Annotated in this window: 40 protein-coding genes, 4 tRNA genes, 1 other RNA gene and 1 pseudogene; 21 read left to right on the forward strand and 25 right to left on the reverse strand. The window is 33.9% G+C overall.

All coding sequences use genetic code 11. From position 1 onward, the window contains the following. Positions 1 to 10: 10 nt before the first annotated feature. From FOL89_RS16475 to rpsU, 7 genes are all read right to left on the reverse strand, one after another. Positions 11 to 84, reverse strand: a tRNA-Thr gene (locus FOL89_RS16475). Between the two features lie 85 nt (positions 85 to 169). Then, a tRNA-Gly gene (locus FOL89_RS16480) sits at positions 170 to 242 on the reverse strand. A gap of 85 nt (positions 243 to 327) precedes the next feature. Further along, positions 328 to 408 (reverse strand) — tRNA-Tyr (locus tag FOL89_RS16485). 20 nt (positions 409 to 428) lie between these two features. Next, positions 429 to 502 (reverse strand) — tRNA-Thr (locus tag FOL89_RS16490). 104 nt (positions 503 to 606) lie between these two features. Further along, positions 607 to 900, reverse strand: a complete 294-nt coding sequence (locus tag FOL89_RS16495) for an HPF/RaiA family ribosome-associated protein (RefSeq protein ID WP_143884244.1) — start codon at positions 898 to 900, stop codon at positions 607 to 609. Then, positions 897 to 1,784, reverse strand: coding sequence for a tyrosine-type recombinase/integrase (locus tag FOL89_RS16500; RefSeq protein ID WP_144283861.1), 888 nt, complete (start codon positions 1,782 to 1,784; stop codon positions 897 to 899). Before FOL89_RS16500 ends, FOL89_RS16495 begins: the two co-directional genes overlap by 4 nt. 77 nt (positions 1,785 to 1,861) lie before the next feature. Further along, positions 1,862 to 2,059, reverse strand: coding sequence for a 30S ribosomal protein S21 (gene rpsU / locus FOL89_RS16505; protein WP_062697349.1), 198 nt, complete (start codon positions 2,057 to 2,059; stop codon positions 1,862 to 1,864). Between the two features lie 147 nt (positions 2,060 to 2,206). On the opposite strand from rpsU, the gene ssrA reads away from it, so the two are divergent. Then, positions 2,207 to 2,608, forward strand: a transfer-messenger RNA (tmRNA) gene (ssrA, locus tag FOL89_RS16510). Between the two features lie 152 nt (positions 2,609 to 2,760). On the opposite strand, the gene FOL89_RS16515 is transcribed toward ssrA, so the two are convergent. The 4 genes from FOL89_RS16515 to FOL89_RS16530 form a co-directional block, all read right to left on the reverse strand. Further along, the gene (locus tag FOL89_RS16515; RefSeq protein WP_144283862.1) at positions 2,761 to 4,446 is read right to left on the reverse strand and encodes a hypothetical protein; all 1,686 of its coding nucleotides are present in this window, start codon (positions 4,444 to 4,446) and stop codon (positions 2,761 to 2,763) included. Positions 4,447 to 4,470: 24 nt separating this feature from the next. Then, positions 4,471 to 6,456, reverse strand: a complete 1,986-nt coding sequence (locus tag FOL89_RS16520) for a UvrD-helicase domain-containing protein (protein ID WP_144283863.1) — start codon at positions 6,454 to 6,456, stop codon at positions 4,471 to 4,473. Beyond that, positions 6,438 to 8,534, reverse strand: a complete 2,097-nt coding sequence (locus FOL89_RS16525) for an ATP-dependent nuclease (protein ID WP_144283864.1) — start codon at positions 8,532 to 8,534, stop codon at positions 6,438 to 6,440. Before FOL89_RS16525 ends, FOL89_RS16520 begins: the two co-directional genes overlap by 19 nt. A 174-nt stretch (positions 8,535 to 8,708) precedes the next feature. Beyond that, a complete protein-coding gene (locus FOL89_RS16530; protein WP_144283865.1) occupies positions 8,709 to 8,942 on the reverse strand; it encodes a helix-turn-helix domain-containing protein in 234 nt (77 codons plus the stop codon). Between the two features lie 377 nt (positions 8,943 to 9,319). Between FOL89_RS16530 and FOL89_RS16535 the strand changes: the two genes are divergently transcribed. Together FOL89_RS16535 and FOL89_RS16540 are read left to right on the forward strand one after the other, a co-directional pair. Then, positions 9,320 to 10,135, forward strand: a complete 816-nt coding sequence (locus FOL89_RS16535; RefSeq protein ID WP_144283866.1) for an RNA polymerase sigma factor — start codon at positions 9,320 to 9,322, stop codon at positions 10,133 to 10,135. Position 10,136: 1 nt separating this feature from the next. After that, positions 10,137 to 11,231 (forward strand): hypothetical protein, encoded by a 1,095-nt coding sequence (locus tag FOL89_RS16540; protein WP_144283867.1) that lies wholly within the window; start codon positions 10,137 to 10,139, stop codon positions 11,229 to 11,231. A gap of 309 nt (positions 11,232 to 11,540) precedes the next feature. On the opposite strand, the gene darG is transcribed toward FOL89_RS16540, so the two are convergent. From darG to FOL89_RS16590, 10 genes are all read right to left on the reverse strand, one after another. Beyond that, positions 11,541 to 12,590 (reverse strand): type II toxin-antitoxin system antitoxin DNA ADP-ribosyl glycohydrolase DarG, encoded by a 1,050-nt coding sequence (gene darG, locus FOL89_RS16545; RefSeq protein WP_027381470.1) that lies wholly within the window; start codon positions 12,588 to 12,590, stop codon positions 11,541 to 11,543. Positions 12,591 to 12,592: 2 nt separating this feature from the next. Further along, entirely contained in the window at positions 12,593 to 13,228 is a 636-nt protein-coding gene (gene darT, locus FOL89_RS16550; protein ID WP_144283868.1) for a type II toxin-antitoxin system toxin DNA ADP-ribosyl transferase DarT, read from the reverse strand. A gap of 458 nt (positions 13,229 to 13,686) precedes the next feature. Then, positions 13,687 to 14,844 (reverse strand): hypothetical protein, encoded by a 1,158-nt coding sequence (locus tag FOL89_RS16555; RefSeq protein ID WP_144283869.1) that lies wholly within the window; start codon positions 14,842 to 14,844, stop codon positions 13,687 to 13,689. A 299-nt stretch (positions 14,845 to 15,143) separates the two neighbouring features. Continuing rightward, positions 15,144 to 16,127 (reverse strand): toprim domain-containing protein, encoded by a 984-nt coding sequence (locus FOL89_RS16560; protein ID WP_144283870.1) that lies wholly within the window; start codon positions 16,125 to 16,127, stop codon positions 15,144 to 15,146. A gap of 258 nt (positions 16,128 to 16,385) precedes the next feature. After that, a complete protein-coding gene (locus FOL89_RS17610; RefSeq protein WP_228444947.1) occupies positions 16,386 to 17,624 on the reverse strand; it encodes a primase-helicase family protein in 1,239 nt (412 codons plus the stop codon). Positions 17,625 to 17,695: 71 nt separating this feature from the next. Next, complete coding sequence (locus tag FOL89_RS16570) at positions 17,696 to 17,974, reverse strand: helix-turn-helix domain-containing protein (RefSeq protein ID WP_144283871.1); 279 nt, start codon at positions 17,972 to 17,974, stop codon at positions 17,696 to 17,698. Positions 17,975 to 18,377: 403 nt separating this feature from the next. Continuing rightward, positions 18,378 to 19,427 (reverse strand): restriction endonuclease subunit S, encoded by a 1,050-nt coding sequence (locus tag FOL89_RS16575; RefSeq protein ID WP_144283872.1) that lies wholly within the window; start codon positions 19,425 to 19,427, stop codon positions 18,378 to 18,380. Then, the gene (locus tag FOL89_RS16580) at positions 19,420 to 21,321 is read right to left on the reverse strand and encodes an HsdM family class I SAM-dependent methyltransferase (protein WP_144283873.1); all 1,902 of its coding nucleotides are present in this window, start codon (positions 21,319 to 21,321) and stop codon (positions 19,420 to 19,422) included. Before FOL89_RS16580 ends, FOL89_RS16575 begins: the two co-directional genes overlap by 8 nt. Positions 21,322 to 21,487: 166 nt before the next feature. Next, positions 21,488 to 22,216 carry a hypothetical protein gene (locus FOL89_RS16585; protein WP_144283874.1) on the reverse strand — a complete coding sequence of 243 codons (729 nt, stop codon included), beginning with the start codon at positions 22,214 to 22,216 and terminating at the stop codon, positions 21,488 to 21,490. Between the two features lie 15 nt (positions 22,217 to 22,231). Continuing rightward, positions 22,232 to 23,473 carry a tyrosine-type recombinase/integrase gene (locus FOL89_RS16590; RefSeq protein ID WP_144283875.1) on the reverse strand — a complete coding sequence of 414 codons (1,242 nt, stop codon included), beginning with the start codon at positions 23,471 to 23,473 and terminating at the stop codon, positions 22,232 to 22,234. Positions 23,474 to 23,649: 176 nt separating this feature from the next. On the opposite strand from FOL89_RS16590, the gene FOL89_RS16595 reads away from it, so the two are divergent. From FOL89_RS16595 to FOL89_RS16640, 10 genes and pseudogenes are all read left to right on the forward strand, one after another. After that, the gene (locus FOL89_RS16595) at positions 23,650 to 24,090 is read left to right on the forward strand and encodes a hypothetical protein (protein WP_144283876.1); all 441 of its coding nucleotides are present in this window, start codon (positions 23,650 to 23,652) and stop codon (positions 24,088 to 24,090) included. A 126-nt stretch (positions 24,091 to 24,216) separates the two neighbouring features. After that, positions 24,217 to 28,644: pseudogene (locus FOL89_RS16600) on the forward strand (CusA/CzcA family heavy metal efflux RND transporter). Positions 28,645 to 28,647: 3 nt separating this feature from the next. Next, positions 28,648 to 29,784 carry an efflux RND transporter periplasmic adaptor subunit gene (locus tag FOL89_RS16605; RefSeq protein WP_144283877.1) on the forward strand — a complete coding sequence of 379 codons (1,137 nt, stop codon included), beginning with the start codon at positions 28,648 to 28,650 and terminating at the stop codon, positions 29,782 to 29,784. A 38-nt stretch (positions 29,785 to 29,822) separates the two neighbouring features. Beyond that, positions 29,823 to 30,287 carry a heme-binding domain-containing protein gene (locus FOL89_RS16610; RefSeq protein ID WP_144283878.1) on the forward strand — a complete coding sequence of 155 codons (465 nt, stop codon included), beginning with the start codon at positions 29,823 to 29,825 and terminating at the stop codon, positions 30,285 to 30,287. 77 nt (positions 30,288 to 30,364) lie between these two features. Then, on the forward strand, positions 30,365 to 32,863 hold the full coding sequence (locus FOL89_RS16615) for a cation-translocating P-type ATPase (protein ID WP_144283879.1): 2,499 nt from the start codon (positions 30,365 to 30,367) through the stop codon (positions 32,861 to 32,863). A 60-nt stretch (positions 32,864 to 32,923) separates the two neighbouring features. Next, entirely contained in the window at positions 32,924 to 33,313 is a 390-nt protein-coding gene (locus tag FOL89_RS16620) for a hypothetical protein (protein ID WP_144283880.1), read from the forward strand. A gap of 77 nt (positions 33,314 to 33,390) precedes the next feature. Continuing rightward, positions 33,391 to 33,837 carry a thioredoxin family protein gene (locus FOL89_RS16625; protein WP_144283881.1) on the forward strand — a complete coding sequence of 149 codons (447 nt, stop codon included), beginning with the start codon at positions 33,391 to 33,393 and terminating at the stop codon, positions 33,835 to 33,837. Positions 33,838 to 33,842: 5 nt separating this feature from the next. Next, positions 33,843 to 34,769 carry an FAD:protein FMN transferase gene (locus FOL89_RS16630; protein ID WP_144283882.1) on the forward strand — a complete coding sequence of 309 codons (927 nt, stop codon included), beginning with the start codon at positions 33,843 to 33,845 and terminating at the stop codon, positions 34,767 to 34,769. A gap of 99 nt (positions 34,770 to 34,868) precedes the next feature. Then, the gene (locus tag FOL89_RS16635) at positions 34,869 to 35,096 is read left to right on the forward strand and encodes a DUF4266 domain-containing protein (RefSeq protein ID WP_144283883.1); all 228 of its coding nucleotides are present in this window, start codon (positions 34,869 to 34,871) and stop codon (positions 35,094 to 35,096) included. A gap of 28 nt (positions 35,097 to 35,124) precedes the next feature. Continuing rightward, entirely contained in the window at positions 35,125 to 36,303 is a 1,179-nt protein-coding gene (locus tag FOL89_RS16640; RefSeq protein WP_144283884.1) for a DUF3570 domain-containing protein, read from the forward strand. 96 nt (positions 36,304 to 36,399) lie between these two features. Here the strand turns inward: FOL89_RS16640 and FOL89_RS16645 are convergent, their stop codons facing one another. Next, positions 36,400 to 36,906, reverse strand: a complete 507-nt coding sequence (locus tag FOL89_RS16645) for a hypothetical protein (protein WP_144283885.1) — start codon at positions 36,904 to 36,906, stop codon at positions 36,400 to 36,402. Positions 36,907 to 37,258: 352 nt separating this feature from the next. Here FOL89_RS16645 and FOL89_RS16650 point away from each other — a divergent pair, with 352 nt between their 5' ends. Genes FOL89_RS16650 through pyk form a run of 5 tightly spaced genes read left to right on the forward strand, consistent with a single transcriptional unit; the run spans position 37,259 to position 41,439 of the window. Next, a complete protein-coding gene (locus FOL89_RS16650) occupies positions 37,259 to 37,498 on the forward strand; it encodes an acyl carrier protein (RefSeq protein WP_002976354.1) in 240 nt (79 codons plus the stop codon). A gap of 32 nt (positions 37,499 to 37,530) precedes the next feature. After that, entirely contained in the window at positions 37,531 to 38,775 is a 1,245-nt protein-coding gene (fabF, locus tag FOL89_RS16655; RefSeq protein ID WP_144283886.1) for a beta-ketoacyl-ACP synthase II, read from the forward strand. A 10-nt stretch (positions 38,776 to 38,785) separates the two neighbouring features. Continuing rightward, positions 38,786 to 39,550: a ribonuclease III gene (gene rnc / locus FOL89_RS16660; protein ID WP_144283887.1), complete on the forward strand. Its 765-nt coding sequence runs from the start codon at positions 38,786 to 38,788 to the stop codon at positions 39,548 to 39,550. Continuing rightward, entirely contained in the window at positions 39,528 to 40,001 is a 474-nt protein-coding gene (locus tag FOL89_RS16665) for an IPExxxVDY family protein (RefSeq protein WP_144283888.1), read from the forward strand. Before rnc ends, FOL89_RS16665 begins: the two co-directional genes overlap by 23 nt. After that, positions 39,994 to 41,439 carry a pyruvate kinase gene (gene pyk, locus FOL89_RS16670; RefSeq protein WP_144283889.1) on the forward strand — a complete coding sequence of 482 codons (1,446 nt, stop codon included), beginning with the start codon at positions 39,994 to 39,996 and terminating at the stop codon, positions 41,437 to 41,439. The genes FOL89_RS16665 and pyk overlap by 8 nt, the downstream gene beginning before the upstream one ends. 58 nt (positions 41,440 to 41,497) lie before the next feature. Here pyk and FOL89_RS16675 read toward each other — a convergent pair whose 3' ends face one another. From FOL89_RS16675 to hutI, 3 genes are all read right to left on the reverse strand, one after another. Then, positions 41,498 to 42,790, reverse strand: a complete 1,293-nt coding sequence (locus FOL89_RS16675; protein WP_144283890.1) for an aldehyde dehydrogenase family protein — start codon at positions 42,788 to 42,790, stop codon at positions 41,498 to 41,500. A gap of 172 nt (positions 42,791 to 42,962) precedes the next feature. Beyond that, positions 42,963 to 43,883 carry a formimidoylglutamase gene (gene hutG / locus FOL89_RS16680; protein ID WP_144283891.1) on the reverse strand — a complete coding sequence of 307 codons (921 nt, stop codon included), beginning with the start codon at positions 43,881 to 43,883 and terminating at the stop codon, positions 42,963 to 42,965. A 19-nt stretch (positions 43,884 to 43,902) separates the two neighbouring features. Further along, entirely contained in the window at positions 43,903 to 45,129 is a 1,227-nt protein-coding gene (gene hutI, locus FOL89_RS16685) for an imidazolonepropionase (protein WP_144283892.1), read from the reverse strand. 205 nt (positions 45,130 to 45,334) lie between these two features. Between hutI and ruvB the strand changes: the two genes are divergently transcribed. The 3 genes from ruvB to coaE are packed head-to-tail and all read left to right on the forward strand — an operon-like array spanning position 45,335 to position 47,915. Next, complete coding sequence (gene ruvB / locus FOL89_RS16690) at positions 45,335 to 46,357, forward strand: Holliday junction branch migration DNA helicase RuvB (protein WP_144283893.1); 1,023 nt, start codon at positions 45,335 to 45,337, stop codon at positions 46,355 to 46,357. A 44-nt stretch (positions 46,358 to 46,401) separates the two neighbouring features. Then, on the forward strand, positions 46,402 to 47,268 hold the full coding sequence (locus tag FOL89_RS16695; RefSeq protein WP_144283894.1) for an MBL fold metallo-hydrolase: 867 nt from the start codon (positions 46,402 to 46,404) through the stop codon (positions 47,266 to 47,268). Between the two features lie 8 nt (positions 47,269 to 47,276). Beyond that, the gene (gene coaE, locus FOL89_RS16700; RefSeq protein ID WP_144283895.1) at positions 47,277 to 47,915 is read left to right on the forward strand and encodes a dephospho-CoA kinase; all 639 of its coding nucleotides are present in this window, start codon (positions 47,277 to 47,279) and stop codon (positions 47,913 to 47,915) included. Positions 47,916 to 48,059 lie beyond the last annotated feature (144 nt).

Genomic DNA, 48,059 nt, shown 5'->3' on the forward strand with positions numbered 1-48,059 from the left:
CATTAAATTGAGCTTCCAGAGGGATTCGAACCCACGACCCCGAGATTACAAATCACGTGCTCTGGCCAACTGAGCTATGGAAGCAATTTAATTGTTGAACTGAGGCTGTAAGAGAACTCTACTCTACTACATCAGTAGTTAAAAATAACACTTAAAAAGTGATTATTTGAGCGGAAGACGGGGGTCGAACCCGCGACATTCAGCTTGGAAGGCTGACGCTCTACCAACTGAGCTACTTCCGCAATTTTGTTTCCAAAATTATTGGTAAACGCTGTGCAAAACTAGGAAATTTCCTGTATTTATGCAACTTTTTTATAATATAAAATGTGGGGAGAGCAGGATTCGAACCTACGAAGCCGAAGCAACTGAGTTACAGTCAGTCCCATTTAGCCACTCTGGAATCTCCCCAGATATTTTATATTAAATTGAGCTTCCAGAGGGATTCGAACCCACGACCCCGAGATTACAAATCACGTGCTCTGGCCAACTGAGCTATGGAAGCAATTAAAAAAAGAATTCAAAAGATCGCTGTTCCTTTTTTGCGTGTGCAAATATAGAACGGATTTTTTGAATTCTCAAACTTTTCATGAAGTTTTTTCACATTTTTTATGACGCTAATTCTTTTTTCTTGATTAACAGTTTCTTAGCAGTATCTACACATAAATCTAAGCTTTCCTCAAAGCTTGCACTTGTTTTTTTCACAACAATATCATCTCCCGGAACTGCTAAAATAAGCTCAGTTGTCTTATTTGATTTATCTGAATTATTTTCCACTTTTAAAAAAACCTTACATTCTATAATTTTGTCATAAAATGTATCAAGCTTACTTACTTTTTTGTTAACATGTGCTTCAAGCGGTTCATGTGGAGTTAAGCCGATTGCTTGTACTGAAATCTTCATAATTCTTCTTTTTTAATTGCTCTTGGATGAGCCTGATTAAACACTTTTTTCAACTGTTCAATATTGGCATTGGTGTACACCTGTGTGCTTGCAAGACTTGAATGACCCAATATTTCTTTTACTTTCGATATCTCTGCCCCATTGTCTAAAACATGCGTCGCGAAGCTGTGTCTTAAAATATGAGGACTTCTTTTCTGTTTAGAAGTAACAATACTAAGGTACTTATTAACTACTATATAAACAAATTTTTCGGTGAGTTTTTTTCCTAATCTGTTTACAAAAAAGAACTTTTCAAATTCTTTTTTAGGTTTTCTTGTTTGCAGATAAGATCTTAACAAACTGCCTAATTTTTCTGAAATAGGAACATACCTTTCTTTATTACCTTTCCCTAAAATTTTTAATTCGTTTTTATACAAATCTACATCTTCAAATTTCAAGCCACAAAGCTCAGATTTTCGCATTCCTGTTTGATACAGAGTTTCAACAATACACTCATCAAGCAGGTTTTCAATTTCCGGAAAAACTTTGGTATGCAATGTCTCCATTTCTTCCTGCGATACAGGAATTTGCTTTTCAGCATAGAACTTCAGAGAATTGATTGTTTCCAGAGGCGAAACATCAATTTCACCTAATCTTAAAAGAAAAAGATAAAAACTACGCAGCGTAGATAATTTTCGGTTGACAGTTCTTTTAGATACTCCTTTCTCATTAAGATCAACAATAAAATTCCTGATAATTTTCTTATCAGCCTGAATAATATTGTCCGAAGCCTCTGTTTTGAGATGAAACAAGATAAAATCATCTAGATCCCGCCCATAACTTATTATAGTATGAGGAGAATATCTTTTTTCATATTGTATGTAATCTAAGAACTTATCCCGCATAATGTAAATATAAAACAAAAATCACTTACTAAATAAAATTATTTAATAAGTGATTATTGTATGTATTAAGAAAAATCTTAAGCCTGTTCTTCTTTGCTAAGATTTCTTTGCTTATGAGCAGCTTTCAATCTAGCTTGTCTTAAAGTTACAGAAGGCTTGATAAACTGTTGTCTAGCTCTTAGCTGACGAACTGTACCAGTTTTGTCAAATTTTCTTTTATATTTTTTTAATGCTCTGTCGATAGACTCTCCGTCTTTTACTGGAATTATTAACATATATTACATCTCATTTTGGATTGCAAAAATATGCATTTTTAAATTAACCACAAAATTATCTCCGACTATTTTTTCAATTTTTAATACAATATGAATATAACCTTAATTTATGTGAACAAAATATCTTATATTTGCAGGACTATTCATGGGGTTGACTGGTTTCGACAGCAAGACCAATGGATAAGTAAGCATGCAGAGAACCGCAGCGCAATCTCTTAAATCCTTTGCTGCAAAATTTTAACTGGCAACGAAGAGTTCGCTCTTGCAGCTTAATATCGAAGTATAGTAGATCAAGCGTTTTCCCGAAGACTTTAGTAGGGAAGCAAGATATTCCACAACCGCTCTGTTCTGCGGCGTTTGATTCTGGGATATAGGAATGCAGAAATAAGGCTTTGGACGCTTCGGCTAAAGCTCGAAAACCTCAGAAGATAAGCTGGAAGTTGGGTGTCTGCTCTCTGCCTCCAGTCGAAAACCAATAGCAGAATAAGCATGTAGAAAGCTTATGTATTGCTTGTTTGGACGAGGGTTCGAATCCCTCCAACTCCACTTAAAACCCTGTAAATCATTAATTTACAGGGTTTTATATTTTAAGGTGCTAATTTTGGTGCTAAAACGAAATTCCGAACATTTGAATGTTTATATCATTTTGAGTTCGTTACAATAACTTATTATTAACTATCGACCTCTTAGAAGCACAAATATTACTTTACGCCAAACCTAGAAAAATCATCAGGTAATGCTTTTTCTTTAAATTTTAATTTGCCCGACCAATAAAGTTTATCAAAATCACCCTGTTCATATGGAGAAAAGGTTAAATGGATATCTTCAGATTCAGCTAATTTTTTAAAGTTGGATGGATTTTGTAAATAACAAGCACAAACATCAAGTTCATCAATAGAATACATTCTATTGTGCATTTGTCTTCTACAATCTAAAAAGTCAAAAAAATTATTAATATGATTTTTCGATTTTAATTGAAGCGTTTTTAAAAATACTTCTAAATCATCAATATAAACCGACCACGGATAATCTATATCGTCTTCCTTATCTAGCAATAAACCCAAATCAGTTTGTAAACAGCCAAATCTTTCTAGTGTTACAACAATTGAAAATACATTATTGATTTCAAAAGGATTGACAGCTTGTAGTACTTTTTTACGAGCATTTTTCAAATAAAAAACTTCATCAGAATAAAAGAAATCTTCTACTCTTTTACATTGATCAAAGCCATATTGAATGGAATTTTCAAAATCTGATTTTAATCTCTTAATAGCCTTATCTACGTCCCTAAAAGGTTCACGTAGTTTTGAGGCTTTAATTTCTACAATAATAGCATTTCTCTTATATAAAATTAACAAATCTTGCTCGTGGTCATCAATTACATAATAATTCTCAAAAAAACAGGAATCTTTACTGGTAAAGAAAGATTTAAACATATCATTAACCTTGTTTTCTAAAGTATTTTCTCTGTGTTTCCTTAATTTAACATTGGTATCATTATCATTAAATAGATGGGTATAAAGAATTTTATAAATAGCAATAGGCAATTGTTTCCCATATAAGCTTAAATAATTACCATTGGAAAGTTTCAAAAATGGTGTCTTTTCAAATATACTTTCAGCAGTATAATATCTTATAGAATTGTCAGAAACTGGTACTATTGAAACTAATCTTAGAAGTTTGTCAACTTTTTCAGCATCAAGCCTGTGATATAAATCAGATGCTGAAAACATTAAATATGCATATGTTTTAGAATTAAATGAATCTAATGCATCTTGAATTTTCTCTGGCATTAAATCATATGAATCTGAGGCACTCATTTTGCCACCTTGAATTCTATCATTAAAATCTGCAAATTCCTTAGTAAACATAAACTCCATAGTTTGCTTTCCTCGAATTAAAGAAATTAATTCAATCTCTTTACAAGCTTCAATAAGAAAATCAATATCAAACCCAAAATCCGAAATTATCTTTTCATCAAAAGGAGAAAACACCCTTCTTAATTTTTCCAAATCTTGTTCAACATAACTTAGCACACCATTATCAAAATGATTTCTAACAGCCATTTCGTGAATTACTGATTCTTTAGTATAATTATTTAAATCTTGTGGATAGATAATTTTTTTTATTTCATCAAGTTTATCTGCAATTAGATGTAATCCGTCAAATGGAAACTCAAACTTTTCCTTTCCTTTTTTATCAGAAAATGCATTCAATGAAATTAAGTATAGAAAATCTTTAAGTTTAGAACCAAATCTATTTATTTCTATATCAGCTGCAGGATCAATATTTCTTTTAATAAAAAAAGCTAAAGATCCTGCAAAACTTTCAGTATCATATTTTGATACTAATTTTTGAAGTTCGTCTATTTTATGTTCGATGTCCATATAATTAATCAATAGAAAATTATCTTAATCTATATTTTTCACATTAGCATCCCCAAACCATTCTTTAGCTTTTGTTATAATTTGTGCATCCGGATTGTGAAAAAATACTGCCAAGTTCTCTTTTGCACGTGTACAACAGACATAAAATATTTTTTGAGTTCTAGCAAGAACTCTTGGAAAAGATTCAAGTTTACTTTTCGTCTTTGATTTTCCATCTACAAGCTCTTGGTAAATGTTTTCCTTATCAAAAAGGTAATTAAAATTGTAATCATTCCAATTACCATTATCAAGGATGACTAACACATTATCGAATTCCGCACCTTTGATTTTGTGCTGTGTTGAAAACGGTGTTTGCCCTTCAAGGTATTTATATAGTTTCTGAAATTCACTAAACTTAACATCCTTCACTCGATTATATAAATACTCTTTGTTCTTTTTAAAAGCAATCAGCTTATCATCAATTAAACAAATTCCTTTATCATTTGCATCGTTAATCACTTCTTCAATAGTTTTATCCCCAACAAAAATAAGTTCTTCAATATTTTCTTTCAATGCACGTTTATCAGCTATTGTTAAAATTCTGGAACGATAATCTGTGACTCTCAAAAATTCATTGTATTTTCCATTTTTATATAGCGATATATTTGTTTGAATTTTAAATAAATGTTTAATCAAGTTATCCCGTTTCGATCCTTTCTTATTTTCATCATCTTCATCTTGTTTCTTGTCATCAAGCAATTGATCTTTGCTAACATAAATTTTCAATAATTCAGAAAAAATAAATGATTTAGCACAATCAAATAATTCAATATTATTATTTATAAAAGTTTGCATTGCTGGTGTAGGACTTAGTGCTCGTAATTCTGCTCCGGATTTATTTTGTTGAAGGATATCTATTACTTCTCCGAATGTTTTTTCTGAAAAATCGGCACTTACCCTCTGATCTTTTATGTAATTTTTAATTCTGTCTCTGAATTTTAAAATTTGATCACTATCATAAATATTCATCAAAGTTCTAAAGCCTGCCTTTCCTGCTATTAAATTATGAGTAAGATTAAGCTCTTTTGTTTCTTTTGAATTATTAAAATCCCATCTGAAATTATCTGCGAGATATTGCCTTATTATTCCAAGATCATCATCAGAGGAATATAAGAACAATACTTTTCCCTCTTTAATAGTACCATTTAGCATATTGGGAGCTGTACTATCTGTTGAGGGAATTTGTTGAATTCCATCGGTACGTAGCTTATTGGCTAATTCGATAATTTCTTGAGGATTTCTTCGATTTTGTTCTTTTTTCACTTCTTTAACTGTATCCTCCTCGTCTCCTTTAAAATCATCCAAATTACCAATCCCATCTTCATAAATAGACTGCATCGCATCTCCAAAAAAACCGATAATATTTTTTTTATTACTATTTTTAAAATGAGTAAGAAATATGTCTACTACTTCGCTGCTTGTATCCTGATATTCATCAATAAATATGCATCGATATTTATCCTTTACAATATCACAAAGCTTAGGATATTTTTCAAAAAGCAAATTGGCTACAATTAATATTTCATCGTGAGAAATGATACCTTCACGAATTCTAAAAAATTCTTTGTACTGAATTCCTTTTTCCAGATCATCAAAATAGTTATCCGGAACTGGACTTAATTCATCAATAGAAATGCTTGATACATTTTCGTCATTAGATAGGGAAACCAAAACCGCTTTCAGTTCTTTTTGAAAATGCTTGATGCTGTCCCATAAAAAATCGTGTATGGTAGAAACATTTAGATTTTTATGGTTCACTCTTTCTTCTATTTCCTTTACCGCTGCATTCGTGTAGGTCATACAGGCAACCTTTTCTGAAGGATTTTCACTAATAAATTGCCTGATAACACTTACCAATGAATAGGTTTTACCGCTACCCGCACCGCCACTTAACAGGAAGTTTCTGTCTTCATCAATACATTGAAATATTTCTTGAACCTCCTGTTCTAAATTTAGTCTTTCTTCAACCATAGCAATCCTTTTTTTATGTATTCCGGAATTTCCCAATTACTAAACTTGTCATCACTATGATATAAAATATCCAAAGCAAAATGTGTTTTCTTTTTTATGCACTTTTCAGCTAATTCATACGCATCATTTGTCGCTGCATCAAATAATTTTCGATTTTGTACCCCCTGAAACTTATCTCTATTGTTATTAATAAAAGTTCGATTAATATGTATAAATGAATCTTCAAAACTTCTGGCGTGATAATCTCCTTCTTCTTGCTGATAACATATACAAAGCTTTGAGTTTCCTACTGAAATAATACGTTGCTCTATGTTTAGGGCTTTTAGCTGTTCCCAAGAAATCCCAGGTAAAAAGTGCATTAGAGCTGTGTTACTAGTCTCAATACCTGTAGTAACACGACACGCTTGTAAAATTACACGACCATCATCATCCCGTTTCCCTAAATCTCCTTTAGAGTCAATATCAGTAATAATAATTCCTTTGATTCCCAGAAATTGAATGAACTTTTCAAAGATCTGAGAATATGCACCTACTTCTACTATTGAGATGTTTTGAGATAGCAAAGGAAGAAAATCATCCTTTGCATTTTCTGCTTCCAATCTTGCCTTTTCTTCTATATCTATCTTTCTCATAAAGGTTGGAATCAGAATTCTCTCTGTATCACCTTCAATCAAGATAGCCTTATCTGCAAAAAAAATCTCTGCCCTGCTAATCGTCAAATATTGTTTTAAAAACTCATATTGATCAGTATCAATTGCATATTCTTTCTTTAAATCTTTTAGGTTTTTTGCTGTAACATTATTCGTACTTTGAATTTTTAAATATTTAATATCATCAAAGTCGCTATCTGCAACTATATGGGATGAATGAGTAGTAATAATGTACTGTAATATGCGATTTTCACCATCATCTCTTTTTATACCATCACCCAAAAGCTCTTTTATATTTTTAATAAATACATACTGCATTTGAGGATGCGTATGTGCCTCCGGTTCTTCTATGAAAAGTAGATTAATATCTGCTGGTTTTTTATCTTTGTCCCTTTTAAATTCCTGAACTATGATTTCAATTTCAAAAATCATACTTATCAGATTCATATAACCTAACCCATTATAATGCTCAGGTAGCTTATGTTCATCGTGCGTATAAACGACTGTCGTATTTCCTTCTAAAAGTTCTCGGTGCTGTAAAGTTGAAATAATAGCAATATCGGACTCATTTATTTTTACCCCTCCAAAATTTTTTACTTTATCAATTACTTCATTAAATAGATTACCATAAATTTCAGTCAGAACTCTGTCCGTTCCTGCCAATTGATCTTTAAAGTCTTCTGTAGCTTGATTTTTTTCACTACTGTCTTCCCTTTTTTTATACAAATTAGAGGTTTGTCTCGATAAAGTTTTATCAACTTCCTTATTGGTAACATCTCGTCTCGCACTTATGTATTTAAAGCTTATGACATCCTTAATGCCTATTGCTTCCTTTTCAAGATCAATAAAATTTTCTTCATTTACTTCCTCCGTATCAAGTCGATATTCAAATGATTTTTTTTGAATTTTAAAATAATTTCCGACTTCTTTTTGCAAGAAGTCTTTTAAACCTCTTTCTTCATATTCAACCTCCTTTTCGAGTGCATTGGCTTTTTTAGCAGATTCATTAGATCTGAAAACAAATAGATCGGATTTTAATTTCAAAAAATCGGTATAATTAAGTGTAAATTCAAATCCTAAAACAATTACATTATTGTTAGGGTCTAAATCCATTAATAATCGGCTTACATTAGACAGATTATCCCTTTCTCCATATTGAATAAAAAGCTTCATTTTAATACCAATAGGATTAAATTCCTCAGGCAATGTCTCTTGTTCGATAAGTGAAACAAGTTCTTTTTTAAATTCTATATTGAAATCATCGTAAGAAAATTTACTTTTTTCATTTAAGAACTTGTCTAATACGGAAAGGATTGATGTTTTTCCTGTATTATTTTTTCCTATAACTAAAGAAAGGTCTTCCTCTAAGTCCATTGAGAATTCTCTTAGCAATCTAAAGTTATGGATGTGAATTTTGAAAATATTCATATCAAAGTTTGTTTAATAAAGTTTTAATGGTTATCCTCTTATTCAAATATAGTAATTTGATAAATATATAATATAATAGTAAAAATTACATACTTATCAAAAGTGCATTTATTATGATACTGAGGTTATAGCATATAATAGTACCAAAATAAAATACCGACTGTCGTCGGTATTTTATTCATTTATAAGATTAAAAAATTGTTCAAGAGTAATTTTTCTTGCTTTGCAAATTTTGTAAAGTGTTTCAACAGGAATTCTATAAGTATTATCACTCTTAATTTTTCGTACAGTACTTTCTTCAATATCGTGACTTTTAGCAAACGAGTTCTGCGACTTATTTTCTTTAAGCCAAGGAATCAACCAATTTTTAGTTATATACGAACAGATTTTCTCGTTTATGTCAATCATATAACAAAAGAAATATTTTGCTATTAAAATATTACGGTCGAACGACCGTAATTAAATAATTTTTATTATATTTGGAATAAATTATTTATAAAAGTAATTTTGCGATAGTTCAAAGAAATATAGAAGCTATTGCTTAGATTCTCGACTGGAAAACTGGCACTTTTCAAAAAGCAACGAGAGGATAAGTAAATGTGCCCACGACTTCGGCGTGGGCTCACTTATCGTTGCTTGGTATGCCAGTACCACCGGTCGGTAAGTTGAGTTCCACGCCTTTATTTTGGCAAAATGTAGTGAGTGAATATTTTCAATGATGCAGAGAATTCATCTTATTTATCAAAGCAGTTCTTCAAGCAATAATCAGCTCAAATACACTGCTTATGAAAAGAACAAACTCTCTGCCCCGAAAGCTCACCGATCATCAGTTATATAAACTATTGAAAGAAGGAAACCCAACTTCATTAGAACATATTCATTTTCGGTACAAAAGACTTCTTTTTTGGATCGGAAAAAAAATGCTCGATGATGATTTTGTTGTAGAAACTTTGGTTCAGGATACATTTCTTAAACTCTGGTTACACCGAGATTCCATTGAAACTCCAAATCATATTCTTGGTTTTTTACGGTTTGTTCTGAAAAGAGACTGCATAACGTATTTCAATACCCCAAAAAATAAATTCGCTCGCTTAACGGCTTCACTTGAAAGTTTTGAGAACTATCAGGATTATCTTATTGGGTATGATCCTTTGCAAGACAAAGAACATCTTCTTCGTCAGGAATCTGATCAAAAAGATTTTGATGAAGTCAATAAGGTCTTAAAAGTGATAAACCCCAAAAGAAAACACTTGATCGAGCTATGCCTTCAATATGGCTTTCAGTACAAACCCATTGCAGAAGCAATGGGAAGTAATGTTAAAGATATAAGCAATGAGGTAAGTAGAGCAATAGATGATTTAAGGAAAATCTTAAAGAGAAATTATCTTGAAGAGTCACCGATTAAATCTCAGAAAAGTGAGTTTCACCAAGTTGAACTCAGCAGTCAACAAATTGAAATTATAAACAGAAGATTTGAACAGAAATCTTCATTTGCAGTCATTGCACGAGAACTTAAACTTTCTGAAAAAGAAGTCCATCAGGAGTTTCTTTACGCCTACCAATATTTACAGAATCGTAACAACTCTGAAATACCTTTTTGATATGGAAAAATCTACGATGACACTTACCCGAAAAATTCAGTTGTTGATCGATGTTCCGTCTGAACGAAAAAATGAAATGTGGGAAAAACTTTATCGGTATCAAAACCGCTGTTTCCGAGCGGCAAACTTAATAGCTTCCCATTTGTATGTTCAGGAAATGATCAAGGATTTTTTTTATTTTACAGAAGGAATCCAATATAAGCTGGCTGATGAAAAGAAAGATCAAATGGGAATGTTTAACCGTTCGAAAACTGGAACCACCGCACGAATGGTATTTGACCGATTCAAAGGTGAAATCCCGACAGATATTTTGGGAAGCCTTAACAATACAATTCAATCAACCTTCTCAAAAAACAAAGCAGACTACTGGCAGGGAACAAAATCATTGAGAAACTATAAAAGAGATATTCCAATACCACTGCCTGTTAAATGCATCAGCAAAATGAGATATGACGAAGAAACGAAAGCTTTTGGTTTCAATATGTTTGCAATTCCTGTCAAAACATACTTAGGAAAAGACTACACTGATAAGCGAGTCATCATGGAACGTCTGCTAAAAGAAGAGATAAAGCTTTGCACCTCACAGATCCAACTGAAAGACAGGAAAATCTATTGGCTTGCCGTATTTGAATTTGAAAAAGAAGAACATCTTTTAAAACCCGAAATCATTGCGGAAGCTTCCCTGTCTCTGGAACATCCAATAGTTGCAAAAGCAAACAATGTACGCATCAATATTGGTTCAAAAGAAGAGTTTTTGTATCGCAGACTTGCAATTCAGGCAAGTCAGAAAAGGATTCAGGATGGTATCGCCTATGTCCGTTCAGGAAAGGGAGCCAAGCGGAAACAAAAGGCACTGTATAAAACAGAGAATCTGGAAAGTAGATATGTAAGTCATAGACTTCATTTGTACAGCCGAAAGCTTATCGATTTCTGTATCAAGCAACAGGCAGGCACACTTATTCTTAAAAATCACGAAGACAAAATAGGTATTGCAAAAGAACAGGAATTTGTGCTTCGTAATTGGAGTTATTACGAATTGCAAAGCAAAATAAAATACAAGGCTGAAAAAGCCGGAATAGAATTAATTATTGGATAAAAAATACGAGGGTGCTTGTACACCCGCAGGGTGAGGTCTTGAACACTCACTAAATACTCTAATAGTATATACAACGGCGTGGGTTCTTTTTTTATCAAAGACATTGTCAGAATAAGAAATAAATTACATAAACAATAAGAAAATTATTGGAAACTCTTGCAGAGGAACAAAAAATCCTTACTTTTGGAAGTAAGGACAATATTGGATAACTGACAATTATTTTGAACCCCTAACTGTCAGATAAAGTTGTGGCTATTACAAATAAAATCTAGTTGAATGTTTAGCCTATATGATTTAGCTGAATTACTTTTATGCGAAAATTTGCTCTTTGTAATTCTTCAAATAAACATAAGCTTCTTCCACTAAAGTTTTTTTAAATAATTGACTTTTTCTAATATTCCATTTTTTGATTGACAACATTACCTCATCAAGTGAAGAATTAGGATTTTGGAAAAGAATGTAATCAACAGTGGCTAAAACCTCTAATGAAAGTTCAGAACTAAAATTAGAAATAAACTTAATTAAACTTTTTAACCTCAATAATTCTTCAGTAGTCAAATTATTGTTCACATACTTTTTTACTTCATCCCATTTTTCATAATTTAAGTAAAGTGGTTCAAAAGGTTTTACATTACCTTGTTCCATCCCTTTCAAATAAACTCCATTAAGACTGTATAAAACCTTTTCCACACCTATTGCATATGGTCCATAATGATAAGGTTTAAAGTCCAAATTTAATTTTTGTCCTTTTCTTTGTAGAAAATAAGCCAGCTTATTTGCAGCAAATAAACTACTATATTCTCCAATACTTTCAAAAGCAAACAAAGAATATAATAGTGTTGCTCTTGCAGGAGTTAGTTTTGTTATTTTTCTTGTTTCCTGTTTTTGAAGAATTTCCTTAATACCTTCATTTGGTTCAAAAAGAATTATTTCTGTATTTAAATCTTCTAAAGATATAAATATCATTTTTTTTACTACATTCCAATCAAGCCCTCCATTTCCGCAACCAAGTGGAGGTATAGCAATACTGTCAATTTTTTCTTTGATAATTAACTCTCTTAAAGATATTAAGCCTTTTTCAATATATTCATATTTTGACGGATGACGCCAATGAACTTTTGTCGGAAAATTAATAATTAATTTTTTACCTAGTTGTAGGTTTGCATCCCAAACTGACAACAGTTTACCAGGCATCAATTCTTTATTTTTACATGCCTCAATATACTTTTTAGTATTATTAGGAAAAGCTTCTTTAAACTGCAAAGCTATTCCTTTACCCATAACTCCTACAGTGTTAACTGTATTCACTAAGGCGGTGACATTTGCAGTTAATAAATCTCCTTTCTCAATTTTAATCATGTTCAAAAGTAATAAATTTTATTAGTATTGACTTTAATTTCTAGCTTATTCTCTTTCAAAATTTTTTCAACATATTTTTTAGCTTCATCATCATAAACATTTATTGATTCAATAATATGAATTGGAACCTCATCCTTCACTAAAAGTTCTGCTTGATAACGCCTAGCGCGGTCAAAATCCTCAGATTTGGAAAAATTATTTTGATGAATACTTTGCCAATCAATTTTATCAATTTTAGAAAGAGAATTATAATGAGTTGTGGCAGCGTCATTAGCTTGTCCATCAGTAAAAAACCACTTCTTATCAAGTGAAATTAAATCCGATATTCTGAATCTCATTACTAAAATTTCAGAAGGCCCCCTTTTAGGAACAACAGGATGTCTATAACCCGTTTGAATATTAAAGAGCATAATTGATTTGGATGTAAAATAAAACGGTACGTAATCACCAATCATTCCATAGTGTTCAATTCTCACCTTAGTTTCAGTCCTTACATCAATTATTTCAGGATTTCCAATATTAATATAATTAGAATTAGCTTTAGAGTTTTTTTTGCATACAATTCCAGTTTCTAATATTATTGGCAGGTTTTCGATATGTATAATTCTATAGCAATATTCTTTATTTTTATTAATCATTTTTTTAACTACACTTTATTTACAATTACAGCTATCTTCCAAATTTCCGCATTGCGTCAGTATGATTTGATATAATTTCTTACAGCTGTTTCAACAACTAATATAGAATTTATTTTTGATGATTTGACTGTTATGTACTTACAAATATTTTTTGTGCTAAATATTCTTGGATTGACAAATGTTTTTTATCCAAAACAAAATGCAGCTAAAATAAACTGCATTGCTCAAAGAGCTTGGATAGTCGCTGACAGTATTCTTCAATATTTGTTTTCATCAGAAATTCCTTTTGTCCACTTGTGTAAAATTTACAATCGTTTAATATAAAAAAGATTTCCTGAACAAAAATAAGTCAAGATATTTCTACGTTATTTACAAAAACAGCAGAAGGGTTTATGGTGGTACAAAATTAAATTTCTGTACGTATAAAAATATGTCTTGCTATTACCCTTCTACAAATATTAGCATCGTCTCCTTTTGTTCTTTTGAATTGGAATATTCTCAGACTCATAATTTGTATTGTTACTACCGAAACCTAGTAAAGAGAAAAGTTGATTTGCAATTTCTTTGTCTTTAAAAATCTCATTAAAAGCAGAGAATGGGATATTATTTTCTTTACATATTTTTTCTGCAATGTGCCCCATTTCTGATTTTAGTTCTTTATTTTCTGACCTATCAATATTAGGATATCGATATCTTTCAAATTTGATTTCTCTCTCCAGAATATTAACAACAGAATCCAGATATTTTTTCTTTTCAGAAGCAAAAACGGTTGGATTAGTCAATAGTACAGAGTTTTTGTTTTTGAATAGGTGTACTTCTTGTTTTAAATTACTAACCTTTTCATTGAGTTCAGTAATTTGCTTTGATTTAGAATTTAATTCTATTTTATTTTTTTGAATTATACTTCTGTAGCTGCGAAATGCTTTTTCATAATTCGCAATGGTCTTATCAGTCTTAATTTTTCTAAAACCCAGAAAATCATTTTCCTTGACAACCAACTCCTCAGATTTCTTCGAACTCATTTCAGATTTCATCGCATCATACCTTTCTTCCAAAATTTTGAGATCTTCTTCTTTCTGCTGAATCTTAAACTCAATAGCTTCCAATCTTCCTCTGGAACCAGAGATCCCTCTTTCCATATTCAAGCATTCGGCTGTCAAATCCTGCATTTTTGAATAATGGAAGGACTGGTGTTTAAGTGTTTTACCAGTTTTCAGATCCTGCCAGTCAGCTACCAGATGAGCGTGGTAATTTGGTTTCCATTCTTTTGTATCTTTATCAGTGTGTCCTTCGTCTTTATGAATGGCGATCTGAAAAACACGGATGCTCAATTCTTCTTCCAGTCTCTTAGCTAAGTTTTGAAGTTCCAGCATCGTTGTGTTCTCTTTGATCACTACAACTGCCTCCCGAACAGGCATTGCATTCTTCTGTAATTTCCTTCCTGACTTATCTTTGCAATACGCTTCGATCTTTTGGATCCTTTCAGCTATTTTTTGTTCCATCCAGTATTCATTCTTTGGTGTAAGGTCTTTACGGATGTAATCAAAAGTTTTCTTCCTGAAATTATGGGTTTCAGAATCGGACTTAACAACTTTGAAATTAATAGAGGTCTTCATTGCTTTTACATCTTTAAAGTTTTACACTTTTATTGTTTATGCTTTTAAATTTTCAATAAAGATTGCTGTAGTTATATGACGCAGCATTACTCTTTACCTGTGTTTATTTTACACACCTTCGATAAAAATAACCCCAATGCTTTTTATACAGGTTCAATAAGCTAACCTGATATTATTTTATTCAGGTTAAAAGCCTCGTAGAGCGTATTTGAAACTTTGTTGGGAGGAACGACCTTCAAAGTTGCGAATGCGCTCCTAACTTCTGCGGGTAGTTGGTAAAAAACATACAGCACGCTTTATCAACGCTTCATTTTAAAACTATTTGAGTTTCTAATTTCCGGTTCCTGCTTTATCTCTTCTAATTTATCAGGTTCAGGAAATTTTTCAGATCGCTTTCCTGATTTATTAGCTACATCATTTTTTATTCGATGTATCAAAAATTCGTTGAGATCTTTATGGTTGGAATAAATTCCGGAGTAATCTTTTGCTTGCGAAAAAGATTTTATGATCTGAGATTTACATTTAATTCCTGCATTATCATTGTCGAGAAACAGATTGATATCAGAGTAATTTTTCAAATGTTCTATGGATCTGTTTAAAAGAGCAATGGAATTCATTACGAGAATATCTCCTGTGAAAGATCTCTGCATTTCGACAAAAGACAAGGCATCCATAAAGCCTTCAAAAACTGCTGCACTTTTGATATTTTTAACTTCAACACTTGAAATGTCCTGTAAACCACAATTGATATTAATTATTGAAATATCCTTTTTCAACAGTGACCCTTTATAAAAAGAATTACGAAGCTCAAAGCCTCCGGATAAATTTTCAAATCCAATTGCATAGAGTCTCTTTTCTCCAACTGTAAATCGCACCTCCTTTATGTAATCATAGATTTTAGGACTTAATCCACGTTCCTGCAAATAATTTTTCAAGTTGGGATTCTGGATATCCATTATTTCATCAATTCTATAATTAGGTTTCGATTTTTTAATATGTTCTTGCTGATGAAAAGAAGAAAAATTTTGTTTTTGCGCCCAGTCCAGAACTTCATTGACCGAAGTCTTCAAATACTTCTTCATAAAGTCGGTATTGTTCCCGCCGACATCTTCTGAGTGAAGATACCAAGCATTAATTCTTTTATCTAATTTGAAAGAGGCTTGGGATTCGCTGGCAAAGGGGTTGAGATACCAAGCTTCTTTTTCATTTTGTTTCGTTGGAAGGTGTCCGAGAGAAAGGAGGACTTCTTCCAACGATATGCTGTTAAATTGTTTGCAGTTCATTTTTATAATTTTTAATATTTTTTAACAGTAAATAGTCAGTTCAGGCGGACGAGTTTAGTTTTGAATAATTTTTGATGAATTGATGAGAAAGACATCTAAAAAAAACTGAATAACAACATCTTAAACTCTCATCAAAGTCTCATCACCTCATCAAAGTGGAAATATTCTCCTCATCATCCTCTCATCAAAAATCAGGGTTTAAAAATTTGATGAGGATTTTGATGACACGTAACTAATTGATTTTATTTTCATTATCAATTAATTCATCATTTCATCAAATTTTTTAAGAATAAAATTCCTTTCTATTGTAAAATATCGTCCTGTTTTGTTCTGTTGAAAAAAGCTTAAACCATAATCGAGGTCGTATTTGATATAGGACAAAGAATTACTTTGAGGTTCAAGTTTCCAGTTTTCTTTCAGTATTTTCCGGACATCATTAACTGTCCAATATTGCTTGCTGAACATCTTACCAAGCATATTGAAAATATCCTGAGGAATACAATGGAGCTTGCTGTCTTCTGTACTTTCAAAAAACTCATATAAAAGCTCGATGATTTTCGATTCAAGTTTGTTATTATTTTTCCAAACCAGTTTCTGAAGAGCTTTTGTTCTGATCTGTGATTCTGTGAACCACATCCTTGTCTCCTTACGACTGTGGAATGGTCTTTGAATTAAGTATCGAAGAAAATACGGGATCTCTTTGTTGAGATTTTTTAGAAATTCGGTGTTTTCGCTTTTGATCGATTTTACTTTGATGATCCAGAATCTGATCTCATTTTCATCAATTTTAATAAAGTTATCTTCATTATTAGAGCAAAGAATAAATTTGCCAAAGAATTCAACTTCTTCACGGTCTTTACCCTTTGCCTCCTTTTTGTCTTTGTCGGTCGTAGAAAGATATTTCAAGCGTTCCGTGATTTCTTTTTTATCGAAGAATACTTCGTCGATAGCTACTATCACCATCGAAGTCCAATCTGAATTGAACTGACTGCTGAATGAGTCACCTTTGATGTAGGTCATATTTAATCCAAAGATGGATTTCAGCCATTTGATAAAAGTAGATTTTCCAGTAGATCTTTCTTTACTTACCAAGCAAAGAATTGGAAGTATCTGCGTTGGATATTCAAGCAATATCTTTATGTAATCTAAACCTAACTCCAATTGCTCTCCGAAAATATGTTCCATAAATTTTAGTGAGAATGGAATTTTGTTTTCTAAAGCTTCAGAAGTTGTATATTCATTGATTGGTTGATAAGGAATCTCATTGTACATATTGTAGAATCCGTCTATAATCTGCCTATAGTCAAGATGAGAAGGAATACAACAGAAACCATCGTACTTTGAAACTTTTGAAACGTAGATTTTTCCGTGGTCGCTAATAATTGTTTCACGATTCCATCGTACCAAAATTGAGATTTTGTCTCCGGAGATCAATGGTTTTTCAATGGTTTTATAATAGGTTGTACCTACTCTTAGGTATGGGATTTTTTCGCTCATATTTTAAAAGTTTGTTTCCGTATAGAAATACGGACGGTTGAATAAGAATGATTGATAAATAAAATCTTTATCTATCTCCTATACTTAAGCGATTTGACTTCGTTTAAAGCATCCATCAGCTCAAAATGATTGACCCTGTAGAATCTTCCGATTTGTTCCGCTTTGATGTTACCTTTTAAAATGTGTGAGCGTACGGTCTGGTAATCAAGTTTAAGAATTTCTGAACACTCTTTGATAGAATACAGTTTCTTTTTTAACTCAATTTCAGGTTCTTTTTTTAGGGAATAAAGTAAGTCTTTTACTTCCCCTAATTCGTCGAGAATGGTTTGGAATGGATTTGTTGTCTGCATAATCTGTGGTATTTATTTGCAGACAAAATTGTATGATTGGAATAACTAATTATGCAATTCTACTCAATTGCGTGAAGTTTAGTACTTGAAATTTAATCGCTTGTATTTAATATCAATATAATTAAATTGTTTCATCACTATTATAAAGAAGAGGAAATGATTTTTCAAATTTTATATAATGATAATGTTGTGTCTAAACTAGTTTTTGTAAATATTTACTTATCAATTGTAAAAGTGCAATATCAAATAAATAACCCCGGGGCAAGCCCACGAGGTATTAGTGGAATTTAATTTTTTTTGTTTGATGAAAAACCATCCGTTTTTCAAACTTTTCCTCTTTTCACCCCGAGACAAGTCTCGAGGAATTCTTTGGATTAATATCTGGACCCGCTATTTTGCCAAACTATAATTGTGCGTTCGTTGTTTTTCTTTCTATATATTTTGTCAGTTTTTCGTATTCTATTTTCTTGATATAATTTTCCATATAATCATAGTCAATTTTACCGTTTTTGTCAATTGGGAAAAGTAATTTTTGACGTAACATTCTCGCTTCGTTGAATTTATAAGCGTATTGAAATTTTGATTTTTGTTTCAAAATGATTGTCTTAATGAACAAATACAAAAATTCGTTACCTTCAACTTCTTTTAGGCTTAATCTTTTTACATCGTCTGAAAAAATTGCTTTGTAAGGATGATAGAAATTTTCAACAACGCTTCCATTATAGTTTACACCTAAAACATTAGAATCTAATGATGAATTTGTATTTGAAACAAAATTTGTAATACCATTATTTGAATCAGAAGCACCAATAAAAGGCGTTTCGCCTTTTATCATATCTGCTTTTGTTAGCCTTTTACCAGCTTTGATATGAAAAATATCTTCGATAAAAAATTCGTTCCATTTTTTATTTTCAAGTTTTGATACTTCTCTGAAGTTTTTAACTTTTTCTAATCTTGCATTTATATAGATTGTAAACTTTGCTATTTGTTCTGATTCCTTTTGGCGTGTATAATTATCCATAAATTCATAATCAGGAAAACCATTTGAATTGACAGGAAGCTGAATAATTTGTCTTTTTATTCGTTCCGTAAATGCTTTATAACCAAATGCAAATTTTTCTCTGTTTGCAATTATCATTTTTGAAATGAATTTACCAGAAAATTCGGTTAAAAATTCATTTTTAAGAATTGAAATTTCATCACTTGCTGTGAATTCTCCTTTTACATAGTAACAATCGCAAAAGGTTGTTATTATTATGCAATCCTTTTCAATAAATACTGGATTTTGAATTAAATCAGTAAGCCCATTATTTGATGCACTTGCAGAATAATAAGGAACATTTCCCTTTATTCTATCTTTTTCAATAAGTCTTTTTCCTCTTGAAACTTGAAAAATTTTACCTATCGTAAATTCTGCCCATTGAATACTATTTAAATCTATAAAACTAATCATTGTCAAATAAATATTCTTTGTCTTGCATTATCATATTGAATTCAAAGGTTAGATAATCACCAACATTTTTCTTAAACTCAATTTCATTTGGGATTTCGTCATTGAAGTAATAAAATGAATGTAGCCATTCATCATCAGGTTCAATTGTTGTTTTTACACAAAATTTAGTTTCTGCTTCTAAGCGGTCAAACCATACATCAAGTAAATGTTGCTTTTTATCTTTTGCTTCAATAGTTTCAATAAGTCCACGATGTTTTTGCACTTCAAAACCATCATTTTCAAAATTGATAAATTTTACCTTTTTATCTTTGTAATGTGGAACTCCAGCCGTAAATACTGCAATACAAGGATTAGTTCCAACGCCATAAAATGAATTTTTGTTAAGTGTGATAACACCTTCCAAAGTATGAAATTTTAATATATTTTCTTTAATAGCTTGTTCTTCTTTGGTTTTTCCATTCATCGATGATTGTGGAACAATAACAACCACTTTTGCATCTTGAACAACAGAATTAAGTAAATGTTCAGTAAAGTTAATTTCGTATAAACTTGGATTGTTTTTGCTACCCATAGAATAGGGTGGATTCATCATACCAACTGTACATCCTTTTTCTTGTAATAATGACGGGTTAAATTTTAAAAAATCTTCTTGTTCCAAATTGCTTTTACCATCTCCACGCAAAATCATATTTGTTGTTGCAATGGTAAACATATAAGGTTGCAACTCTAAACCGTGCAATTGATTTTTTCTAATGTTTCTTTGTGTTTCGGGATTGTCAGTTTTTTGCAACATATCGTGCATAGCTGCAATTAAAAATCCTGCTGTTCCACAACAAGGATCTAAAATAGAATCAGTAGGTTTTAATTCTACTAAATCACAAAATAATTCGGTAACGTGTTTTGGTGTTAAAACAATTCCTAATGATTGTCCGTCACCACCAGAATAAGACATAAATTCTCCATAAAATCTTCCTAAATAATCTTCGGCAGAGTGTATGTACTTTATGTTTTTATAAATGTTTTCATAGAGAAACTCTGTAAAGTGTTTTAAAGGTGTTTTCTTTAAAAATTCGTTTACTTCGTTGATTGCTTTTGTATCTTTAATAACCAAAAATTGGCTTAATAATTTGTCTTTTTTTACTTGTGGCGAAACATTTGCTCTACGCAAGTTTTTTTCAATTGCTTCATAAATTTTTTCACCATCTGTGTTTGTTTCATCGCCAATTAAACTGTCAATACTAAAACCTTTATGCTCCATTTCACGCAAAGCCAACAAAATTCCAGAAACAATTAGCGGTTTGTCTTTGTCTTGAATACTTCCGTAATTTCTTAAATCTTCGTGAAGATTTTTTGCATCCTTGAGGATTTCTTCTGTTGTTTTGTCTTCGGGTGTTTGCTCTTTTAGAATATTCTTTGTGTAGTATTCGTCTATATTTTTTTCGTTGAAAAGTGTAAACGTTTCAACATCCTCAAGTTCTTTATAGCCTCCCCTTTCATCAATAAAAATTGGTGTTATTTTGTGTCGCTTTTCGTTGCCTGATACACCAAAAACAATGAACTTTTTATAGTTTGTATTTTTAGCTAAATGTTTACCATAAAATAAAGCACCATTAACAGCATAATTTTTCACACTTGTTATTTCGCTACAAATTAAATCTTTATCATTTCTTTTTATGTGAAGTGAAACATCTGCTTTATTTTCAATAATCAAAACGAAGTCTTTAACAATTCCGCTATATTCAGGAAAGCCTACTTTTCCTGTTCCAGCTTTTGATGCTGATTTTAAAGCTTTGTCAATGTCTTTTATGTTGCTTCCTTGTGGATGTAAATCAACATTGGCTTCTTTAAGCAATTCGTAAACCCACAAATCTGTCAATATTTCTTTCTTCGCCATTTATTTTGTTAATTCTTTAATGTCGCAAATCTATGATTTTATTTTTGTTGTTTATGTTTTTGTCTATTGTTAATGCGGTCTTCTTTGTTTAATCTCATCTTCTCAGTACACTCAATATATCTATAAAGTAAAGCTGACACAATTCTATATTCTAGAAATAATATTATTATATATTAAGCAACTTAGATAATTCCTGGTAGATATTTTCTTCAAAGTCATTTGGTTTGACTGTGATTGCTCTAGAAAATGTTCCCTTATCAAAATTTGTATTATATTCATTTTCCATAGCCTCAATAATTGTGGTGTCTTGGAAATCTGGGTTTATGATGTGATTGTCCTTTAAAAAACGGTGAATTCTTATAAAAGAAGATTTCTGATCTACCAGCAGATTGTGATTTTCATCGATGAATTTTTTATCTTTTAAAAAAGCGAGGAAAATTTTTGAACTGTTATCACCAATCATAATATCAGATAAACTAATTTCTCTATTTATTTTATGTTTTAAGGCGAAATATAGAAAAAGTGTAGTTTCGGCACCGTTTAAAAAATTGCCCTGCAATTTCATCAGGTTACTTGGACTTAACAGGGTGTTTGATTCTTTTTTATATTGATCCAAACAGTATTGGATCTTTTCTTCAAAATTGTGATTTCTTGATGCATCAATATCTCTGAAATGAAAGCTGAAGAAATTGTCTAACTTTTCATATCTAATCAAAAATTCATTTCTCAACTTTTCATCGAGAACGATTTTAGAGGATTTTTGTTGCGCTTTTTCAATTCTACTTCGCAAACGTTCGTGAATTTTTGGCCTTCTAATCCAGTAATAAATCATCATTGGATAGCCTACAAATTCTTCCCAAAAATTCCAACGTCCGTAAAGTGTTTTTTGATCCATAGTGTAAAGTGGTGATTATTTAAAAACTTCATTCATATAGTTGATCTTATCATCTTCACTTGGTCTGTAATAAGCATTAAAGACTTCTAAGCTAGTATGACCAGTGTAACTCATAATTACTTTATCCGGAACTCGTTTGTTCTTCATTATAGTGATGAAACTTCTTCTTGCAGTATGTGAGGAAATCCTTGTCCAAAACTCAGCTTTTTGGTCTACCAACTCATCACCATACTTCATAGTTTTCTTTATTTCATCCGTAAATTCAAGCTTTTTAAAAACCTCCTTAATATACTCATTCATCTTCTGGTTTGTAATACTAGGCAGGTTATAATCATACTTTTCGAGTATTGATTTAGAAATACTGTTTAAAGGAATTGCTAAGTTTTTAGATTTACTTTTTAAGTCGATAACTCGTATGAAATTACCATCAACATCACTTCTTGAGATCGTGCTGTAATTTCCAAACCTCATTCCTGTAGTACATCCAAAAACAAAGAGGTCACGTACCCTTTCCAATCTTTTATTATAACTGAAGTCATAATTATATATGAGTTCAACTTGCTCATAATTTAAAGCTATTTCGTCAGTTGTGAATTTCGCAGGTTTTTTGAACGTAATAAAACTGTTATTGTATGTATATTTTTTATTGAGAGCCCAAAGAAGAAAAGTTTTGAGCAGACCGACATTTCTGTGTAATGTATTTGCAGAATGCTTTTTTTCTTCAATACAATACTTTAGAAACTTATTATAAAGTTTATCATCAAATTTTCCCAGAGTGATCTTAACTTTACAATTGCTTTCAAAATCTTCGAGTAGATTCTTATTGCATTTGTAACGCTTTAAAGTAGAATTTGAAATTGAATTACCAGTATAGTCATTTTCCTTCTCCTCTAAAAACTCCTGATAAATTCTAAAGAAATCACTTTTAAAGGTAATTTTTTTAAACTTTTCATCGAATCTTTGTTTAAGAATATCGACGGTAAGTTCTTCATTAATGTTCTTATATCGATTAACAATCTCTGTAAAGAAACTACTGTATCGATCTAACTGCATCTTGACGCTTCGATGAATTTCTGCCTTCTTGGTTCTTCCGTTTAGGTCATTTGGTTGTCTGCCTTCAAAATCCCATTCGCTTGGTTTTATTTTCTCACCAGTAGAATAGATAAAATTCTTATTTTCGTTGTTGAAAAATGAACGGAAATAAATCAGTGTTTCCTTTGTACCATTGGGTTGCTTAAGCTTGAAAGTATAATTCATTAGGTGCCAGTTTAGGTGCTACTTCTTCTATATTTAGACATAAAAACTAAGTATATTAGTTTATACAAATATAATTAAAATACTGATAAATAGATACATTACATATTTTGAGTTATGTTAAAATATAATAGGTTCGAAAACCTCCAACTCCACAATATACAAACCATCCGGTCAGGATGGTTTTTCGTTTATTTAAAACCATTCTTAACGAAACATTTTATAATTTTGCAGAAGTGAAAAAACTGATCTCGATACTATTGCTTAGTTTATACTTGGTTTCTACAACCGAGTTGTATCAGTTTTTGAAGATTCCGGTTCTTATTGAACATTATCTGGAACATAAGGAACAAAATCCTAAACTCACGATTGAATCGTTTTTTAAAATCCATTACGACAATCCCGTAAAAGATTCAGATTACACCAAAGACCAGCAGTTACCATTTGTTTCGCACGCAGCGCATCTCGTGGTGGTATGCACCCCTGTAACACCTTTTATTTTTCAGTTGTCTGACAAAGAATCCAACCCAATTATTAAATCCAAACAGACTTTTTACAAAAGCATCTTTTACAATAAAGATATTCTCAATTCCATCTGGCAACCGCCGAAATCTTGTTGATTTTATTCTGAATTACGCTCAAACATCACTTTGAGTAATTTCTGCTATTAAATTAATGCATAGAAAAGTTATTAATTTATATCAGACCATTACCTTATTTATTCATAATAAGCTCAACAAATCATTATGCTTACAAAAATCATTGAGTTTTCTGTAAAGAACAAACTCATCATTGCGCTGTTGATTTTGGGATTGATAGGCGTGGGTTCCTATCAGGTTACCAAACTTCCGATAGATGCAGTTCCCGACATTACCAACAATCAGGTTCAGGTCATTACCATTGCCCCTTCATTTGGAGCAACAGACATCGAAAGATTGGTGACATTTCCTATAGAACAGGCGAACAATAATATTTCAGGATTAAAGGAAATCCGCAGTTTTTCACGGTTTGGATTATCGCTCGTCACCATCGTTTTCGAGGATGACGTCGATGTATACTGGGCAAGACAGCAGGTTTCGGAACGGCTGCAGCAGGTTCAGACCCAGATTCCGCAGGGAATCGGAACTCCCGAATTAGGTCCTATCTCTACAGGTTTAGGCGAAATTTTCCAGTACGTGATCCGTCCCGAAAAAGGCTACGAAAAAAAATACGACATCACAGAACTTCGTACCATTCAGGACTGGATCGTGAGAAGACAGCTTCTCGGTGTAAAAGGCGTTGCCGAAGTCAGCAGTTTCGGAGGAAAACTGAAACAGTACGAAATTGCCGTAAATCCCGACAGGTTAAATGCCTACGGAATCACCATCAACGATGTTTTCGATGCTTTAAACACCAATAATCAGAACACAGGAGGAGCATATATTGAAAAAGGTCCCACCGTTTTATACATCCGAAGCGAAGGTCTGATCGGAAATATTGAAGACATTAAAAATATTGCGATCACTTCCAAAACCAATGAAATTCCATTGTTTATAAGAGATGTTGCAGAGGTGAAAACCAGCTTTGCCACAAGATACGGCGCCATGACATTCAACGATCAGGGAGAAGTTTCCGGAGCGGTAGTGATGATGCTGAAAGGCGAAAACAGCAATCAGGTCATTAAAAATGTAAAAGAAAAAATTGCACAGATTCAGAAAACACTTCCAAAAGGAGTAGTGATAGAACCATTTCTGGATCGTACCAAAATGGTAAACAACGCCATCGGAACTGTTGAGAAAAACCTTACAGAAGGCGCATTGATCGTTGTTTTTGTACTGGTTTTATTCCTCGGAAATGTACGCGCAGGATTGCTTGTGGCTTCCGTAATTCCTCTCGCAATGCTTTTTGCCATTTGTATGATGAATCTTTTCGGAGTCAGCGGAAACCTGATGAGTCTCGGTGCATTAGATTTTGGTTTGATTATCGACGGTGCGGTCATCATTGTAGAATCAGTCCTGCATCAGTTCAGCCATAATTCAAAATTCAAAAAAATATTTTCCGTTGGTAAAGAAGAAATGGACACCATTGTTATTGATTCTGCCGGAAAAATGATGAACAGTGCTGTTTTTGGTCAGATCATTATTCTTATTGTTTATCTTCCCATTCTTACCCTACAGGGAATTGAAGGAAAAATGTTCAAACCGATGGCAGAAACTGTCGCTTTTGCATTATTAGGCGCATTTTTACTGTCACTAACATATATTCCGATGATGAGTTCTTTGCTGTTGAGAAAAAGAAACTCAAAACCGACCTTATCAGACCGGATGATGAAAAAAGTAGAGAAATTTTATCTTAAAACATTGCTTAAAATCTTAAGAGTTCCGAAAGTGGTTTTCTCCGTCGTGGCAGTACTTTTCGTATTAGCAATTTTCATTCTCAGCAGAATGGGAGGCGAATTTATTCCTTCCCTTGAAGAAGGAGATTTTGCCGTAGAAACCAGAGTTTTGCCGGGAAGTAATCTTACCACAACCATCGAAAGTACCCAAAAAGCCGCTCACATTCTGAAATCGAGATTTCCGGAAGTGCAAAAAGTCGTGACAAAAATCGGAAGCGGAGAAGTTCCTACAGATCCGATGCCGATGGATGCCGCCGATTTAATGGTTATTCTAAAAGATAAAAAAGAATGGACTTCCGCTTCCACATTCCCGGAATTGGCGGATAAAATGACCAAAGAATTACAGGACGTTCCCGGCATTACCGTAAGTTTTCAATTTCCGGTACAGATGCGTTTCAATGAACTGATGACGGGAGCAAGACAGGATGTCGTGGTGAAAATTTTCGGAGATGATCTGGACGTTCTTTCTCAGAATGCCCAGAAACTGGGGAAAATAATAGAAACCGTAGACGGAACCCAGAATCTATACATTGAGCCGATTGCAGGAATGCCACAGGTAACCATAGAATACAACCGTCCTCTCATTGCACAGTATCATTTATCTATTTCCGATATCAACCGGATTGTGAATGCTGCATTCGCAGGGCAGAGTACAGGTCTCGTTTTCGAAGGCGAAAAACGTTTTGATATGGTCGTTCGTCTCGATTCCAAAGTCCGTAAAAATGTGGATGATATTAAAAATCTGCTAGTTCCGACCCCTTTCGGAAACCAAATTCCGCTTTCCCAGCTTGCAAAAGTTGAGGTGAAAAATGGTCCGAATCAGATTCAGAGAGAAAATGCACAGCGCAGAATTGTGGTTGGATTCAATATCAAAGGAAGAGATGTTCAGAGCATCGTGGAAGAACTTCAGACTAAAGTCAACAAAGAGATAAAGCTTCCGACAGGTTATTATATGACTTACGGCGGTTCTTTTGAAAACCTGAACAATGCAAAACAGCGTCTGATGATTGCCGTTCCGGTCGCCTTGGTGCTTATTTTTGTGATGTTGTTTTTAGCATTCGGCTCAGTAAAAGAAAGCCTGTTGATTTACACGGCAATTCCACTGTCAATCATTGGTGGTGTATTTCTTCTGGCTTTGAGAGGAATGCCTTTCAGCATCAGTGCAGGAGTTGGATTCATTGCGCTTTTCGGAGTTGCTGTTCTCAACGGAATTGTTTTGATCTCAGAATTCAACAGATTACACAAAAGCGGAATCCGGAATATTGTGAGAATAGTTATCGACGGAGGAGAATCGAGGCTTCGTCCAGTTTTAATGACGGCTTTTGTGGCATCTTTAGGATTTATTCCGATGGCGCTCAGCAACGGAGCCGGCGCAGAAGTTCAGCGTCCGTTGGCAACCGTTGTGATCGGAGGTTTGCTGGTTGCAACCTTCCTTACGCTTTTTGTACTGCCGCTTCTTTATGTAACCATTGAAAAAAGATTTAAAATGAAATCGCCATCATTTGGAAAACGCAAACGCTTATGAAGAAAACGCGATTACATATGACCTTTAAAAAACAATAAATATCTACATATGAAAAATAATCACAAAAATATAAAGGCTGTATTGATTTTATTATTCAGCTTTGCAGGATTCGGGCTGAAAGCGCAAGCACCGGTCAATCTTCAGACTGCGATCAATACCGCACTGGAAAACAACAGAAATCTTAAAAACGAAAAGCTGAAATCGGAATATTCTAAAGCTTTGATAAAATCTGCTAATGACATTCAGCAGACTGGTGTGACGTTCGATTACGGACAGGTCAACAGTGCCTACAACGATATGAAGTTTGGCGTTTCGCAAAACATTGCTTTTCCGACAGTGTATAAAAAGCAGAAAAATGTGTACACCGAAGAATGGAAAAAATCTTTGCTGAATGTTTCCTTGAAAGAATATGAACTTAAAAAAGCAGTCAGCCTTACCTTTTACAACATTCTGTACTGGAAGAAAAAAGAAAAATTGCTGAATGAAATCCTGAAACTCTACACCGACTTTTTAGACAAAGCGAACCTCCGGTTGAAAGCAGGAGAGAGCAATATTCTGGAAAAAACAACCGCTTCCAGCCAGAAATCGGCAATAGAAATTCAGTTAAAACAATTGCAACAGGAATTAGCCGTTTTAAAAATTCAGTTTCAGTGGCTTTTGAATACGGAAACCGATTTCATTCCCGAAGATTCAAAATCTTTTGCCAATTCTTTAAACGAAAAACTGGCGGATCATCCTTTGCTCAAAATCTGGGAACAGCAGAAAAATATTTCCACAGAACAGATCGCACTGGAAAAAGCAAAAATGCTTCCCGGTCTGCAATTGGCGTACAACCTGAACAGTTTTAAAGGGTTAGGTCCGGATGATAAACTCTACAATGCAACGCCTCAGTTTCATTCGGTTCAGGTCGGCGTTTCGCTTCCGATATTTTCCGGAGGTCAGAAAGCAAGAATTGAAGCCGCAAAAGTTGCGCAGTCTGTTGCTGAAAGTGAACTGAAAAATGCGGAATTCAATCTTCAGAATCAGCTTAAAAAAGCCAGAGAAATCTATCAGTCCAATCTGAAAATTATTTCAAAATATGAAAGTTCCGACCTGAAAAATGCAGATGTCATTACCGAAACTGCGAAAAGACAATTCATCGGTGGCGAAATCAATTATCTGGAATTTGTAATCCTTGTCAATCAGGCAGTACAGCTTAAAAATAATTACACCGATGCAGTCTGGCAACTTAATCAGAGTGCCATTGAACTGGAATATCTTACTTTAAATCCGTAAAAAATGAAATCAATTTCAATATATACCTTATTAATCAGCTTTTTTGTCTTCATTCAGTGTAAAAAAGAAGAAGCTCCGAAGCAGGAAAAAAATCTCCCGAAAGATGAAAGTATAGTCACTTTAACCGATGCTCAGTTGAGAAATGCACCGATAGAAACAACCACACTTTCATTACAAAATATCGCTTCAACCCTGAAATTAAACGGGATGATTGATGTTCCGCCGCAAAATTTGGTTTCCGTCAGTACTCCGCTTGGAGGTTATCTTAAATCCAGCAATCTGCTTCCGGGAATGCCGGTTTCCAGAGGTCAGGTGATTGCGGTGATTGAAAACCCGCAGTTCATACAGCTTCAGCAGGATTATCTGATGGCAAGATCCAAAGCACATTTTGCGGAACTGGATTATAACCGTCAGAAAACCCTGAACCAAAGTCAGGCAAGCAGCGATAAAGCAATGCAAATCGCTCAATCTGAAATGAACGGACAGAGAATTCTGATGAATTCATTGGCGCAACAGCTCAGACTTATTAATATCAATCCTGAGTCTTTAAAATCGGGAAGCATCACGAAAAGTGTTCCGGTGTACAGCTCAATCAACGGATTTGTAAGCAAAGTCAATGTGAACATCGGGAAATATGTAAATCCTTCGGATGTGCTTTTTGAGCTTATCAATCCAGATGATATTCACCTGAATCTTAAAGTGTATGAAAAGGATCTGGAAAACCTGAAAAAAGGACAGCGTTTCGCAGCATATACGAATGCAGATCCAAGCAAAAAATATTACGGCGAAATTCTTCTCATCAGCAAAGCTATCAGTCAGGGCGGTCTGGCGGAAGTTCACTGTCATTTCGATCAGTACGATCACAGTCTCGTTCCGGGAATGTACATGAATGCCGAAATTGAAACTAGCACCTCTTTTTCTAATGCTGTTCCGGAGCAAAGCATCGTGAACTTTGAAGGAAAAGACTTTGTCTTTGTTGAGGTGAAAAAACAGACATACCAATTAACATCTGTTACTTTGGGAGAAACGGAAAACGGGTTTATCCAGATTCTTAATTTTGATGATTTCAAGAATAAAAAGATTGTTACTAAAAATTCTTATACGCTTCTGATGAAGCTGAAGAATACCGAAGACGAATAAAAGAAAAAATAAACATTCTAAGCAATGAAATTCAAGCAATGAAAAAATCCTCTATAATAAAAACAGGAGCATACTTTGTCATAGTATTACTGATTGTTATTCAGTTTTTTGATACGGATAAAAATATATCCGCTACTCCTTCGGAAAATGCAATTGAAAAACATTATCAGGTATCATCTCATGTACAGGGCTTATTAAAAACAAGCTGTTACGATTGTCATTCTAATAATACAGCTTATCCTTGGTATAATAATATCCAGCCCGTAAAGTGGTGGTTGGCTGATCATGTCAATTCAGGAAAAAGGCATTTGAATTTTGATGAATTCAATACCTATTCTAAAGAAAAGAAATTGAAAAAATTGGACGAGATTACCGAAACGGTAAGAAGTGGGGAAATGCCACTTACTTCCTACACAATTATTCATCGTGATGCAAAATTATCTTCCGCAGATCAATCAGAAATAGAAAAGTGGGTAGGAGAAGTTAAAAAACAGATTGATTAATAGAATATTAAAAAATCATAAATATTCTTGAATTATGACAAAAACATTTGGTAATTTTAATACTACATCTATTTCAAATGAATAACAATATACCTGAAGACCTTAAAGGACTTACAGAAGCTGAGGTTGAAGCTTCCCGAAAAAAATACGGATATAACAGGCTGGAAGCTATTAAAAAGGAAACATGGGTAGGTATGCTCATTGATATTCTGAAAGAGCCAATGCTTATTTTACTGATATGTGTGTCCTTTATCTATGTGATTATAGGTGACTATGGAGAAGCTGCATTTATGTTTGTCGCAATAGTAGGTGTTACCGCCATTTCTTTTTATCAGGATAACCGCAGTAAAAAAGCACTTGAAGAGCTTGAAAAATTGAACGAGCCTTTAAGTACGGTAATAAGAAATGCAAAGATGGTGAAAATTCCCACTTTTGAAATTGTTGTCGGTGATCTCTGTATTACTGAGGAAGGAAGTTTAATTAATGCTGACGGGAAGATTGTCCACAGTAATGATTTTTCCGTCAATCAATCTTCTTTGACAGGGGAAAGCTTTTCTGTTTTCAAAGACAGTAAATCGGAAGATAATAAAGTTTATAGTGGAACCATTACTGTTTCAGGATTGGCTGTTTTTGAGGTAGAACAAATAGGAAAAGAAACCAAAGTAGGAAAAATTGGACAATCTATTCTGGGAATAAAAGAAGAAATATCTCCTTTACAGCTTCAAATCCGGAGTTTTGTGAAAGGAATGGCGATTATCGGGCTGGTTATCTTTTTAGCGGTGTGCATTTTCAGCTATATCAAAACACAGGATTTTGTTACCAGTTTATTAAGCGGACTTACCTTAGCAATGTCTGTGCTTCCTGAAGAAATTCCAGTAGCGTTTACGACTTTTATGGCTTTGGGAGCATGGAAGCTGATGCGAGAAGGAATTATTATCAAACGGAGCAGTATTGTGGAAACTTTGGGAAGTGTCACTGTGATTTGTACAGACAAAACAGGAACGATTACCGAAAATTCTATGCAGCTGAAGCATTTGTATGACTATAAATCCGATGCTATTTATGAGCAAGAAGATTTTAAAACAAAAGAGTTGAATGAACTCATTGATTATGCGATGTGGAGCAGCGAGCCGGTTCCGTTTGATCCGATGGAAATCACTTTACATAAGATTTATGAGCAGTCCCACGATTCGGATAAAAGGAAAGATTATCAGTTATTTCATGAATATCCATTAGAAGGAAAACCTCCGATGATGACCCATCTTTTTGAAAATGAACAAAAAGACAGAATTATTGCAGCTAAAGGAGCTCCTGAAGCAATCCTTAATGTTTCTCAGCTTTCAGATGAGGAAAAGAAAAAAATACGGGAAATTATAAAAGAATTTGGCGAGCAGGGATATCGTGTTTTAGGTGTTGCTAAATCTCATTTTGAAGGAAATGATTTCCCTGAAAAGCAGCAGGATTTTAGTTTTGAATTTTTAGGATTGACTGTATTTTATGATCCTCCTAAAAAAGGGATAAAAAATGTATTTCAGCATATTTATGATGCTGGAATTAAAGTAAAAGTAATTACGGGAGATAATGCAGATACAACCAATGCGATTGCATTACAGGCAGGAATCAAAAATAATAGTCCGGCAATTAGCGGAAGCGAGGTGGCTTCAAGTTCAGAAGATAATTTAATAAAGCTTTCTGAAAAAACAACTCTGTTTACAAGAATGTTTCCTGAAGCAAAACTTGAAGTGGTGAATGCTCTGAAAGCACAAGGTAATGTAGTAGCAATGCTCGGCGATGGTGTGAACGACGGCCCCGCATTGAAAGCGGCTCACATAGGAGTGGCAATGGGAAATAAAGGAACTGAAATTGCCAAATCGGCAGCAGCTTTGGTCATTACAAATGACGATCTCGAAAAACTGGTCGTAGGAATTGCTGCCGGACGGAGAATTTATGCCAATATCAAAAAAGCCGTTCAGTATATTATTTCCATTCATATTCCGATTATACTTACGGTTTCTTTACCCTTGTTCTTAGGATGGGTATTTCCACACATCTTTACGCCGGTTCATGTTATTTTTCTTGAATTGGTGATGGGACCTACCTGCTCTATTGTTTATGAAAACGAACCTATTGAAAAAAATGCAATGAAGAAACCCCCGAGAGCGCTTACAGATACTTTCTTAAACTGGAAAGAGCTTATAGTGAGTATTGTTCAGGGATTGGTTATTACGGCAGGGATATTATGGGTATATCAGTATTCTGTTGATCTTGTTAATGATGAACTTAAAACAAGAGCTTTGGTATTCAGCACATTGATATTTGCAAATATATTATTAAGTCTGGTAAACCGGTCTTTCTATTACAGCATATTTGAAAGCTTTAAAAATCGTAATTTCTTACTAGTAGGGATTTCGGCTTTAGTTCTAATGTTATTATTTGTTATTCTTTATGTGAAACCTGTATCTGGATTCTTTAGTGTAACTTCTCTTACTATAAACGAATTGGGGATAGCATTACTTGTTGCTGCTGTTTCAGTACTGTGGTTTGAGGTTTATAAACTGATTAAAAGGCTTTCTTAAGAAATTATTAAACTTGAAAAAAATAATCATACATAATCAATTATTTTATAATTTTGGTCTGTGAAAAAGTTGATTTCCATATTGTTGCTGTCTCTTTATTTGGTTTCTACAACCGAATTATATCAGCTGTTAAAGATTCCGACTTTGATAGAACATTATTGTGAACATAAAAAACTGAATCCGGAAATGTCTCTTACCGCATTTCTGAAAACCCACTATGAAAATCCTGTGAAAGATGATGACTATGGCAAAGATCAGAAATTACCTTTTGTCATTCATACTACGCCTCTGGCACTGATTTTCATTATAGGAGATACTTTTCGTTTTGAACTTAAAAATGATCATTTTAAACAGGTAAAATCCCGGAAAATACCGTCAAAAAATGACAGATTCTGTTATAAAGGTTTTCTGAGAACAGCCTGGGAACCTCCAAAATACTTGTTTTCATAATTCATTTATATTATTGGTTTTAAATATGAAACCATTTCATTTATTCTAAATACAAACTCATTATCAATTTTTAAATAATGAAAACAATATTTTCAGCCATACTAATGGTTGCATTCGCTGTTGGCATTCATGCTCAGAGCCGTCTAGAGAATGCAAAGAAACAAGCCTTAGAGAAAAAAGAACTTATTTTGCTCAATTTTTCAGGTTCAGACTGGTGCATTCCGTGTATCAAACTTCATAAAAATATTATCGAAACCGAAGAATTTAAAAAGCTGGAATCTGATCATGTGATTGTTTACCTTAATGCCGATTTCCCAAGAAATAAAAAAAATCAGCCTTCTGCTGATCTTAAAAAAGAAAACGCTTCTATCGCCGATCAGTACAATCCGAAAGGAATTTTCCCCTATACAATTTTAATGGATCAAAATGGAAAGATTCTGAAAAGCTGGGAAGGTCTGCCATCTGAAAGCATTACTGCTTTCATCAAGGAAATCAGAGATATCAAAGACAATCAAAAACTTTAAAAACGATGTTAAAAGAATTCAAAAGACCTCAGAAATTGATGGGGAATGCTTTTGAAATTACCGTGGTAAGTGATGATGAAAAGACTGCGAACGCTCACATTGATGCTGCCATCAGTGAAATTCGCAGAATAGAAAAGCTGTTAACTACTTTCAATGAGGAAAGCCAGACCAATCTCATCAACAGAAATGCCGGAATACAACCCATAAAAGTTGATTGGGAAATTTTTGATCTGATTGAAAGAAGCTTGAGAATCAGCAGAATTACAGACGGATATTTCGATATTTCCTATGGTGGAATTGATAAAAGTTTCTGGAATTTCGATAAAGAAATGAAACATCTTCCTGATCCTGAATTGATTAAAGAACATTTGAAACTGGTAAATTATCAGAATATTATTCTCAGCCGTGAAAATCAAACGGTTTTTCTAAAGGAGAAAGGGATGCGGATTGGTTTTGGAGGAATCGGAAAAGGTTACGCTGCAGAAATGGCGAAACAGCTGCTTCAGAACCGTGGCGCTCACTCAGGAATTGTCAATGCTTCGGGTGATTTGACGACTTGGGGGAATCAGGCCAACGGAAAATCCTGGACAGTAGGAATTGCCGATCCGGATAACTCACGACAGCCATTTTCCTACATGAATATCACGGATATGGCGATCGCAACCTCCGGGAATTATGAAAAATTTGTCGTCATCAATGGTAAAAAATATTCTCATACCATCAATCCAAAAACAGGAATGCCCGTTTCGGGTGTCAAAAGTGTGACGGTTTTTTGTCCCAACGCTGAAATTGCAGATGCTATGGCAACTCCCGTGAGCATTATGGGAATTGATGCAGCAATCAATATGGTGAATCAGATCAATCATCTGGAATGCATCATTATTGATGATCAGGACAAAATTTATTCATCTCAAAACATTAATCTACAATGAAAGCTTTGTCATTCTGAACGGAATAATGGAATGAAGAATCTCCATATAAATTTCAGGATTTGATAATCTAAAGAAGCTTTTCTAAACAACAAATTCAAAATGAAAAAATTCATAAAAATAACGGGGTTAGTTTGTATATCACTAGCGATTGCATCTATGCAATCATGCACAACCGTAAAAGAATACGAAAAAAACAAGCTCAACGATGCCGAGATGGTGTTGAGAAACAGAACCATTGAAAAAACCGAATTAAGCTTTCAGTCGTACCGGGAAGGTTCTTCAGGAGCAAATGCCGGAAAAGTGGGAGGTGGTTGCGGATGTAATTAGAAAAAGGGAACTGTAAAAATTTAAGAAAATGAAAAAATTAATAATAAGTATTGTTACCCTTTTCGGAATTTTTAATGCAAAAGCACAGGAAAATCCAGGCAATGAACAGCCGAAGAAACTTACTTTGGATGAAGCAAATTTAGTATCCAGTTACTATAGACAAGACGGCAATAACTCAGCCGTTACAGGCGGAATCGGAACCGAAAAACTGACAGATATTTCAAATGCCATTGATGTAACCATGGTAAAATATGATAAAAAAGACAGAAAAAATAAATTCGGATTGAGCGTAGGAATCGATCATTATACATCGGCATCTTCTGATATGATTGATCTGAAAGCCAATTCGTCTGCTTCTCATGCTGATACTAGAATTTATCCCGCACTGAGCTGGAGCCGTGAAAATGAAAGCAAAGGAACTACCCTACTAGCAGGAATTTCAACTTCCAGCGAATATGATTATCAATCCTACAGCGCCAATATTGGCTTTGCAAAAAAGACACCTGACAAAATGGGTGAATTTACAGCAAAATTTCAGGCTTTTTTAGACCAGGTGAAAATGGTTGCCCCTATTGAACTTCGAAATGATCCTTTTATACAAAGTTCCGGAACACAGGGTAGAAATACATTTGCGTTATCATTGGCTTACTCTCAAATCATTAACCAGAATTTCCAGATTGAAATTTTAGGTGACGCTGTTCAGCAGACAGGATATTTAAGCTTACCATTCCACCGGGTTTATTTTAATGATAATTCTGTTCATCAGGAAACTTTACCTGATAAAAGGTTTAAAATTCCTTTGGGAGTAAGAGCCAATTATTTCTTTGGAGATAAAGTGATTTTAAGAGCATATTATCGTTATTATACCGACGATTGGGGCTTAAAATCAAACACGTTGAGCCTGGAAACTCCCGTGAAGATTTCTCCGTTCGTGTCGGTAAGTCCGTTCTACAGATATTATTCCCAGACTGCCGCCAAATATTTCGCGCCTTATCAGCAGCACACGGCAATTGATGATTTTTATACCAGTAATTATGACCTGTCGAAATTTGACAGCCATTTTTACGGAGCCGGCATCAGAATCAATCCAAAAAACGGGTTATTTGGTATACAGCGGCTTAATATGATTGAAATCCGGTACGGTCATTATACAAAATCTGTGGGAATGAAGTCCGATATTATTTCGTTGAATTTAAGGTTTAAATAAAAGAACTTTTGCATGACCTGGCAAAAATTTGTCGGGTCATTCATTTTCAACATCATTTATTTAGAAGTTTTTTTAAGTTGAAAACCAGTACAAGAATTAAAAATCGGTTTTCAAGCCAATCAATTTTAAAGCAGATTTACTGAGATAAATTTCCTCAAGAGAAATAAGTGATTCAATGTCTGGAAAGTTCAGAAAAATTTGTTCGTTTTTATTAAAAGATATTTCTATTGACAGGTTGTAGGATGCTGTTAGTCTTGCTACAGAAAACCCATTATAGGCAAACTCAAAACCCTCAAACAATATCTTTGCTTCAGCTCTTTGAAAAATTCTGTTGTCATCTGAAATTTTATTTCCCAAAGTCTCATCAGTGCTAATCTCCCGATTATGTGGTAAAGATTTCCAAATTTGGTAGTTTTTAGGCTCTTTAAGAATACTTCCTTTCTCGTCTACAGGAACAAACATTTCCAGACAAAGAGGCATTCTGAGAAATTTCGCATAATTATTCATCAGGTTGAGTGTATGAAGGTCTGCATATCCTTCATTAGAATAATATTCAATCACAAAATCCGTCATTGGAATTAATCTCTGATCAAAAATCGGCATATCAAATTTTCTTATGAAATCAGTTAGCAAATATATCGTTTTAAAAGACTGCTGAAGACGATACAATCTAGTTTAAAATAAATCAAAATAAGTACTAACAAATAATATCAAAATCTGAATTTATTACCTGCCTTAATAAAAACATAAACTGATGAACAGCTAAAAAAGCACTCTGAGTTTAAAAAAAAGTTTGAATTCAAACAATATCACCCATAAATAATTGATAACTAAAAGACTACCTTTATTAAGATTAAATAATGCGTGTTCTTTCCACAAAAAAGAGGAAAAAAATGTTTTATCGTAAAGAATTTTATATATTTGCACCATCTAACAATTAAAAAAATAATTTACTATGTCAGACATTGCATCAAGAGTAAAAGCTATCATCGCTGATAAGCTTGACGTTGAAGAAACAGAAGTAACTCCTGAGGCTAGCTTCACTAATGATTTGGGAGCAGACTCACTAGATACAGTTGAACTAATCATGGAATTCGAAAAAGAATTTAACATTCAGATTCCTGATGATCAAGCTGAAAAAATTACTACTGTAGGGCACGCTATCGCGTATATAGAGGAAGTAGTAAATAAATAATATTCTTCAACAAAGGAAAATTTTAAAAGTTTATGGAATTAAAAAGAGTAGTTGTAACTGGTTTTGGCGCAGTAACACCCATCGGTAATAATGCGAATGAATACTGGGAAAGCCTTTTAAAAGGCAAGAGCGGAGCCGCTCCTATTACTCTTTTTGATGCCAAAAACTTCAAGACTAAGTTCGCATGTGAGGTAAAAAATTTCAATCCATTAGATCATTTCGACAAGAAAGAAGCTAAAAAGATGGATAGAAATACTCAACTAGGACTGGTCGCTGCAAGAGAAGCAGTAAGCCATTCTAAAATTATTGAAGACAATGTTGATAAAAACAGAGTCGGCGTAATTTGGGGATCCGGAATTGGTGGACTTGAAACTTTTGAAACAGAAGTTTTAGGATGGGCAAATACGGAAATTCCGAGATTTAACCCTTTCTTTATCCCTAAAATGATTGCGGACATTACACCGGGGCATATTTCTATTGAATACGGCTTCCATGGTCCCAATTATACTACGGTTTCTGCCTGTGCCTCGTCAGCAAATGCATTAATTGATTCCAAAATGCTGATTCAGCTCGGCAAAGCAGATGTTATCGTTTGCGGAGGATCTGAAGCTGCAGTTACAGCAAGCGGAGTCGGAGGTTTTAATGCGATGATGGCACTTTCTACAAGAAATGATGATCCTACAACAGCATCACGCCCTTTTGACAAAGACAGAGATGGCTTTGTACTGGGTGAAGGAGCCGGCTCTATCATTCTTGAGGAATACGAACACGCTGTAAAGCGTGGAGCAACAATCTATGCGGAATTATTAGGCGGCGGTATGAGTGCAGATGCACATCACATGACAGCACCTCATCCTGAAGGTTTAGGAGCTTATCTGGTAATGAAGAATTGTTTGGAAGATGCAGGACTAACTGCTGATGAAGTAGATCATATCAATATGCATGGTACATCTACTCCACTAGGAGACATTGCAGAGTCTAACGCAATTTCAAGACTATTGGGTGAGCACGCTTATGACATTCAGATCAATTCTACAAAATCAATGACCGGTCACTTATTAGGTGCTGCCGGAGTTATTGAGGCAATTGCTGCTTTGGGAACAATTATTCATGGTATCGTTCCTCCCACAATCAACCATTTTACTGATGATGAGAACATCGACAGCAGACTGAATTTCACATTCAATAAAGCTGCAAAAAAAGATGTAAAAGTTGCCATGAGTAATACATTTGGATTTGGTGGACACAATGCCTGTGTTCTGTTTAAAAAAATCTAATTATTACTGAATGGAGTTACAGAAATATTTTTCTAAATTCCTCCTCAAACAAAGAAAAAGAAAACTTACTGAAAGAGATTACTTTCTGAGTACAGAACTAAGCAAAATCTTAGGCACACAAATTCAGAATATCAGCTTTTACAGAGAAGCTTTTTCAACTAAAAACTCTTCTAAAAATCAGGAAAGCAATTACGAAAGACTGGAGTTTTTAGGAGATTCTGTGTTGGGTACGATTATTTCCTGCCATTTGTTTCAAACCTATCCTAAAGCGAATGAGGGATATATGACTCAAATGAAATCTAAAATTGTAAACAGAAAAAATCTCAACAAACTTGGGGAAGATTTAAAACTTACCGATCTTTTACAAAAAAACAACAATGCGGCTGCTTTAGGAGAAAACATTTCAGGGAATCTCTTTGAAGCACTAATTGGTGCGGTTTATCTGGATCTTCAATACGAAATCTGCAAAAAAATCGTTTTAGAAAAGCTGCTTACCCCAACGGAAATCAATAAGCTTGAAAATAAAATTGTAAGCTACAAAGGTCTTTTACTGGAATGGAGTCAGAAAAAGAAAATTAATATAAAATATGAAACCTGCGAAGAAATTCAGGTAAACAAATCTGTTGTTTTCCGCTGCCATGTGTGGCTTGGAGAGGAAAAGATTGCGAATGCCACAGAAACTTCAAAGAAAAAAGCCGAAGAAAAAGCAGCACAAAGAGCATTTTATATTTTAAATAAAAAAGAAAATATACTTGGAAATCCAAAAACTTTATGATTTTGACGAAACAGAATTTGAAGATATTACCATAGGCTTGGTAAGATTAGCAAAACATATTCCCGATCATGAGTTTTTTTTCAAGATTAATCATATCAATGATTTAAAATTTTCAAGAATAAACGATCTTGTTTATACCGGTTTATATTATGATTTTTCGTTTCCACGTTACGAAGCATATCATCAATATACCAAAACCTGTTTTACCTTTATCTCCAATAAATCCTCGGAAAGTAAGCAAAAAAAAATTCAGACCGAGCTTTTCTCAGAAGAAGAGAACATTAAATTTTTATTAAATAATCATCCAGAAGTAGAATATATTCTGCATAGTTCGGAACAATTTCCTGATTTTTCCGTAATTTTGCTGGCTGAAAATCTTGTATTTCCGATACAAGATTATAAATTGGGTTCGGAAGAGGAACTCTATCAAATAATACAATATTATGAATAAGTATTTAAAGAAGACAAAAATTATTGCAACACTTGGTCCTGCTTCGTCATCGAAGGAGGTGATGTTGGGACTTATGAGAGCGGGTGTTGATATTTTCAGAATAAATTTTTCACACGCAGATTACGACTTAGTAAGTTCAAATATTCAAATCATTAGAGAACTCAATAAGGAGTATGGCTATTCGGTAGGTATTCTAGGAGACTTACAGGGTCCTAAATTAAGAGTTGGTGTTGTAAAGGAAGGCTCTTATCTTAATCCCGGAGATATCCTTACTTTTACCAACGAAAAAATTGAAGGTGACTCTACGAAGGTTTATATGACCTATCAACAGTTTCCACAAGATGTAAATGTCGGAGAGAGAATTTTGATTGATGACGGAAAGCTTGTACTTGAAGTTTTGGAGACTAATAAAATAGATACTGTAAAGGCAAAAACTATTCAGGGAGGACCCCTGAGTTCCAAAAAAGGAGTAAACCTTCCAAATACCAATGTATCTCTTCCTGCACTCACTGAAAAAGATATTCAGGATGCGAATTTTATGCTTGATCAGGAAGTTGACTGGGTTGCCCTTTCTTTTGTACGTCACGCTCAGGATATTATTGATCTTAAAGAATTGATTTCTAAACACCCGAAAGGTCACTTCAAAACTCCTATTATTGCTAAAATAGAAAAGCCTGAAGGCGTAAAAAATATTGAAGAAATTTTGCTTGAATGTGATGGGCTAATGGTTGCTCGTGGAGATTTGGGTGTTGAAGTTCCGATGGAAGAGGTTCCTGCTATTCAGAAAAATCTTGTAGAAAGAGCAAGATTTTATTCTAAGCCTGTGATTATTGCCACTCAAATGATGGAAACCATGATCAACAGCTTAACGCCAACGAGAGCTGAAGTAAATGATGTTGCCAATTCCGTTTTAGACGGAGCAGATGCAGTAATGCTTTCAGGAGAAACTTCTGTGGGAAGATATCCTGTTCAGGTGGTTGAAAACATGGCAAAAATTGTAAAAAATATTGAAACCACCCATTTTTACCAGCATAAAAATGAGCCTATCGAAAAGGACTTTAATTGTATTGATGATAGATTTATCACCAACAGAGTTTGTCTTGCGGCAGTAAGAATTGCGAAAACAACTAATGTTTCTGCTATTGTTACGCTTACAAGCTCAGGATATACAGCTTTCCAGCTTTCTGCACATCGCCCAAATTCCCATATCATTGTTTTTAGCGGAAACAAAAGAGTAATCACGATGCTTAATCTTCTTTGGGGAGTTCGTGCTTATTATTATGATATGAATAAACCTACTGATGAAACTATCATTCAGGTAAATATGCTTACACATAATCATGGATATATTGAATCGGGAGATTTTGTTATCAACATCAATGCAACACCATCTTACGAAGGCGGTAAAACAAATACATTGAGATTAACAACGATTTGATACCATCAGCTTAAAATAAAGAAATACCTCGCAAAATTTGCGAGGTATTTTTTTGTAATTATTTTGCTAAAATAGTTTTTGCTGTTACAAATTCTTTCAGCGCAAGTAGAGACAACTCAGTTCCATAACCAGAACTTTTTGTACCTCCAAAAGGAAAACGAGGATCGGAACTCGTCATTCTGTTGACATTTACCGTTCCTGATTCTAAGCCGTGAATAAAAAATTGCTGGCGTTCTTTATTAGTCGTCCAAACTGAATTTGCCAGTCCGAAAGGGATACCGTTTGCAATTCTTAAAGCATCATCATCATTTTCAGCAATCATCACCATTCCCAAAGGACCGAATAACTCTTCCTCCAGAACAGGATTTCCTTCTTCCACTCTTACTAATCCGGGTTTAAATTCACTATCCGAAATTCTTTCCAGCGGAATAATTACTTCTGCACCATGAGCTAATGCTTGCTCGTACTGCTTTTCAAGATCGTCTGCCAAATCAGGCTTTGCCATACCCCCTAATTTCGTTTCTTTTAATTTAGGATTAGCAGGAATGTATTTTTTATATTCTTCAATGAATTTTGGAAGAAAATCATTTTCAACGTCTTTCTGAATGATAAATCTTTTTGCGGCAACGCAGGTTTGTCCGCAATTTTGAAGTCTTGCTAAAGCTCCAACTTTTGCTGCTTCATTCAGATCAGCATCATCCAAAACAATAAAAGCATCGCTTCCTCCCAATTCCAAAAGTGATTTTTTAATATTTTTCCCTGCAATTGATGCTACTTCAGCTCCTGCTTTTTCACTTCCTGTGAGACTTACGCCTTTTATAGCAGAATGTTCCAAAATTTCTTTTACTTCATCATGCCCAACTTCCAGATTCTGAAAAACACCTTCCGGGAAACCCGCTTCAATAAAAACATTTTCAATAGCATTTCCGCTTCCGAAACAAATGGATGCATGTTTTAAAACCACTGTATTACCTGCCAAAATAGCAGGTGTAGAAAATCTTAAAACCTGCCAGAAAGGAAAATTCCATGGCATTACACCAAGTATTACACCTTTTGGAACGTAATGTATTTCCGAAATACTATACTCGGATTCTATTTTTTCAGGAATCAAAATATTTTCAGCTTCAGCATAATAATTCATCATTAAAGCGCACTTCTCAACCTCAGCGATAGCCTGAGAAATAGGCTTATTCATTTCATTTGTAATGATCTCACCAAAAAATTCAGATTTATTCTTAAAAATTTCTGCAGCTTTTGCAATGAGTTTTTGCTTATTTTCAAACGGAACTTTTTTCCATTCGTGAAAAGTTTTATCCGCTGTTAATAGCTTATTTTCTATTAAATTTTCCATGTTAGATTTTCATTTTAAAAGACCAATTGAGTATTTTGCTTTTTTGTAAAGCATTATTAAAGGAACAAATGCTGTTCCTTATCAATGGTTCAGCTAATGATTAATTCTATTAAATTTATATTTTTTATGAGTTAAATAATGATTTAAAAAAAATTATACTTCAAGAATTACATTAAATCATAAACCACTCATTTGCTAAACTTGCAGCAAGTCTTGCAGTACGATCCTGAATATCAAAATCGGGATTGACTTCTGCAATATCAAGAGCTGCCAGTTTTTCATTTCTTAGAATATGTTTGTAAACATGAATAAAAGCTGCATCTGCAAAAATTCCGTTGTAGGCAGAAGCAGAAACTCCCGGTGCGATTGAAGCATTAAAAACATCCATGCAAATAGTCATATAAAGAACATCAACCGATTCTGCCAATTCATTTACTCTTTCATATACCGAAGGAAGATTTTCAAAAAACAATTCATCCGCCAGAATATATTTCATTCCGAGTTGATGAGCCGTATCAAAGAGTTTCAATGTATTTGAATTTCGCTGAATTCCGATATGTAAAGAGTTGATTTCACCTTCCTGTGCAATTTGCCAAAAACCCGTTCCTGAACTTGCCCCTACTCCACTTTCCGGCTGTCTGTTATCGAAATGGGCATCAAAATTTATAATACCAATTTTCAGTTCCGGAAAAGCCGTCCTAATGCCAAGATAATGACCGAAGGTAACTTCATGTCCGCCACCCAGAACTAATGATTTCCCTCCTTTTAGCAGAACTTTCGAAACATTTTTAGCCAATAAGTTTTGAGTACTTTCAAGATTTCTATCTTCACAAGTGATATTTCCAAAATCCAGAAGAGAAAAATCCGGAAATATTACCGGAAAATTAGCCATATTTTTTCTGATTATATCCGGTGCGCTTTTCGCTCCCTGTCGTCCTTTATTTCTGCGAACCCCTTCATCCACAGCAAAACCGTGCAGAACAAAATCATTCTTCGAAACCAAGTCATAATTACTTTCCTTATTTACTCTCTGAAATAACCTGTGATAAAGGAGCTCTTCTCCGTCTAATCTTCCTTGCCAAATAGTATTCATTATTTTGGTAATTTAAATTTTATTTGACTTTAGATCCATCAATATAAACATTTTCCGCTTTCAAACTTCCCTGATTGTAAAGAACATTCTGGAAATTATTGGTTTTAAAACTAACGAAATCAGCTTTATACCCATCTACCAACTTTCCTCTATCTTCCAGACCAAGAGCATAAGCCGAACGGAAAGTAATTCCTGCCAGAACTTCTGCAGTGGTAAGTTTCTCAAATGTTGCTAAAATTGAAGCCTGCGTAATCAGATTTCCCATTGGTGCAGAACCTGGATTCCAGTCACTTGCGATAGCTACAATGGCTCCGGCATCTAATAGTTTCCTTGCAGGGGTAAATTTTTCACCCAATCCTAAACTGGCTCCGGGTAAAGCAGTCGCTACGGTATCTGAATTTGCCAAAAAATTAATATCGTTATCAATCGTTGCTTCCAGATGATCAGCAGATTTTGCTCCTACTTCTACTGCAATTCTCGAACTTCCGGGTGTGAACTGATCTGCATGTACGGTAATTTCAAACCCTAAATTTTTAGCTTTAAGCAAAAAATCTTTGCTTTCTTCAGGCTGGAATGCTGATTTTTCAATGAAAATATCAACACGTTTTGCTAAATTCTCTTCTTTAACTTTCGGAAGAATTTCATCTACGATATATCCTAAATATTCTTCGTTACTTCCATCAAAATCTCTTGGCTTCAAATGAGCAGAAAGACAGGTAGGAACTAAGGTTGCTTTTGTCTGAATCTGTGCTTTTTTGATCATCCGAAGCATTTTCAATTCGTTTTCTACATCCAGTCCGTAACCGCTTTTTACTTCGATGGTTGTAATTCCAAGAGAAACTAAAAAATCTATCCTTTGCAATAGAGTTTCTAATAACTCTTCTTCCGAAGCTGCTCTTGTATGCTGAACAGAACTCCAGATTCCGCCTCCGCTTTCAGCAATTTCGAGATATGTTTTTCCTGCATTCCGCATAGCAAAATCATTTGCGCGGTTTCCGCCAAAACAGATATGAGTATGAGAATCTACAAAAGCCGGAAGCACAATCTGCTCTCCTTCAATGATTTCTATTTCTGCATTTTGATTGTCAGATTTTAATAATTCAAAATTTCCAACCTGCTGAATTTTATGATTGTCAATTAAAATTCCACCATCAGCAATAATTTCAAGTTGCTCATCAGAAAGTTTTCCTCTTAACGGAAGATTGGCAAGCGTTACAACCTGCCTGAAAGGACCAATTAGTTTCATTTAATAAAAGTTGAGGTTAAGGTTGAGGTTAAAAACCACCACTCTGTAATTTTGATTCTCAAAAATACTTAAAATATATCAATCTGATCTATTATAAACTGTCTGACTTGCATTCTTTGTTTTAATTTCGCTCCAAAATTAATCTTAGCCTCAGCCTCAATCTTAGACTAAAATTCCTATCTTTACAGTAAATGAAATTGAATAAATGCCAGATTTTTTACATCCAGATAAAGACAATTATTCCAGCGAAGAGCTGATGCAGGAGCAGCAAATTCGTCCCCAAAGTTTTAAAGATTTTGCTGGTCAAAGAAAAACACTGGAAAATCTTGAAGTGTTTGTCACTGCAGCCAAAAAGCGGGGTGGTGCACTGGATCATGTTCTTTTGCATGGTCCGCCCGGTTTGGGTAAAACTACTTTAGCCAATATTATTGCCAACGAACTGGGTGTAAACTGCAAAATTACATCAGGTCCGGTTTTGGATAAGCCGGGAAGCTTAGCTGGTTTACTGACCAATCTTGAAGAAAATGATGTGCTTTTCATTGACGAGATTCACAGACTTTCTCCTATTGTAGAAGAGTATCTTTATTCGGCGATGGAAGATTACAAGATAGACATCATGCTGGAAACTGGTCCTAATGCGAGAAGCGTTCAGATTAGCCTAAATCCTTTTACATTAGTTGGTGCAACAACAAGAAGCGGAATGCTGACAAAACCAATGTTGGCAAGGTTCGGAATTCAAAGCAGACTTGAGTATTACACGATTGAGCTTTTATCAATGATTATTATCAGAAGTGCCGGTGTTTTGGGAGTAAAAATTTATGAAGATGCTGCTATTGAAATTGCAAGACGCAGCCGTGGAACTCCCAGAATTGCCAACGCTCTTTTGAGAAGAGTCCGGGATTTTGCAGAAATTAAAGGAAATGGAGAAATTGAAATTGAAATTACTAAATATGCTTTAAATTCCTTGAATGTAGACGAATTTGGTTTAGATGAAATGGATAATAAAATCATGCGTGTTATGATTGAGAACTTCAAAGGAAAACCCGTTGGAATTTCAGCTTTGGCAACTTCCATTGCAGAAAATCCTGAAACTTTAGAAGAAGTTTATGAACCTTTTTTGATCCAGGAAGGTTTTATCATCAGAACTCCGAGAGGAAGAGAAGTGACGGATAAAGCTTATAAACATCTAAATATTTCAAGACCGAAAAATCCGGGAGAACTTTTTTAGCTCCACACAGAAATAAAGAATCAACAAAAACAAAAAATATATCAATGAAGTTATATCCAATACAATGCGGAAAATTTAAGCTCGACGGCGGAGCCATGTTCGGAGTCGTCCCAAAGAGTTTGTGGGAAAAAACGAATCCTGCAGACGAAAGAAATCTAATTGAACTAGGAACGCGTTCTCTACTTATAGAAGATGGGAAAAAATTAATTCTAATTGACTGCGGTCTCGGGAACAAACAAGACGATAAATTCTTCGGACACTATTCGCTCTGGGGAGATGATACTTTAGATAAAAACCTTCAGAAATACGGTTTTGTAAAAGAAGATATTACTGATGTATTTCTTACCCATCTTCATTTTGACCATTGTGGTGGTGCCATTGAATGGAATGATGATAAATCGGGCTATAGACCGGCTTTCAAAAACGCACAATTCTGGACCAATGAAAACCATTGGAAATGGGCAACAGAACCCAATGCAAGAGAAAAAGCAAGCTTTCTGAAGGAAAACATTATTCCAATTCAGGAAAGCGGTCAGCTGAACTTCCTGCCTCTTCCTAAAAACGGGAATTACGGTTTTGTACCAGACTTAAAAATGGATGTTATTTTTGTTGATGGTCATACTGAGAAACAAATGCTTCCTGTTATCAAATATCAGGAAAAAACAATTGTTTTTGCTGCAGACCTCATTCCAACAGCAGGACATATTCCTCAGGTTTATGTAATGGGATATGACACTAGACCTTTATTAACCATAGAAGAAAAAGCTAAGTTTCTAAAGCAATGCGTGGAGAATGACTATCTTCTATTCTTTGAACATGATGCTCATCACGAACTTGCAAGTCTAAAGATGACCGAAAAGGGAGTGCGTCTTGATGAAACTTTTAGTTTTAATGATGTTTTTGGATATTAATTTTACTTATGGAAAATTTATTGCATTCGGAATCAAAAAAGACAGAGCCTCATCCTTCATCAAACTCTAAAATAATTGGCCTTACCGGAGGTATTGGTTCGGGTAAAACTACTGTAGCAAAATTTATAGAAAACTGTGGATTTCCGGTTTATTATTCGGATGACAGAGCCAAAGAAATTGTAAACGACAATGCAGACTTAAAGGTAAAAATCAAAGAACTCTTAGGCGAAGAGTCTTATGATGAATATGATCTTTACAACAGAAAATTTGTTGCTAAGAGGGTGTTTGAGAGTGAGGATTTATTAGATAAGCTAAATCAGATTATTCATCCGGCGGTTCGTATTGATTTTGAGAATTGGGTAAAAAAACAAACTAAATATTTGATATTCAAAGAAACTGCTTTATTGTTTGAATTAAAACTTCATTTGGAATGTTACCAATCTGTTTTAGTAACAGCAGAAGATAACATCAGAATAAAAAGGGTGATGGATCGTGACCAAAAAACATACCGGGAAGTACAGTCTATTATGGAAAATCAAATGTCGGAAAAAGAAAAAATAAAATTAGCAGATTATGTTATTTATAACAATACGAATCTGGATGATCTTAAAGAACAAACCGAGAAAGTCATTTTTGAAATAGAATAAAACATACCTATTGTTTATAAAAGAAAAGTCACTGAAAGTTTTCAGTGACTTTTTTATAACAAATACATCTCTTAAAAAAAATAAGCTCTCATATCTGAGAGCTTATTCTATATTTCAATTCAAATGAAGAATAATATATTTTAT

This window comes from Chryseobacterium echinoideorum (assembly GCF_007474535.1).
GTDB classification, from domain to species: Bacteria; Bacteroidota; Bacteroidia; order Flavobacteriales; family Weeksellaceae; genus Chryseobacterium; species Chryseobacterium echinoideorum.

Bases quoted from the DNA above. Each gene is read 5' to 3' on its own strand.
- FOL89_RS16495 (WP_143884244.1), bottom strand. From the start codon at position 900: ATGAAGATTTCAGTACAAGCAATCGGCTTAACTCCACATGAACCGCTT.
- FOL89_RS16500 (WP_144283861.1), bottom strand. From the start codon at position 1,784: ATGCGGGATAAGTTCTTAGATTACATACAATATGAAAAAAGATATTCT.
- rpsU (WP_062697349.1), bottom strand. From the start codon at position 2,059: ATGTTAATAATTCCAGTAAAAGACGGAGAGTCTATCGACAGAGCATTA.
- FOL89_RS16515 (WP_144283862.1), bottom strand. From the start codon at position 4,446: ATGGACATCGAACATAAAATAGACGAACTTCAAAAATTAGTATCAAAA.
- FOL89_RS16520 (WP_144283863.1), bottom strand. From the start codon at position 6,456: ATGGTTGAAGAAAGACTAAATTTAGAACAGGAGGTTCAAGAAATATTT.
- FOL89_RS16525 (WP_144283864.1), bottom strand. From the start codon at position 8,534: ATGAATATTTTCAAAATTCACATCCATAACTTTAGATTGCTAAGAGAA.
- FOL89_RS16530 (WP_144283865.1), bottom strand. From the start codon at position 8,942: ATGATTGACATAAACGAGAAAATCTGTTCGTATATAACTAAAAATTGG.
- FOL89_RS16535 (WP_144283866.1), top strand. From the start codon at position 9,320: ATGAAAAGAACAAACTCTCTGCCCCGAAAGCTCACCGATCATCAGTTA.
- FOL89_RS16540 (WP_144283867.1), top strand. From the start codon at position 10,137: ATGGAAAAATCTACGATGACACTTACCCGAAAAATTCAGTTGTTGATC.
- darG (WP_027381470.1), bottom strand. From the start codon at position 12,590: ATGATTAAAATTGAGAAAGGAGATTTATTAACTGCAAATGTCACCGCC.
- darT (WP_144283868.1), bottom strand. From the start codon at position 13,228: ATGATTAATAAAAATAAAGAATATTGCTATAGAATTATACATATCGAA.
- FOL89_RS16555 (WP_144283869.1), bottom strand. From the start codon at position 14,844: ATGAAGACCTCTATTAATTTCAAAGTTGTTAAGTCCGATTCTGAAACC.
- FOL89_RS16560 (WP_144283870.1), bottom strand. From the start codon at position 16,127: ATGAACTGCAAACAATTTAACAGCATATCGTTGGAAGAAGTCCTCCTT.
- FOL89_RS17610 (WP_228444947.1), bottom strand. From the start codon at position 17,624: ATGAGCGAAAAAATCCCATACCTAAGAGTAGGTACAACCTATTATAAA.
- FOL89_RS16570 (WP_144283871.1), bottom strand. From the start codon at position 17,974: ATGCAGACAACAAATCCATTCCAAACCATTCTCGACGAATTAGGGGAA.
- FOL89_RS16575 (WP_144283872.1), bottom strand. From the start codon at position 19,427: ATGATTAGTTTTATAGATTTAAATAGTATTCAATGGGCAGAATTTACG.
- FOL89_RS16580 (WP_144283873.1), bottom strand. From the start codon at position 21,321: ATGGCGAAGAAAGAAATATTGACAGATTTGTGGGTTTACGAATTGCTT.
- FOL89_RS16585 (WP_144283874.1), bottom strand. From the start codon at position 22,216: ATGGATCAAAAAACACTTTACGGACGTTGGAATTTTTGGGAAGAATTT.
- FOL89_RS16590 (WP_144283875.1), bottom strand. From the start codon at position 23,473: ATGAATTATACTTTCAAGCTTAAGCAACCCAATGGTACAAAGGAAACA.
- FOL89_RS16595 (WP_144283876.1), top strand. From the start codon at position 23,650: ATGGTTTTTCGTTTATTTAAAACCATTCTTAACGAAACATTTTATAAT.
- FOL89_RS16605 (WP_144283877.1), top strand. From the start codon at position 28,648: ATGAAATCAATTTCAATATATACCTTATTAATCAGCTTTTTTGTCTTC.
- FOL89_RS16610 (WP_144283878.1), top strand. From the start codon at position 29,823: ATGAAAAAATCCTCTATAATAAAAACAGGAGCATACTTTGTCATAGTA.
- FOL89_RS16615 (WP_144283879.1), top strand. From the start codon at position 30,365: ATGAATAACAATATACCTGAAGACCTTAAAGGACTTACAGAAGCTGAG.
- FOL89_RS16625 (WP_144283881.1), top strand. From the start codon at position 33,391: ATGAAAACAATATTTTCAGCCATACTAATGGTTGCATTCGCTGTTGGC.
- FOL89_RS16630 (WP_144283882.1), top strand. From the start codon at position 33,843: ATGTTAAAAGAATTCAAAAGACCTCAGAAATTGATGGGGAATGCTTTT.
- FOL89_RS16635 (WP_144283883.1), top strand. From the start codon at position 34,869: ATGAAAAAATTCATAAAAATAACGGGGTTAGTTTGTATATCACTAGCG.
- FOL89_RS16640 (WP_144283884.1), top strand. From the start codon at position 35,125: ATGAAAAAATTAATAATAAGTATTGTTACCCTTTTCGGAATTTTTAAT.
- FOL89_RS16645 (WP_144283885.1), bottom strand. From the start codon at position 36,906: ATGCCGATTTTTGATCAGAGATTAATTCCAATGACGGATTTTGTGATT.
- FOL89_RS16650 (WP_002976354.1), top strand. From the start codon at position 37,259: ATGTCAGACATTGCATCAAGAGTAAAAGCTATCATCGCTGATAAGCTT.
- fabF (WP_144283886.1), top strand. From the start codon at position 37,531: ATGGAATTAAAAAGAGTAGTTGTAACTGGTTTTGGCGCAGTAACACCC.
- rnc (WP_144283887.1), top strand. From the start codon at position 38,786: ATGGAGTTACAGAAATATTTTTCTAAATTCCTCCTCAAACAAAGAAAA.
- pyk (WP_144283889.1), top strand. From the start codon at position 39,994: ATGAATAAGTATTTAAAGAAGACAAAAATTATTGCAACACTTGGTCCT.
- FOL89_RS16675 (WP_144283890.1), bottom strand. From the start codon at position 42,790: ATGGAAAATTTAATAGAAAATAAGCTATTAACAGCGGATAAAACTTTT.
- hutG (WP_144283891.1), bottom strand. From the start codon at position 43,883: ATGAATACTATTTGGCAAGGAAGATTAGACGGAGAAGAGCTCCTTTAT.
- hutI (WP_144283892.1), bottom strand. From the start codon at position 45,129: ATGAAACTAATTGGTCCTTTCAGGCAGGTTGTAACGCTTGCCAATCTT.
- ruvB (WP_144283893.1), top strand. From the start codon at position 45,335: ATGCCAGATTTTTTACATCCAGATAAAGACAATTATTCCAGCGAAGAG.
- FOL89_RS16695 (WP_144283894.1), top strand. From the start codon at position 46,402: ATGAAGTTATATCCAATACAATGCGGAAAATTTAAGCTCGACGGCGGA.
- coaE (WP_144283895.1), top strand. From the start codon at position 47,277: ATGGAAAATTTATTGCATTCGGAATCAAAAAAGACAGAGCCTCATCCT.